59 protein-coding genes (1 of these 59 running past the window's edge) are annotated in these 52856 nt (G+C 69.1%); 18 read left to right on the top strand and 41 right to left on the bottom strand.

Annotation, left to right across the window (positions count from 1 at the left end; all coding sequences use genetic code 11):
* A protein-coding gene (locus ACZJYS_RS03605; RefSeq protein WP_379651757.1) for a hypothetical protein crosses the window boundary here: on the bottom strand, positions 1 to 54 show its start. It extends 306 nt beyond the left edge of the window; only the first 54 of its 360 coding nucleotides appear in the window; its start codon is at positions 52 to 54; its stop codon lies off the left edge, out of view.
* A 142-nt stretch (positions 55 to 196) separates the two neighbouring features.
* On the opposite strand from ACZJYS_RS03605, the gene ACZJYS_RS03600 reads away from it, so the two are divergent.
* From ACZJYS_RS03600 to ACZJYS_RS03580, 5 genes are all read left to right on the top strand, one after another.
* Entirely contained in the window at positions 197 to 1510 is a 1314-nt protein-coding gene (locus ACZJYS_RS03600; RefSeq protein ID WP_493175853.1) for a hypothetical protein, read from the top strand.
* Positions 1511 to 1602: 92 nt separating this feature from the next.
* On the top strand, positions 1603 to 1965 hold the full coding sequence (locus tag ACZJYS_RS03595) for a response regulator (RefSeq protein ID WP_379640519.1): 363 nt from the start codon (positions 1603 to 1605) through the stop codon (positions 1963 to 1965).
* A 19-nt stretch (positions 1966 to 1984) separates the two neighbouring features.
* A complete protein-coding gene (locus ACZJYS_RS03590; protein WP_493175851.1) occupies positions 1985 to 2599 on the top strand; it encodes a protein phosphatase CheZ in 615 nt (204 codons plus the stop codon).
* Between the two features lie 81 nt (positions 2600 to 2680).
* Positions 2681 to 4324 (top strand): flagellar hook-length control protein FliK, encoded by a 1644-nt coding sequence (locus ACZJYS_RS03585; RefSeq protein WP_493175849.1) that lies wholly within the window; start codon positions 2681 to 2683, stop codon positions 4322 to 4324.
* A gap of 26 nt (positions 4325 to 4350) precedes the next feature.
* Positions 4351 to 5052 carry a flagellar hook assembly protein FlgD gene (locus tag ACZJYS_RS03580; RefSeq protein WP_493175847.1) on the top strand — a complete coding sequence of 234 codons (702 nt, stop codon included), beginning with the start codon at positions 4351 to 4353 and terminating at the stop codon, positions 5050 to 5052.
* 65 nt (positions 5053 to 5117) lie between these two features.
* Here the strand turns inward: ACZJYS_RS03580 and ACZJYS_RS03575 are convergent, their stop codons facing one another.
* The 8 genes from ACZJYS_RS03575 to ACZJYS_RS03540 all read right to left on the bottom strand — a co-directional run bounded on the left by ACZJYS_RS03575 (position 5118) and on the right by ACZJYS_RS03540 (position 11002).
* Positions 5118 to 5495 (bottom strand): flagellar basal body-associated FliL family protein, encoded by a 378-nt coding sequence (locus ACZJYS_RS03575; protein ID WP_379651761.1) that lies wholly within the window; start codon positions 5493 to 5495, stop codon positions 5118 to 5120.
* A 106-nt stretch (positions 5496 to 5601) separates the two neighbouring features.
* On the bottom strand, positions 5602 to 6705 hold the full coding sequence (locus ACZJYS_RS03570; RefSeq protein ID WP_493175844.1) for an EscU/YscU/HrcU family type III secretion system export apparatus switch protein: 1104 nt from the start codon (positions 6703 to 6705) through the stop codon (positions 5602 to 5604).
* A gap of 5 nt (positions 6706 to 6710) precedes the next feature.
* Positions 6711 to 7472: a flagellar biosynthetic protein FliR gene (locus ACZJYS_RS03565; RefSeq protein WP_493175842.1), complete on the bottom strand. Its 762-nt coding sequence runs from the start codon at positions 7470 to 7472 to the stop codon at positions 6711 to 6713.
* 14 nt (positions 7473 to 7486) lie between these two features.
* A complete protein-coding gene (flhA, locus tag ACZJYS_RS03560) occupies positions 7487 to 9541 on the bottom strand; it encodes a flagellar biosynthesis protein FlhA (protein WP_493175841.1) in 2055 nt (684 codons plus the stop codon).
* 3 nt (positions 9542 to 9544) lie between these two features.
* A complete protein-coding gene (locus ACZJYS_RS03555) occupies positions 9545 to 9808 on the bottom strand; it encodes a flagellar biosynthetic protein FliQ (protein WP_379640528.1) in 264 nt (87 codons plus the stop codon).
* A gap of 53 nt (positions 9809 to 9861) precedes the next feature.
* Positions 9862 to 10152, bottom strand: a complete 291-nt coding sequence (fliE, locus tag ACZJYS_RS03550; RefSeq protein ID WP_379640529.1) for a flagellar hook-basal body complex protein FliE — start codon at positions 10150 to 10152, stop codon at positions 9862 to 9864.
* 5 nt (positions 10153 to 10157) lie between these two features.
* The gene (flgC, locus tag ACZJYS_RS03545) at positions 10158 to 10598 is read right to left on the bottom strand and encodes a flagellar basal body rod protein FlgC (RefSeq protein WP_493175840.1); all 441 of its coding nucleotides are present in this window, start codon (positions 10596 to 10598) and stop codon (positions 10158 to 10160) included.
* Positions 10598 to 11002 (bottom strand): flagellar basal body protein, encoded by a 405-nt coding sequence (locus tag ACZJYS_RS03540; RefSeq protein ID WP_493175839.1) that lies wholly within the window; start codon positions 11000 to 11002, stop codon positions 10598 to 10600. Before ACZJYS_RS03540 ends, flgC begins: the two co-directional genes overlap by 1 nt.
* A 136-nt stretch (positions 11003 to 11138) precedes the next feature.
* Here ACZJYS_RS03540 and ACZJYS_RS03535 point away from each other — a divergent pair, with 136 nt between their 5' ends.
* Both ACZJYS_RS03535 and ACZJYS_RS03530 read left to right on the top strand, forming a co-directional pair.
* Positions 11139 to 12479: a FliI/YscN family ATPase gene (locus tag ACZJYS_RS03535; RefSeq protein WP_493175837.1), complete on the top strand. Its 1341-nt coding sequence runs from the start codon at positions 11139 to 11141 to the stop codon at positions 12477 to 12479.
* An 8-nt stretch (positions 12480 to 12487) separates the two neighbouring features.
* Positions 12488 to 13555 (top strand): GNAT family N-acetyltransferase, encoded by a 1068-nt coding sequence (locus ACZJYS_RS03530; protein WP_493175835.1) that lies wholly within the window; start codon positions 12488 to 12490, stop codon positions 13553 to 13555.
* A gap of 39 nt (positions 13556 to 13594) precedes the next feature.
* Here the strand turns inward: ACZJYS_RS03530 and ACZJYS_RS03525 are convergent, their stop codons facing one another.
* The 12 genes from ACZJYS_RS03525 to ACZJYS_RS03470 all read right to left on the bottom strand — a co-directional run bounded on the left by ACZJYS_RS03525 (position 13595) and on the right by ACZJYS_RS03470 (position 25787).
* Positions 13595 to 14335 (bottom strand): class I SAM-dependent methyltransferase, encoded by a 741-nt coding sequence (locus tag ACZJYS_RS03525; protein WP_493175833.1) that lies wholly within the window; start codon positions 14333 to 14335, stop codon positions 13595 to 13597.
* Positions 14335 to 15762: a hypothetical protein gene (locus ACZJYS_RS03520; protein WP_493175832.1), complete on the bottom strand. Its 1428-nt coding sequence runs from the start codon at positions 15760 to 15762 to the stop codon at positions 14335 to 14337. The genes ACZJYS_RS03525 and ACZJYS_RS03520 overlap by 1 nt, the downstream gene beginning before the upstream one ends.
* A complete protein-coding gene (locus ACZJYS_RS03515; RefSeq protein WP_493175830.1) occupies positions 15755 to 16504 on the bottom strand; it encodes a class I SAM-dependent methyltransferase in 750 nt (249 codons plus the stop codon). Before ACZJYS_RS03515 ends, ACZJYS_RS03520 begins: the two co-directional genes overlap by 8 nt.
* An 85-nt stretch (positions 16505 to 16589) precedes the next feature.
* Complete coding sequence (locus ACZJYS_RS03510; protein WP_493175828.1) at positions 16590 to 18563, bottom strand: hypothetical protein; 1974 nt, start codon at positions 18561 to 18563, stop codon at positions 16590 to 16592.
* Between the two features lie 39 nt (positions 18564 to 18602).
* Positions 18603 to 19775 (bottom strand): DUF1217 domain-containing protein, encoded by a 1173-nt coding sequence (locus tag ACZJYS_RS03505; protein WP_493175827.1) that lies wholly within the window; start codon positions 19773 to 19775, stop codon positions 18603 to 18605.
* A complete protein-coding gene (locus ACZJYS_RS03500) occupies positions 19772 to 20089 on the bottom strand; it encodes a hypothetical protein (RefSeq protein WP_379640541.1) in 318 nt (105 codons plus the stop codon). The genes ACZJYS_RS03505 and ACZJYS_RS03500 overlap by 4 nt, the downstream gene beginning before the upstream one ends.
* Positions 20090 to 20160: 71 nt before the next feature.
* The gene (locus ACZJYS_RS03495) at positions 20161 to 20649 is read right to left on the bottom strand and encodes a flagellar biosynthesis repressor FlbT (protein ID WP_493175824.1); all 489 of its coding nucleotides are present in this window, start codon (positions 20647 to 20649) and stop codon (positions 20161 to 20163) included.
* Positions 20649 to 21074, bottom strand: a complete 426-nt coding sequence (gene flaF / locus ACZJYS_RS03490) for a flagellar biosynthesis regulator FlaF (protein ID WP_379640543.1) — start codon at positions 21072 to 21074, stop codon at positions 20649 to 20651. Before flaF ends, ACZJYS_RS03495 begins: the two co-directional genes overlap by 1 nt.
* Positions 21075 to 21226: 152 nt before the next feature.
* Positions 21227 to 22921, bottom strand: coding sequence for a flagellin N-terminal helical domain-containing protein (locus ACZJYS_RS03485; RefSeq protein ID WP_493175871.1), 1695 nt, complete (start codon positions 22919 to 22921; stop codon positions 21227 to 21229).
* Positions 22922 to 23005: 84 nt separating this feature from the next.
* A complete protein-coding gene (locus ACZJYS_RS03480; RefSeq protein WP_493175822.1) occupies positions 23006 to 25135 on the bottom strand; it encodes a tetratricopeptide repeat protein in 2130 nt (709 codons plus the stop codon).
* A gap of 5 nt (positions 25136 to 25140) precedes the next feature.
* Positions 25141 to 25512 carry a hypothetical protein gene (locus ACZJYS_RS03475; RefSeq protein ID WP_493175820.1) on the bottom strand — a complete coding sequence of 124 codons (372 nt, stop codon included), beginning with the start codon at positions 25510 to 25512 and terminating at the stop codon, positions 25141 to 25143.
* Positions 25509 to 25787, bottom strand: a complete 279-nt coding sequence (locus tag ACZJYS_RS03470) for a rod-binding protein (RefSeq protein WP_379650834.1) — start codon at positions 25785 to 25787, stop codon at positions 25509 to 25511. The genes ACZJYS_RS03475 and ACZJYS_RS03470 overlap by 4 nt, the downstream gene beginning before the upstream one ends.
* A gap of 183 nt (positions 25788 to 25970) precedes the next feature.
* On the opposite strand from ACZJYS_RS03470, the gene ACZJYS_RS03465 reads away from it, so the two are divergent.
* Positions 25971 to 26414 (top strand): hypothetical protein, encoded by a 444-nt coding sequence (locus ACZJYS_RS03465; protein WP_493175818.1) that lies wholly within the window; start codon positions 25971 to 25973, stop codon positions 26412 to 26414.
* 45 nt (positions 26415 to 26459) lie between these two features.
* Here ACZJYS_RS03465 and ACZJYS_RS03460 read toward each other — a convergent pair whose 3' ends face one another.
* The 3 genes from ACZJYS_RS03460 to ACZJYS_RS03450 all read right to left on the bottom strand — a co-directional run bounded on the left by ACZJYS_RS03460 (position 26460) and on the right by ACZJYS_RS03450 (position 28950).
* Positions 26460 to 27266: a bactofilin family protein gene (locus tag ACZJYS_RS03460; RefSeq protein ID WP_493175816.1), complete on the bottom strand. Its 807-nt coding sequence runs from the start codon at positions 27264 to 27266 to the stop codon at positions 26460 to 26462.
* Positions 27267 to 27396: 130 nt separating this feature from the next.
* Complete coding sequence (locus ACZJYS_RS03455; RefSeq protein WP_379650830.1) at positions 27397 to 28311, bottom strand: hypothetical protein; 915 nt, start codon at positions 28309 to 28311, stop codon at positions 27397 to 27399.
* Positions 28312 to 28641: 330 nt separating this feature from the next.
* Entirely contained in the window at positions 28642 to 28950 is a 309-nt protein-coding gene (locus ACZJYS_RS03450; protein ID WP_379650828.1) for a methionyl-tRNA synthetase, read from the bottom strand.
* A 395-nt stretch (positions 28951 to 29345) separates the two neighbouring features.
* Here ACZJYS_RS03450 and ACZJYS_RS03445 point away from each other — a divergent pair, with 395 nt between their 5' ends.
* Complete coding sequence (locus ACZJYS_RS03445; RefSeq protein WP_379640557.1) at positions 29346 to 31088, top strand: hypothetical protein; 1743 nt, start codon at positions 29346 to 29348, stop codon at positions 31086 to 31088.
* A gap of 20 nt (positions 31089 to 31108) precedes the next feature.
* Here the strand turns inward: ACZJYS_RS03445 and ACZJYS_RS03440 are convergent, their stop codons facing one another.
* Positions 31109 to 31513, bottom strand: coding sequence for a hypothetical protein (locus tag ACZJYS_RS03440; RefSeq protein WP_493175813.1), 405 nt, complete (start codon positions 31511 to 31513; stop codon positions 31109 to 31111).
* Positions 31514 to 31592: 79 nt separating this feature from the next.
* Between ACZJYS_RS03440 and ACZJYS_RS03435 the strand changes: the two genes are divergently transcribed.
* Complete coding sequence (locus ACZJYS_RS03435; RefSeq protein ID WP_493175811.1) at positions 31593 to 32426, top strand: S1 family peptidase; 834 nt, start codon at positions 31593 to 31595, stop codon at positions 32424 to 32426.
* A 20-nt stretch (positions 32427 to 32446) separates the two neighbouring features.
* Here ACZJYS_RS03435 and ACZJYS_RS03430 read toward each other — a convergent pair whose 3' ends face one another.
* Complete coding sequence (locus ACZJYS_RS03430) at positions 32447 to 33112, bottom strand: hypothetical protein (protein WP_493175809.1); 666 nt, start codon at positions 33110 to 33112, stop codon at positions 32447 to 32449.
* Positions 33113 to 33408: 296 nt separating this feature from the next.
* Between ACZJYS_RS03430 and ACZJYS_RS03425 the strand changes: the two genes are divergently transcribed.
* On the top strand, positions 33409 to 33711 hold the full coding sequence (locus tag ACZJYS_RS03425) for a hypothetical protein (protein WP_493175807.1): 303 nt from the start codon (positions 33409 to 33411) through the stop codon (positions 33709 to 33711).
* Between the two features lie 122 nt (positions 33712 to 33833).
* Complete coding sequence (locus tag ACZJYS_RS03420) at positions 33834 to 34172, top strand: hypothetical protein (protein ID WP_379640561.1); 339 nt, start codon at positions 33834 to 33836, stop codon at positions 34170 to 34172.
* A gap of 48 nt (positions 34173 to 34220) precedes the next feature.
* Here the strand turns inward: ACZJYS_RS03420 and ACZJYS_RS03415 are convergent, their stop codons facing one another.
* The 13 genes from ACZJYS_RS03415 to fliF all read right to left on the bottom strand — a co-directional run bounded on the left by ACZJYS_RS03415 (position 34221) and on the right by fliF (position 46396).
* Complete coding sequence (locus tag ACZJYS_RS03415; RefSeq protein ID WP_493175805.1) at positions 34221 to 35333, bottom strand: flagellar basal body P-ring protein FlgI; 1113 nt, start codon at positions 35331 to 35333, stop codon at positions 34221 to 34223.
* 12 nt (positions 35334 to 35345) lie between these two features.
* Entirely contained in the window at positions 35346 to 35690 is a 345-nt protein-coding gene (locus tag ACZJYS_RS03410; protein ID WP_493175804.1) for a polysaccharide deacetylase, read from the bottom strand.
* A 34-nt stretch (positions 35691 to 35724) separates the two neighbouring features.
* Positions 35725 to 36801: a flagellin N-terminal helical domain-containing protein gene (locus ACZJYS_RS03405; protein ID WP_493175803.1), complete on the bottom strand. Its 1077-nt coding sequence runs from the start codon at positions 36799 to 36801 to the stop codon at positions 35725 to 35727.
* A gap of 20 nt (positions 36802 to 36821) precedes the next feature.
* A complete protein-coding gene (gene flgK, locus ACZJYS_RS03400) occupies positions 36822 to 38267 on the bottom strand; it encodes a flagellar hook-associated protein FlgK (RefSeq protein ID WP_493175802.1) in 1446 nt (481 codons plus the stop codon).
* A gap of 87 nt (positions 38268 to 38354) precedes the next feature.
* Complete coding sequence (locus ACZJYS_RS03395) at positions 38355 to 39875, bottom strand: flagellar hook protein FlgE (RefSeq protein ID WP_379650809.1); 1521 nt, start codon at positions 39873 to 39875, stop codon at positions 38355 to 38357.
* Positions 39876 to 39986: 111 nt separating this feature from the next.
* The gene (locus ACZJYS_RS03390; protein ID WP_379650807.1) at positions 39987 to 40901 is read right to left on the bottom strand and encodes a flagellar motor protein MotB; all 915 of its coding nucleotides are present in this window, start codon (positions 40899 to 40901) and stop codon (positions 39987 to 39989) included.
* Between the two features lie 59 nt (positions 40902 to 40960).
* Positions 40961 to 41674 (bottom strand): hypothetical protein, encoded by a 714-nt coding sequence (locus tag ACZJYS_RS03385; RefSeq protein WP_493175799.1) that lies wholly within the window; start codon positions 41672 to 41674, stop codon positions 40961 to 40963.
* A 25-nt stretch (positions 41675 to 41699) separates the two neighbouring features.
* A complete protein-coding gene (locus ACZJYS_RS03380) occupies positions 41700 to 42731 on the bottom strand; it encodes a flagellar motor switch protein FliG (RefSeq protein ID WP_379640453.1) in 1032 nt (343 codons plus the stop codon).
* Positions 42728 to 43021 carry a hypothetical protein gene (locus tag ACZJYS_RS03375; RefSeq protein WP_493175798.1) on the bottom strand — a complete coding sequence of 98 codons (294 nt, stop codon included), beginning with the start codon at positions 43019 to 43021 and terminating at the stop codon, positions 42728 to 42730. Before ACZJYS_RS03375 ends, ACZJYS_RS03380 begins: the two co-directional genes overlap by 4 nt.
* Positions 43018 to 43830 (bottom strand): flagellar type III secretion system pore protein FliP, encoded by an 813-nt coding sequence (fliP, locus tag ACZJYS_RS03370; protein WP_493175796.1) that lies wholly within the window; start codon positions 43828 to 43830, stop codon positions 43018 to 43020. Before fliP ends, ACZJYS_RS03375 begins: the two co-directional genes overlap by 4 nt.
* A gap of 27 nt (positions 43831 to 43857) precedes the next feature.
* Entirely contained in the window at positions 43858 to 44139 is a 282-nt protein-coding gene (locus tag ACZJYS_RS03365; RefSeq protein WP_379640457.1) for a FliM/FliN family flagellar motor switch protein, read from the bottom strand.
* Positions 44136 to 44804, bottom strand: a complete 669-nt coding sequence (locus ACZJYS_RS03360) for a FliH/SctL family protein (RefSeq protein WP_379640571.1) — start codon at positions 44802 to 44804, stop codon at positions 44136 to 44138. The genes ACZJYS_RS03365 and ACZJYS_RS03360 overlap by 4 nt, the downstream gene beginning before the upstream one ends.
* On the bottom strand, positions 44801 to 46396 hold the full coding sequence (gene fliF / locus ACZJYS_RS03355) for a flagellar basal-body MS-ring/collar protein FliF (RefSeq protein WP_493175793.1): 1596 nt from the start codon (positions 46394 to 46396) through the stop codon (positions 44801 to 44803). Before fliF ends, ACZJYS_RS03360 begins: the two co-directional genes overlap by 4 nt.
* A gap of 202 nt (positions 46397 to 46598) precedes the next feature.
* On the opposite strand from fliF, the gene ACZJYS_RS03350 reads away from it, so the two are divergent.
* Genes ACZJYS_RS03350 through ACZJYS_RS03335 form a run of 4 tightly spaced genes read left to right on the top strand, consistent with a single transcriptional unit; the run spans position 46599 to position 49619 of the window.
* Positions 46599 to 47129: a flagellar basal body-associated FliL family protein gene (locus ACZJYS_RS03350; RefSeq protein WP_493175791.1), complete on the top strand. Its 531-nt coding sequence runs from the start codon at positions 46599 to 46601 to the stop codon at positions 47127 to 47129.
* 3 nt (positions 47130 to 47132) lie between these two features.
* Complete coding sequence (locus ACZJYS_RS03345) at positions 47133 to 48194, top strand: FliM/FliN family flagellar motor switch protein (protein ID WP_379650796.1); 1062 nt, start codon at positions 47133 to 47135, stop codon at positions 48192 to 48194.
* 12 nt (positions 48195 to 48206) lie between these two features.
* Positions 48207 to 48884: a hypothetical protein gene (locus ACZJYS_RS03340; protein ID WP_493175790.1), complete on the top strand. Its 678-nt coding sequence runs from the start codon at positions 48207 to 48209 to the stop codon at positions 48882 to 48884.
* Positions 48885 to 48902: 18 nt separating this feature from the next.
* On the top strand, positions 48903 to 49619 hold the full coding sequence (locus ACZJYS_RS03335; RefSeq protein WP_379650792.1) for a MotE family protein: 717 nt from the start codon (positions 48903 to 48905) through the stop codon (positions 49617 to 49619).
* 42 nt (positions 49620 to 49661) lie between these two features.
* On the opposite strand, the gene ACZJYS_RS03330 is transcribed toward ACZJYS_RS03335, so the two are convergent.
* Positions 49662 to 50195 (bottom strand): hypothetical protein, encoded by a 534-nt coding sequence (locus ACZJYS_RS03330; RefSeq protein WP_379650790.1) that lies wholly within the window; start codon positions 50193 to 50195, stop codon positions 49662 to 49664.
* 365 nt (positions 50196 to 50560) lie between these two features.
* Here ACZJYS_RS03330 and ACZJYS_RS03325 point away from each other — a divergent pair, with 365 nt between their 5' ends.
* Entirely contained in the window at positions 50561 to 50818 is a 258-nt protein-coding gene (locus ACZJYS_RS03325) for a hypothetical protein (protein WP_493175789.1), read from the top strand.
* A 44-nt stretch (positions 50819 to 50862) separates the two neighbouring features.
* Here ACZJYS_RS03325 and ACZJYS_RS03320 read toward each other — a convergent pair whose 3' ends face one another.
* The gene (locus ACZJYS_RS03320) at positions 50863 to 51879 is read right to left on the bottom strand and encodes a hypothetical protein (protein WP_493175787.1); all 1017 of its coding nucleotides are present in this window, start codon (positions 51877 to 51879) and stop codon (positions 50863 to 50865) included.
* A gap of 117 nt (positions 51880 to 51996) precedes the next feature.
* Here ACZJYS_RS03320 and motA point away from each other — a divergent pair.
* The coding region (gene motA, locus ACZJYS_RS03315) for a flagellar motor stator protein MotA (RefSeq protein ID WP_493175786.1) at positions 51997 to 52856 on the top strand (860 nt) is incomplete at its 3' end.

Below are 52856 nucleotides of genomic sequence, written 5' to 3'. Positions count from 1 at the left end.
CCGTCCGTCCTGCGTCAGGCTGGCCTCACCGGGGCCTCTGCGGTTGATCTGCATTCGGTTTCTCCTGAAGCGATCACACGCCGCAGGTGGTGCCATGACGCACCTTCACAAACTGATAATTTTACGTCCGTTCCGCTTATCAATTTGCTATCGAAAGGAAAGATTGACGCCAGAGGCGGGAGAAGCCTAGCTGGTTATGAAACTTGATGGTGATTTTCGTGTGATGCACAAACCAAAGAATTATGGTTCGTCGTATGACACGCCACTGGGCGGCATCACCGGCCTGGATCTGAGCAGCCCCGCCGGCATGGCCCTGCTGCGCCGCTTCGACGCGCAGTTGCGCCAGTTCCCGACGCTGGACGAGCAGCGGGCCGCTGTGCGGCACCTGCAATGCCTTCTCCCCCTCTCCGATCGTGCGATCGGCCTGCTTCTGTTGCCGGGCGGCTCCCTGGCCCTGCGGGAAGGATCCTCCATCCTGGTTTGCGATCCGGTTTCAGCGCGCTGGCTGGCCGGTGGCAGAGCGCTGCGTGAAAGCCTCTCCGTGCTGCCTGGGGCGCTGCATGTGGTGTGCCAGGAGGATGGCGTGTGCCTGGCCCAGGGAGAGACGTTCGTCGGAGCTGTGCAGGCGGCCAGCTGGCTGCCGGAGGCGGCAATGCTCGCGCCGTTCCACCCTGTCTGCGCCGGGCTGGCCGGCCCGGCCGTGCTGCGCTGGTCGGCATGGGGGGCGGTGCTGTGGCGGATGCAGCCGGCCTCGCCTTCCCTGGCGATCGGCATCAGCGTCTCCGGCGAGGCGTTGCCGCCGGACGGCGCCTGCATCCCTTGCGAGATCTGGGACGCGCCGCATGGCGATGAGCGGTACCAGCTGCTCTCCTCCGGCCTGTTCGCGCATCTGGACGAGCTGCTCGGCAATGAGGTCAGCGACATCCTGCGCTTCGAACTGGTCGACCATTGGACCGATGGCGACGACTGCATGGCCAGCCAGCTGGCCGACCAGCTTGGCGAGCTGCCCGCCTGCTTCGCGAGGCCCTGGAACCGCCCGGTGGGGCTGGCGGCGCTGCACGCCTGGCCAAGCCTCGCGGCGGCACTGATGCCGGCTGCGCCACCACACGCGATACTGGGCATCGCCCACGAGGATTGGCGCGGGAAATGGCAGCCGGTATCGCGGCACGCCTTCCTGAAGACGCTCCGTCGGCTCCTGCCTGGCACGCTGCCCGTAGAACTGCGGTGGGAGGCGCCGGGCTTGCCGCCCCAGGCCTTGCGGCAACTGGATGCCGACCGGCAGATCCGCAGTTGCGCGGCGAATTGCGCCGCCCTGCTGCCGCTGCCATCGGCTTTCGAGGAAGGACTGCGGCTGGCGCGGCAGGTGGCCGAGGCCTGCGGGACGCCGGTGCATTGGATCGTGCCCGCCTGGGGCCTGTCCCAGCGCTGTGACCCGGATGGCGGCGGCGAAGGCAATGCGGCGTGGTATGGGCTCGCCTTCTCGGCTCCCGAGGTGGCGCTGGAGACCTGATCGCATGCGAGGCTTCCAAGAGGCGCCAATATCTCTTGCGAAAAATGTTCGTCATGCGATGATGCGCGGAGACGCAAAAGGGGGACCGGCGCGTGAAGATTTTGGTGGTCGATGATTATCCCACGATGCGGCGTATCGTGCGAAACCTGCTGGACCAGATCGGCTTCAAGGATGTGGAGGAAGCCGGCAACGGGGCGGAGGCGCTGGAGAAGATCAAGGTCTCCCGCTACGACCTCGTCATCTCCGACTGGAACATGGAGCCCATGACCGGCCTGGAGCTGCTGAAGGAGGTTCGTGGCGACGCGAATCTGTCGAAGATGCCCTTCATCATGGTGACGGCGGAGAGCAAGACGGAGAACGTCATTGCCGCGAAACAGGCCGGTGCATCGCAGTACATCGTGAAGCCCTTCACGGCGGAAACGTTGAAGGCGAAAATCGCTTCCGTGGTTGGCTGAGTGCGGAACGGTTCGCGCGATGCCAACGCCCCAGGCCGGGCTGTCCCGAATCGCCGGGTATGCGGCAGCCATCGCATCCGAGGTCGATCGGATGATGGAACTCAACCCCAGCAACGCCGGGGGGGGTGAGGATAAGCTTGGCCAGGCGCTGGTCGAGATGCGCGCGATGTCACGGCTCCTGGCCGAGACACGGGCGGAGGTCCTCGGCCTCTCTCCGCCGCCGGCCGATATGGGCGACACGCTGGATGCCGTGGTGGGCGACACCGAGGGCGCCGCGCTGGAAATTCTGCGGCAGGCCGAACGTGCCCAGGCCGCCGCAGGCCGGCTGCATGCCGGCACCTCCACCGACACCACGGCGGATCTGGCCGAGGTTGATGAGGCGGCCACGGCTATCGTTCTGGCCTGCGCCTTCCAGGACCTTACGGGTCAGCGCGTGCGGAAAGTGCTCGGGGCCATGCGGCAGGTCGAGGCCCGCATCGCCGGGCTGGTGTCTCTCCTCGGGATCAGCCCGGAAGAGCTGAGCGCGATGCCGGAAACTGCTCCCTCGCGCCCGGATGCCCACCTTCTGAATGGCCCTAGCACCGCGGCGCAGGGCGGGTTGGGCCAGAGTGCGGTGGATGATCTGTTCGGCTGACGCAGCCCACACGTTTCACCGCGCGCCCTAGGAGCCCCGTTCCGCCGGGGCCTGCCGGCCGCGCAGGACAGGAAGAACTCCATGGCCATTCCGTTGGGCGGCGAGCCCTTTCTGCAAGCCACGCCGGTACCGGGCGGGCGGCCCGAGTGGAGCATGGGCGGCCCGCTGGTAACCAATACGGAACTGGAGGCCTTCGCCCTGTTGATGGCAGGGCAGGCCATGCCGGCGGAGACGGAGGCGGCGGAAGCTCTGCTTGCTCCCAAGGCCAAAGGAACCCCGGCACTGCCGGGCCTGCAAGGGCAGGCGCTGCCCTGGGAGGCGCTGGCCGCCGCCGCCGAGGAAGCAGGCCAGCTGATGGCCCTGCTCCAGAGCACGGCCATGGGGCAGCCTCTCTCCCCTGCGGCGCCGCTGCTCTCCAGCACCTCATGGCCTGAGACCGCCCCGCCCGCAATCTCCTTGCCTGCCGCACCGGCCGCACCGGCCGCAGTGGCGCTGGAGGCCACCACAGGGCTTGCGGCCGACGCCGGGGCTGGCTTGCCTGCGGCGACAGCCTCTCTGGCCGCCTTGGAGCCATCGCCTGGTGAGGCCGCCCCAATGGCGCCGCCCTCCCCTGCCGGCATCGCGGCGCAGCCAGCCATGCAGCCAGCCATCCTGGAGCCAGAGCTCCCTTCCATGAGATTGGCTGGGCAGAACCTCCCACCTCAGGAGCAGATTGCTGGGCAGAGCCAGGAGCAAGCCCAGGGTCAGGCGCAACACCATACGTCGGCCCAAACGCTGCCGCCGCATCCGCATCCGCATCCGGCGCCCAGCCAGCCACAACTCCCGCCAGTTGCAGCGGCTGTGGTGACTTCTGTTCCGGCTGAGCAGGGCCCGGCTACTGCGGCATTGCCTGCCGTCATGGAAGACAAAGCCGCTGCGCGAGGCCTGCCGCGCTCGCCTTCGCGGTCCTCCGTCTCCCTGGCACAGTTGGCTCCGGCGCAGCCGCCCACATTGCCTCCGGCCGGCATGCCACAGCCCGAGAACGCCGCGCCGCAGGCTTTGGCCGCACCGGAGGATGCGGGGTCGAGGGTTCCGCCTCCCTGGCCGGAGCCCGATGAAATGCGCGGCCCCCTGCTGCAGAAGGTGACGGAGATCACGGCCCGGCTGGCCGTGGCAGGCGCCGAAATCCCACCCCCTGCCGGCGAAATACAGGTGCCATCCGCTCCCGTCGGCCTGGCGATGGAAGCCGGCATGGCCAGCTGGACCCCCTTTGTGCAGGAGGCACCGGCTCCCCGGGCTCCTATGCAGAATCAGGCCCTGGTGCATCCGCGCCTGCCGCCCGAGGCGACACCTCAGCTCGTCTTGCGCGTGAAGGAGGCCACGGAGGCCGGGGTGGAGACGGTATCGGTGGATCTCCGTCCACCGGAGCTAGGCCGGGTCGAGCTGCGCCTGACCTTCCGGGAAGGTACGGTGCAGGTGGTGATGCTGGCGGAACGGGCCGAGACCTTCGAGGCCCTGCGCCAGGAACGCCACAGCCTGATGCAGCAGATGGAACAGGCCGGACTCCAGTTGGGCGGGCAGGGGCTGGACCTCCAGCATGGTTCGCTCAGCTGGGCGGAGCGCGAGGCGCCGGAGCCCGCCCAGGCGCTGCAGGCCGATGCCGGACCAGGGGAGGATCAGACCGCCGAGGTGGCCGCTCCCTCCCGCCGCCCAGACTCGGACAGCCTGATCGACATCGTCGCCTGAGCCGCCACGACCACGGAGCGCATTACATGGCCAGTGTTTCCAACGTGACCGCCACCAGCAATGCCGCGGCGGCCAGCACCGGCACCGCCGCGAGCGGCCCCGCCACCACCAAGCTGAACTCGTCCAGCCCCGACTTCGACCGCTTCCTGACGCTGCTGACGGCGCAGATGAAGTTTCAGAACCCGCTGGAGCCCACGGACCCGACGCAGTTCGTGGCGCAGCTCGCACAGTTCTCGCAGGTGGAGCAGCAGACCAAGACGAACAGCCTGCTGCAGGGCATCGCCACCTCCCTCTCCGGTGGCGGCGGCCTGGCGGAGAATGCCGCGCTGCTGGGCCGGACGGTGCAGATGCAGATGTCGCGCATGGTGCTGCCCACCGCCGGCGCCAGCGTTCCGGTGACGGTCGACGTGCCTGCCGGCAGCCTGACCAACCTCCGGCTGGAGGTGCTGAACAGCGCGGGGGAGGTGGTGCGCCAAGTCCCGGTGCAGACAGGCAGCACGCAGCTGAGCTTCGATGGCAAGGACAGCAATGGCGTGGCGCTGGCGGCCGGCTCCTACGCGGTGCGGGTGGTCGGCCAGAACGCCGAGAATGCGCGCCAGGTGGCCGGCACCATCACTAGCTCGGGGAAAGTTACCGAGGTGCGGCGCGACAGCAGCGGAGAGATGAATCTGGTGCTGGACAACGGCAATGTCGTCAGCGCGACGGATATCACCCGCCTCGGCGCCTGAGAGACGGCCCTGCTCGCGGCAATCCTGCTCGTGCGGCCGCGGTTCCCGCCGCGGCCGCCCGTTCTTCAGCTGTGGATGAGGCGGGTGATTACCACATCCTTCAGCCCTTCCTCCTGGATGCGCGCCAGGCTGTCGAACAGATTGTCCCGCAGCGTGGTAGGGTCGGTCCGGCCCGGGCGCAGTTCCTGACGCTCCGACATAGCCATCAGCCGTTGCAGCACCGCCTGCTTCAGCCGCGGCGACAGATCCTTGAATTGCTGGGTCTGCGCCGCCTGGGTCTCCAGCGTCACGGAGACGACCACGTAGGACATACGGCGGCTGGCGGCCGGCAGGTTCACCGTGAAGTCGCCGAGCGTGACGTACTCGAACTCCTTCTTGGGTGCCTCGGCGGCCTGGGCGGCATGGAGAGGGGCCAGCACCGCCGGAATCAGCGCAGCGGCCACCAATCCACCCAGCAATGAGCGGCGAAAATAAGGGGACATCCACGACCTCGTGCGTTATGGCGCCCGTTAATTCGCATCGGCGAAATCTCGCGTCAATCGGTAAGTCTCATTTTTGCGACGCGGGCTGGCTTACTCCCGCCGCCGGCCGGAAGCCCTTCTGGGCCCAGACAATGCCGATGATCTTGGCCACGGCCTCGAAATGCAGGGGCGGGATTGGCTGGCCCACCTCCACGGAAGCGTGCAAGGCCCGCGCCAGCGGCTTGTCCTCCATGATGGGCACCCCGGCGGCCTGAGCCCGTTCACGGATCCGCAGCGCCAGGTGATCGGTGCCCTTGGCCAGACAGACCGGCGCGTAATCCTCCCCGCGCTCGTAGCGCAGGGCCACGGCGAAGTGGGTGGGGTTGGTGATGACAACCGTCGATTTCGGCACATCCGCCATCATTTGTCTTTGCGAAAACTGGCGGCGTCGTTTCTTGAGGGCGGCCTTCACATGCGGATCGCCATCGGTCGAGCGCATCTCCTCGCGCATCTCCTGAATGGTCATCCGCTGCCGCCGTTGATAATCGAAGCGCTGGAAGCTGATGTCGATGGCCGCGATCAGGAATGAGACCGCCGTCACCGCAAAGAGGATGGTGATAATCGCGTTGGTCGCCAAAGCCGGAAAGGCGGCCGGGTCCAGCTCCGCCAATGATGCACTCTGCTCGTAGAGCGGCGTGCCGACAAGCCAGCAGGCGGCGGCAACGGCGCTGGCCTTGAGCAGGTTCTTGCCGAACTCGAACAACGCCTTGAAGCTGAAGAGGCGCTTCATGCCGGAGAGCGGCGAGATGTGCGACAGCCGCACCTCTAGGCGCTCCGGCGCCACCACCACGGTGTTCTGCATCAGGTGCGGCAGCAGGCTGCCGGCCATCAGCAGGCCGAAGACCGGCAGCAGCGCCAGGGCGAGCGCCTGCACCAGCGCCCAGCCGGCCTGGCGGTAACCCTCCTCCGTCAGCAGCAGGAAGGCCTCCGGCTGCTCGATCATTGGCAGGAGCAGGGTGGCGACGTGATGGGCGATCGTGCCGCCTGACAGGCCCAGCACAATCAGCATCGCGGCATAGAGGCCGAAGCTGGAGCCCTCGCGTGAGATCGGCAGATCGCCCTTCTCTCGCGCCTGCTGCAGCTTGCGGGCGGAGGCTTCGAGGGTTTTTTCCTGGCCACTTTCTTCTGCCATGCGGCTCAGCGCCCGGCCATGATGGCGGGCCCATAAGCGGCCAGGACCTCCGCCACGAAGGAGGGCGCCGTCACCTGTAGCAGTTGCAGCCCGACCAGCAGCAGGGCGGGGGCGCCAATCATGAAGACCGGCATGGCCGGCAAAGCCCGGTTGATGCCTGCCAGCGCCATGTTGAACAGCACCGATAGCAGCAGGAACGGCATGCTGAGCTGCATGGACAGGCGGAAGGCGGCCTCCACCCCCTCGGTGACGGAGCGGGCGGCGGCGGCGCTGGGCAGCGGCTCGCCCAGCCCTACCAGGGCGTAGCTGTCGGCCAGGGCGCGCAGGCCCAGATGGTGCCCGTCGATGGCGAACAGCGCCACCAGGCAGGCTACGTAGATGGCCGCTCCCAGTACCGCGGAATTGTCCATGCCAATGCCGAAGGCGAAGGCGTTGCTGATGCCGATGCTCTGGCCAATGATCTGCCCGGCCGCCTGCACGGCGGAGAGCAGGATGCGCGAGAGCGTGCCGAGGAAGGCGCCAGTGATCACCTCCAGCGCGGCCGCCGCCACGCTGCCCCACACGCCAGGCGCCGCCGTGGCGGGCCCCGCCAGCGGGGCGATGCAGTAGGCCACCACCAGCCCGGCGATGATGCGGATCCGGGCCGGCATCTGCCCCTCGCCCAGGCCGGGCAGCAGCATGAAGGCGGCCGAGACGCGGCAGAACACCAGCAGCAGGCGGTAGAGCTCCGCGTTCAGCCAGTGTTCCAGCGTCATCGCCGCCTGCATGGCGGGCAGCCGGGTCAGATCTGGCCGACGGTGCGCAGCTTGGCCCGCTGGTGCACCTCGGCATGGGAGATGACGGCGATGGTGGGGTTGATGCGCTCCACCAGGTGCCGCACGAAGGGCCGCGCCCCGGCCGAGGTCAGCACCGCCGGCCAGTCGCCCTTGGCCGCCGCCTCGGCGATCCGGGCGCGGGTGGCGCTGACCAGCTCCTGGATTTTGGAGGGCGCCATGGCGAAGCTGCGCTGGTCGCCCTCCTCGACGATGGCGCTGCCCACCTCCTTCTCCCATTCGGGCGAGAGCAGCAGGGCGGTGATATAGCCATCCTCCTGCGTCAAGCCGCGGCAGATCTGCAGCGACAGGCGCTGGCGCACATGCTCGGTCAGCATGGAGACGTTTCGGGTGAAGCTGGCGCCCTCGTGCAGCGCCTCCAGGATCAGCGGCAGGTTGCGGATCGAGATCCGCTCGGCCAGCAGGGTGGAGAGCACCTTCTGCAAGGTGGCCAGCGGCAGGACGGCGGGGATCAGGTCCCCGACCAGCCGCTGGTGCTCCTTCTCCAGCCCGTCCAGCAGCTTCTGCGTGGCGGCATAGCCCTGGAGCTGGGCCATGTAGCCCTTCAGCACCTCGGACATGTGGGTGGTCAGCACCGTCTCGACATCGACCACCGTCAGCCCCTGCGCCATGGCCATCTCGCGCAGCGCCGGCTCGATCCAGCGGGCGCGGATGTGGAAGGAGGGCTCCTGCGTGTCGATGCCGGGCACGCCGATCTCCTGCCCGCCCGGCGCGAAGGCCAGGAGGCGGCCAAGCATCAGCGTCTCCCGCGCCACCTCCACGCCCTGCACCTGGATGGAGTATTCGCCCGAGGCGAGGTCCATGTTGTCCTTGATGCGGACGGCGGGCAGCACGAAGCCGTATTCCAGCCCGAAGGCGCGGCGCAGCTTCTTGATCTTCTCGGACAGCCCGCCCTGGCGGCCGGCAGTCAGCGAGACGAGGCCCATGCCGAGCTCCAGCCGGACGTCATCCACCCGGATGAGCTCCGCCATGCTCTCCTCGCGCGGTGCGGCATCGGGCGTGGCGGCGCTGCTCTCCGCGGCGGCGGCGGCGCGTTGCACGGCGGTCTGCGCCAGCCAGCCGCCGCCTGCCGCCACCAGCCCAAGCGCCACGAAGGGCAGGCCGGGCAGCACCGCGAAGAGGCCCGACAGCCCCGCCGCCAGGTACAGCGGCTTGGGATGGGCGCCGAGCTGGGCGATGAAGGCCTTGTCGGTCGAGCCGCGCACGCTGCCCTTGGAGACCAGCATGCCGGCGCCCACCGAGACGATCAGCCCCGGGATCTGCGAGACGATGCCATCGCCCACCGCCAAAGTCACGTAGTTCGCCGCCGCGCCGGAGAGCGGCATGCCATGCCGCATGGTGCCGACGACGATGCCGCCCAGCACGTTGACAATGGTAACGATGATGGCCGCCACGGCATCGCCGCGGACGAATTTCGAGGCGCCGTCCATGGCGCCGAAGAAGGAGTTCTCGTCCTCCAGCTCCTTGCGGCGGCGCTTGGCCTCGGCATCGTCGATGGTGCCGGCGGCGAGGTCGGCGTCGATCGCCATCTGCTTGCCGGGCATGGCATCCAGGCTGAAGCGTGCCGCGACCTCGGCGATGCGCCCCGCGCCCTTCGTCACCACGATGAAGTTCACGATGATCAGGATGGTGAAGACGATGACGCCGATGATGAAGTCGCCGCCGACGATGAACACCGCGAAGCCGTGGATGACGCTGCCCGCCGCGTCCAGCCCGCGATGGCCGTCGGCCAGGATCAGCCGCGTGGTGGCCAGGTTCAGCGCCAGCCGCAGCAGCGTAGCCACCAGCAGCACCGTGGGAAAGACCGAGAAATCGAGCGGCCGCTCGATCCAGATGGCGACCATCAGGATCAGCACGGAAAGAGTGATGGAGGTGGCCAGGCCGAGATCGACCAGCCAGCGGGGCATGGGCAGCACCAGCACCGCCAGCAGCAGCACCAGCGCCGCGGCGAACAGCATGTCCTGGTGGCCGAGACTGTCGCGCAGCCTGCGCAGGAACGACATGGCTTAGAGCCCGACGATCAGCTGCGCGATCTCCTCCGTATAGGAGCGCAGCGCGGCGAAGCCGAAAGGCAGGGAGAGCATGGTGGCCACCAGCGTCACCACGATCTTGGGAACGTAGGAGAGGGTCATCTCCTGGATCTGCGTCAGCGCCTGCAGCACCGAGACGGCGACGCCGGTGATCAGCGCGGCCAGCAGGGGCGGGGCCGCCACCAGCATGGTGGTGTAGAAGCCGCCGCGCAGAACCTCGACAACGTCGCCTTCATTCATCGGAAGCTCCGGCCGTTCTGGCGGTCAGGCGAGGAAAGGGATCATGGCGGTGCTCACACCGCCATGCGCAGCACATCCGTGTAGGCGCCGACGACCTTGTCGCGCAGCTGGGTCAGGGTCTGCACGGTGAGTTCGGCGGCGGCGGCGGCCTGCACCACCTCCTGCACGTCGGCCGTGCCCGCCACGCCGCGCGCCGCGGTCACTTCCGCGCGGCGCAGCGTGGCCAGCGAGGCCCGTGCGGCATCGCCCACCATGGTGCCGAAATCCCCCGAGGGGGTGGCCGTGGCACCGTAGGCGCGGATGGCGGCGGAGACGGGCGGGATCGCCGCGAGCGGTGTGGTCATGGCGTTCACGCCCTCAGGATGTCGAGTGTCTTGCCGTAGAGCGCGCGGGCCTGCTGCATCACGGCAATGGAGGCCTCGTAGCTGCGCCCGGCGCTGCGCAGGTCCGCCTGTTCGATCAGCGGGTCCACATTCGGCAGCTTGACGTAGCCCCGCTCATCCGCCGCCGGGTGGGCGGGGTCGAACTGGGTGCGGAAGTCGCGCGGGTCGGGGCGGATGTTGTCCATGCGCACCAGCTGCGCGCCGGTGCCGCGGTCGACCATCCGGCCGAAGGTGAGCAGCTTGCGCCGGTAGGGGTCACCGCCAGGCACTGCGGCGGTGGAGGCGGCGTTGGCGATGTTCTCGGCCGCCACCCGCATGCGCACGGCCTGGCTGCTCATGCCGGAGGCGGCGGTGGCCATCGCCTGGGTCAGCGGGCCGGCGCCGGAGACGGGGTTGATGCGGATCATCAGCGGCCTCCGGCGGCGGTGCGCAGCAGCGCCGTGCCGCGGCGGTAGACCAGGGTGGCGAGGTCGTAGGCCTTCGCCACGTCGGCCTGCTTGACCATCTGTTCCTCCAGATTGACCGTGTTGCCGTCCGGGTCCTCGCTGTAGCCCTCGGCACGGTCGGCGGTGACGGTCAGCCCCTCCCGCGTGCGGCCGAGATGGCCCGGGCGCGTCGCCGCGAGTTGCAGGCTGGGCAGGCCGGGCTGGTTGCGCAGCAAGGCGCTGTCGAACTGGAAGGCCTTCACGTCCCGCGCCCGGTAGAGGGGCGTATCGGCGTTGGCGATGTTCTGCGCCAGGATGTTCTGCCGCTCCGCCAGATGCCGCATGCGGGCGCCGGTGATGCGGAAGACGTCGATACCGTCGAGCATGGGATCGGGGCGCCTCTCTGCTGTCGCCCCGACGAATAGCGCCGGCCCTTGCCCTTGTCGAGATTTTTCGCATAGATGCTTCGGCAGGAAGGTCCTGGAAGTGGGTGTGCTTTCCAGGCTATCCGCAAAAATTCGCATGAGGACTTTGCCGGTGGTCTCACCTTTGGGCGATGTCGCCTCGCAACTGGCGCGGGTGCCGCGATGGCAACGCTTCGGTACGCTGTCGGCGGTGCGCGGCGCCGCGCTCTCGGCCACCGGCCTGGGCGAGAGCCTGGCGATCGGTGACCGCATCCGGGTCGGGCGCCCGGGGCGCGGCGCCATGCATGGCGAGATCGTCGCCTTCTCGGCCGAGAGCGCCATCGCCGTGCCAGAGGGTGGCACGGAGGGGCTCAGCCCGGGCGCCCGTCTGTGGCTGGAGGAGCCGCTGAGCCTCTACCCCTGCGATGCCTGGATGGGCCGGGCGATCGACAGCCTGGGGCGGCCGCTGGACGGGCTGGGGCCGCTGCCGCAGGGCCGCCGCGGCGTGCGGCTGCGCCAGGCCCCGCCCGATGCGTTGCGCCGCCGGCTGGTGGGCGCGCGGCTGGGCACGGGGCTGCGCGCGCTGGATGTGTTCACCCCCATCTGCCGTGGCCAGCGCCTGGGCATCTTCGCCGCCTCCGGCGTCGGCAAATCGACGCTGATGGGCATGCTGGCGCGCTTTGTCGAGGCGGATGTGGTGGTGGTCGGGCTGGTGGGGGAGCGCGGGCGCGAGGTGCGCGAGTTCCTCGACCAGACGCTGGGCGAGGCAGGGCGGCGGCGGACGGTGGTGGTGGTCTCCACCTCCGACCAGCCGGCGCTGGCCCGGCGCCGCGCCGCGCAGGCCACGCTGGCCGTGGCCGAGCATTTCCGCGCCGAGGGCCGGCAGGTGTTCCTGCTGCTCGATTCCGTCACCCGGCTGGCGCATGCACAGCGCGAGATTGGCCTCGCCGCCGGCGAGCCGGCCACCGCACGCTCCTACACCCCCTCCGTCTTCACCGAGCTGCCCGCCCTGCTGGAGCGGGCCGGGCCGGGCGTGCAGGGGGAGGGCGACATCACCGCCGTCTTCACCGTGCTGGTCGATGGCGACGACCATGACGAGCCGATCGCCGATGCCGTGCGCGGCATCCTGGACGGGCATATCGTGCTGGACCGCCGCGTGGGGGAGCGGGGCCGCTGGCCGGCCATCGACGTGCTGCGCTCCGTCAGCCGCGCCCTGCCGCGCTGCCATTCGCCGGAGGAGAACCGGCTGCTGTCGGAGGCGCGGCGCCTGATCGGCACCTATGCCGACATGGCGGAGATGATCCGGCTGGGCGCCTACCGCGCGGGCAGCGATGCCGAGGTGGATGCGGCCATCCGCCACCACCCGGCGCTGGAGGCCTTCCTGGGCCAGGGCATCGACGAGCGCGCCGATGCGCCGGCAGCCTTCGCCCGGCTGGGCCAGATCCTGCAGGGGGGGTGAGGCCGGTCATGTCCTGGAAGCTCCCGGAGGGCGCCGAGGTTCCGCCGCACCTCCCGCCGATGCCCTTCGCGCCGGCGGCGCTGCGCCTGCCGGCGGTTCCGCCGCCCCCGGCCCCCCTGTCCGTCGCCCCGGGACTGGAACTGCTGGTCGACCGCTTCCTGCCGGATGAGGAGGCGGATCTCTTCAACCGCCCGGCCTTCCATGCGCTGCATCGCGCGCGCTGCCCTGGCGGGGGCGTGCTGATGCAGCTGCGGCAGGACCGTTCGCCGCGGATCTGCGGCCGGTTCCACGCATTGCAGGTGGAGCCGGGCCTGTGGTCCAGCCCCGGGCGTGGCTCCTATGGCGGTTTCGACCTGGCGGAGGATCTGGGGCCGGTGGAGACGGAAGCCTTCATCCGCGCCGCAGAGGTCTGGCTGCTGGCCGCCGGCGCGCGCCGCCTGGAACTGGTGCTGCCGCCGCTGGGCTATGCGCCGGAGCGGAGCGCACTGACCTTCAACGCCCTGGCGCGCCTCGGCTATGGCGTGACGCGGCACGAGCTGAACCAGGCGATCAGTCTGGGCCGCCACAGCTTCAGCGCCTGCGGCACCTATGCCAACCGCAAGCGGCTGGCCAAGGCGGCGCGGGAGGGGGTCTCCGCCAGCCTGCTGGAGCCGGCCCTGCATGAGGCGGCCTATGGCGTGCTGCTGGAGAGCCGGCGCAAGAAGAACTACAGCCTGAGCATGAGTTGGCCCCAGGTGCAGGAGATGCTGGCGGGATTCCCCGGCGCCGTGCATGTCTTCGGCGCCTTTTTGAAGGGCGAGATGATCGCCGCCGCCCTCTGCGTGCAGGTCAACCCGGCGATCCTCTACGTCTATGCCTGGGGCGAGAAGCCCGGCGTGGAGCGGCTCAGCCCGGTGACGGTGCTGGCAGGGCGCATCTACCACTTCGCCCGCGCCGAAGGGTGCCGGATGCTGGATCTCGGCACGTCCTCCATCCAGGGCGAGCTGAACCAGGGGCTCTACGCCTTCAAGAAGAGCCTGGGCGCCGCGGCGTCCGTGAAGCTGTACCTGGGTAAGACGCTGGGCTGGACCGTGTGAAGGCCCAGCCCTCTTGAAAGCCCGCTCTGGCGACCGGCTTCAGGCCTGCGGCTTGCGGGCGCGGATGCCGATATTGGCGAGCAGATCGGGCGGCACCTCCTCGCCCACCTGCACCAGCGCCGTCAGCAGCTCCTCCGAATAGTCGAGCATCATGCTGTTGGGCAGCGTCTTCACGAAGTAGCCGAAGCGGTGCTCGGGCACGAGGCCGGCGCCGGAAAGATCGGCCGCCAGGGTGTCGAGGTCATAGACCCGCAGGTGCCCCACCTGGTGGTCGCGCGGGGAAAGCTCGTCCAGCCGGCCGATCAGCCCCATGCGCAGCGCCACGCGGCGGTGCAGGGAGCGGCGGTTGGGCACCACCACGATCAGCGAGCCGCCCGGCTTCAGCCAGCTCGCCGCCTGCGCCAGGGTCACGGCGGGCTCGGCCACATGCTCCATCACGTGCAGTGAGAGCACCACGTCATAGGCGGCGGGGGCGTGAAACTCTTCGAACATGGCGCAATGCACGCCCAGCCGCTCGCCATGCCGGCGGCGCGCTTCCTCGCTCAGCGTGGGCGAGCCCTCCACCAGCTCCAGGCTGAAGGGGCCCTTGATGAGCACGTCGGTCATAAGGCCATTGCCATGCCCCATGGTCAGCACGCGGCTGCCAGGCGGGATCTGCGCCAGCACCATCGGCGCGGAACTGAGCTGCATGGTGTGCTCGACATGGTGGTCCACCACCGCGTCGTTCAGGTAGTAGTCCTGCGCCAGGCGCTCCAGCTCGTCCTGTGTGACCGTGCTCATCAGGGTTCTCCTATCCGCAGTCCCGTCAGGATCTGCTCATTCATGGAATCGAAGCCGAGCCGGCCGGCGCCGCACAGCAGCTGCCCCGCCCAGCCTTCCGGCCCCCGCGCGTGGAAGGCCGCCAGCGCCGCCTGAAAGGCCCTGCGGTTGTCGAAGCTCGGCACCTGCAGGCAGGGCAGGCTCGTCACGCCCAGCAGACGCATCGGCGCGCCCTCCCGCAGCAGCCCCGTCTCCTCCAGCGCCCGGCGGGCTTCCGCCGCGCCGGGAAGAGGCAGCCCCTCCGGCACATGGCCGAATTCCAGCGCCATCACGCGCCGGCCGCCCTCCGCCACAGGGCCGGCGGAGACACGCAGCGCCGGCGCGCCGGGTGCAGCGAGTAGCAGGCTGAAGGGGCAGTGCCGAAGGTCGGCCTCCGCCACCTCAGCCCAGCCGAAGGCGGCGCTCAGGCGTTGCGGCGCGTAGTCCACCCCGGCGGCGCGGAACAACTCCTCCGCCCCAAGCCCCAGCGCGCAGGTGGCGGCGGGCAGGCTCAGCCGCTGCGGGGCGCCTCCGGGTGGTGCGGCGAAGTCCAGCAGCACTGTGCCCCGCGGCCCGGAGGCCATGTGCCGCAGCCGCCCCACCGGATTGATCCGCACGGAGGGCAGCGCCGTCAGCAGGGCCAGCAGCCGCTCCACGAACACCGCCGAGACGCCTCCCCGCATCCCCCAGAAGGGCCGGTGCGGGCGGAAGCCCGGCGTCTCGCCCCGGAAGACCTCCAGCGCGGTGCGCGGGTGGAATAGCGCCAGCCACAGCTTGCGCCGCGCCGCCGCGACGCGGCTGGCCCAGCCCGGATCGAGCCGCGCGGCCACCGCCGGGATCAGCAACCCGTGCAGCGTGGCGCCGTGATTGGCCAGCGACGCTTCCTCCAGCGGCGTCTCCTCCAGCGCCGCCCGTACCGCGCCCGCCGGGTGGCCGGGCCGGAAACGGCAGGGCGGCGGGGAGGGGTCCTCCAGCAGTGCCGCCGCCTCCCGCGCGATGCGGCTGCGGCGCGCGGGGTCGAGCAGCGGCGGCAGGGCGGCGATGTCGGCATTGGTCAGCACGCAGGGCGCGCGCCGGCCTTCCAGCCACATCTCGGGCGCCGCGGCGCGCACCAGCTCCTCGCCCAGCACCTCCTCGACTAGGGCACGGATGCTGCCGAGGAAAGGCAGGTGGTCATCTCGCGCCATGTCGCAGCCCGAAACGGGCTGGTCGCCCGCCGCCTCATGCTCCAGCTCGAAGACGCGGATGCCGAGGTTGAGCCGCCTTCCCTCCAGCATGATGCCGGCGAAGCTGGCGCCGAGCCGCGCCGGATCGGCGTGCAGCGTCACCGGCCGGCCGTGCTGGCCGGCCCGCAGCGCCGCCACCAGGCAGGCGATGGAGCCGCCGACGAGGTGCAGCGCCTCAGCCATGACCTGGCTTGCGGAAGCGGAAATAGGTCATGGCGGCATGGCCGGGCATGGCCTCCGCCAGGCTGTCATAGGCCTCGATCAGCGCCGAGCCGAGCCGCGCCATGCCGGCATTCGGCAGCGGCTTCAGCAGAATGCCCTCGCGCCCCACCTCCTCCAGCCCCAGCGCACCGATCCAGGCGGCGCTGTGGTCTGGCGGCTCCAGCCGCAGCGTGTGGAACAACGCGCCGCGCTCGCTGATGGCGCAGGGATCCTCGATCAGGCCGGCCTTCCAGGCCGCCAGCCGGTGCAGCGAGTGCGGGTTGGGCAGGGTGACATGCAGCAGGCCGCCTGGCCGCAGGCCGCGCAGCAGGCGGGCCAGGGCGGCGGCGGCATCGGGCAGCTCGTGCAGCACGTTCAGCGCCAGCACATGGTCGAACGGCTCCTTACCGGTGAAATCCTCGATCAGCCCCTCGATGACGGTGACGCCGGGCAGGCCGCGCGCCCGGGCCCGCGCCGCATAGGAGACGGAGCGTTCCAGGCAGAGGAAGCGGCGGCCCTCGCCGCAGAGCTCGGCCGTGAGCAGGCCGGTGGCCGAGCCGGCCTCCAGCACATGATCATCCGGCCGCAGGTGGCGCAGCACGCGGCGCGCGGTAAGGCGCGTGTACCAATGGTCGAAATCCTGCTCCGGATCGTAGCGATCCGAATAGTCGGCGGCGCGGAGGGGAGAGGCTTCCGCAGGCATGAAAGGGGGGGGAGGGATCATCGCAGGAACCTTGGCGGCAAGAGGACCATGCGCGAGATTCGCACCGCGCTTCAATAATTTTTCGCATGAAATTTGCCGGGCGGCGTCAGCCCTGCAACAGCTGCGCGGCGGCCCGGCGCAATCCCTCCGCCAGCCCTTCTGGATTGGCCGCGCTCTGCTGGGCGAAGCGCGCCCAGGCCGCGCCGCTGCGGCGGCGCAGATCGGGATCGCGGATCAGGTCGAGGGCCCAGGCGATCTGCGCTTCCGCATTCTCCGGCTCGCGCAGCAGGCTGCCCTGCGGGGTCTCGAAGCAGGCGCGGCAGGCCGCCTCCTCCTCCGCCCGCAACACCCCCGCCCGGCGCGGCATGACGAACAGGCCATCCATCAGGCCCGCCGGGCTGTCGGCCTCCGGCGCTGAGGCGCGGAAGACATAGGGCACGCCATAGGCCATGGCCTGTGCCGCCGTGGCGCCCGAGCCCACCGGCCAGCCATCAAGGTAGAGGTCCGCCAGCGCCGCCTCCGTCGGCACATCAGCCCAGCCGATGAACTGCGCGCGCTCCGCCACGCCATGCCGCTCCAGGCAGGCGCGCAGACCCGGCAGGTCCTGCCGGCCGGTATAGCGCCAGACCGCCTGCGGCGCGGCTTGCAGGATGCGGGCGGCGACATCCCAGAGGGGCAGGGAGTCGAGCTTGTCCTCGCGCATCAGCGTCGTCATCACCACTGCACCCTCGGGCAGTTCCTGGCGCCGCTGCCGCGCGGCGGCTTCCACCGCGGCGTCGCGTGGCCGCACCTGGAAGGCCATGGGCAGGATGTGCCAGGTGGCGCCCCGCATCGGAAACGGCGCCATGGGCGAGCCGCCACGCAGGCACAGCCGCAGGTCGATGCCGGGGATCGGCGGATGGAACTTCATCGACCACCACGCCAGGCGTGGCGCGATGCCCAGCCCGGCGGCATAGGCCAACATGTGCGGGTGACAGATCCAAACCGCGGCACGGCAGCCGGCTTCCGCCAGATCCGCGCGCAGGGCCAGCAGGCGCGCGGGCAGCGGTGCATCCGCGGGCAGGTTGCTCGGCAAATGGAGGCTGGCCCCGGCTTCGGCACAGGCCGCCGCAAAGGCTGGATGCACCCCGCCCAAGGCCCATACCTGCGGCGTGAAGCCTGCCCGGCCCTGCGCCTTGAGATATCGCAGGGCCAGCAGCAGCACCTCGGTATGAGCCAGCAAAACCCCGTTGTGCACGATGAAGGCCAAGGGCGGGGAACCCTGTGAGGCTGCTGTGCACCATGCCACCGCCTGGGCGCAGGGAGGATGGGCTGCCCTGTGCCGCCTGCCTAGGTCGGCCATGGGCTCCGCCCACTTTCCGATCCAGGAGGCGTAGTGCTGCTCGGACTCGTCACGCTTCAGCCATTGCTCTAGGAGCCAGCCTTCCAGGTGCAGCGCGGTTTCCACGTGCCCGGAACGGATGGCCTCCAGCAGCCAGGGCAACGCGACATGCTCCACCAGTACCCGCGCATAAGCCAGCGGCCGACGCGCCCATAGCCCCAGGAAAGTCAGCGCACACTGCAATTGCCAAAGCGGCGCGCTGGCCGACACGTCGGGCACCCAGTTCGCCGGATCGGCTAAGCCTTCGGCATTGCCGAGCAGGCCGAGCGTCCAGAGTGCCTGATGCAGGGAGGGAGCAGCACGTGCGGTGTTCTCGTTGTCCAGCAGGCAGCGAAGGCCCCATCGCAGCGCCACGTCACGGCCTTGGTCGATGCTCAACGCGACGATCGCCAGCAGCAGCGGTTGGGCTTCTCCCGCCCTGAGCGCCGGGACGGCCGCGCGGCTCAAATGCTGCGACAGACCATGCCAGCCGTCATGATTTAGCCCCGCCCCGTTGGCCAGCAGGCTCGCCACCCGCCCGAGCGAGGCCAGCGGAAGCAGGATCTCATTCGCCCCGGGGCCACCCGGCCGCACCAGGCGCAACAGGGTGTCGCCCAGGGCCTCGGAGGTGGCGGGACTGAGCGGCTTGGCGCCGGGCAGCAGGGGCAGCAGGTCGGACCAGCGATCCGTCTGGCGTAGAGCGAGCTCGAGAGAAGCCATGGCATCCCTTCTGGATCCAGGCGGGCCCTGGCAGCGGCGCTAGCGGTTGCCCAGGATGGAGAAGAGCGCCGCCGCGCTGGCGCCAGAGAAGCTGTTGCCACCCCACGAGATCGGCTGGATCAGCGTGGCGGTTCCGGTGGAACTGGCCAGCGCCTTGGCTTCCGCCACGCTGGATTGTGCCACGTAGCGGTCCAGCAATTTGGCGAGCTTGGCGGGGTCCTTGAAGTCGGCGATGTTCATCCGCTTCTCCAGCATCGCCTTCTGAGTGTCGACATTGATGCTGGCGAAGCTGTCGGGCAAACCGAGGACGGATTGCACGACCGCGGCCAGGTTCCGGTCGGCAATCACGCTGTACCAGCCGCTCACCTGCGGCAGCATGCGCTTCGCGTAGATGGCACGACGCAGGCTCTCCGATGTCTCGCCCAGAGCCTCCTCGAAGCGGGCCTGGGAGTATTTCGTGGCGATGGCTTCGAGGGTGGCGGGATCGGTCACCTTGGGGCCACCGCTTCCAGCGACCCGCGTGCTCCCCTTCGTGGAGGAGATGAGGTAGGCGCGAGCGCTGCTGTCCGGGTCGGCCTGGAAGCTGAGCGATCCGTCGCCGCGACCCTTGGCGTCGGTGATCACCAGCTTCAGGCCGAGCACCGTGACGCTGATATCCTCGCGGCCGCCATCGGCGTTGCGGAAGGCGGCCTGGAGCGCGGCGGCGATGTCTGCGCGGGTATCCAACCCATCGAGATCGACATTCCCGATGCTGACACCGCCCAGCGTCCCGCTGGCCGAGAGAAAGCTCTGCCCGGCCATGATCCCCTCGAGCTGCAGCGTGATGCTGGAGGGGACGGCCGGAATTTCGGGAATGGTGATGCCGCCGAAATTCAGGTCCTTGGAGATCTGGCGGTAGCGGTAGTCCGTCATCCGGCCGGCGATGGAATTTGCATCGTCGGGGTTGCTGTCGAGAACCTTCCGCATCAGCCCATCGAAGCCAATCTGGCTGTCGAGACCATAGGCCTTGAGGACAATGGTCTGCAGGCGTCGATCGGCCAACAGATCCTGGGCTGTCAGCTTGGTGGGCAATTTCTCCCGTAGATAGGCGAGTTCGCGCTGCAGGGAGGCGTCCTTGCTGAACGCCTTGAAGTCCGAAGGACCCTTCCCCTGCAGCAACTTCCACCCGGCGATGCCGGAAGGAATGCCCACCGTGACAGCGTTGACCCTCATGCTTCCATGGCGAATGTCTTGGCTTCGGCGTCTTCCGCCGCCGGCAGGTAGCCGGTTGGCAGACGCATGATCAGCCGGTCGGTCGCAGGGTCACGCAACTCGGAGTAGAGGCGCATGGTCTCGCCATCCAGGCGGACATCGAAGGCAGGGCTGGACGCCGTGATCTGCTTCTGACGTTCCGCGAGCTGCGGCTCGGAGCTGCCGGAGGCATGGACGGCTGCCTCACGCTCCTCATGCTCCGCAGCAGGCTGGCTCTTGGTGAGGATGTCAGGCCCTGAAACCTGCTTCTTCACCCCTTGGGTGGCTTCAATCATGGCTCTTGCTCCTTGTTTTGCGTCAGGCCACTCGCTGGCTCGGGGTTCTCCCACGCGTTATGACAATAACATCAACCAAGAAATTTCGCATCGCTGCCCTGGTGCCTCAAATCACCCTCGCCCGGATTGTTCGGTCTCAGACTGCCATCCCGCCTGAAACGCTGGGGGGGATCCATATCCAGCAGTACGGATTCATAGAGGATCAGTTCCCGCAGCGCCGCCAGGGTGCGGTAGGTATTGCCCTGCCGCATCTGACTCTCCGCCTCATCGAGCAGCGTACGGTGCTCAAGCTTCAGGAACACGCCACGCAGACACTCCAGTTGCTGCAGGAAGGTGTCGATGCTGCCCAGGGAGGATTGGGCGTTCAGCAGCACGTTCTGGGCCGCGAAATAGGCACGGCGCACGGGCGTGCTGGCATCCTCCGGGAGCAGGACGTCCTTCTCGCGCACGATCTGCGCCTTGGTCTCCACCATCAGATAGGCGCGCCGATCTCCATTGGTGACCACAGCGCCATTGATGAACAGCCTCTCGCCCGGAGCCAGCTTGAGAATCAGCGACATCAGCCCTGCTCCAGCCCTGGTGCCAGGTCAGGCTTGAGGCCGGCCATCACCACACGATTGACATCGCACAAGGCTTGAGGGCTGCGGCCCTCGCGCAGCACGCGGTCGCTTTCGGCGAAGACCCAGCGGGCCAGCGAGAGCAGGCGGGCCTTCATCACCTCATCCAGGCTGTTGCTCTGGTCCGCAAGATCGGTGGCAAAGGCGGTCCACACCATGCGGTTCTCATGGATCGCCGCGGGCAGAGCGGCGGGGCCGGCACCAGGGCGGCTGGCCTCTTCCAGCAACGCGGCAGCCCGCGCCAGCACGCGGTATTCGATATCGCGCGGATCCTCCGTGCCACGGATCACAGAACCATAGGCTGTGGCTGCTCCGCGGGGACGGTGCAAGGGCGCGTGCAACGGGTCGTCTTGTGCAGAGGTCAGCATTGGATTCTTCCTCGGTCACGCGCAGGCGGAGCACCGGCGGCGCCTGGAGGGAGGTGCTGGCTCACGCGCCATAGCGCGGCCATGACCCGCCAGTTCCGCCGGACGCCTTGGAAGGCTGGTGGGGCGCGGCCTGTGCCGCGCCCCCTTCTGGCTCAGCGGAAGAGCGACAGGATGCTCTGCGGCGCCTGGTTGGCAATCGAGAGCGCCTGGGTGCCGAGCTGCTCCTGCACCTGGAGCGCCTGCAGGCGGGCCGCCTCCTCCGACATGTCGGCATCGACCAGGGCGCCGAGGCCGGTGGTCAGGGTGTCGACCAGCTTGTCGAGGAAGTCCTTCTGCATGTCGATCCGGTTGCCGGCCGTGCCGAAGGTCGCCGCCGCGTTCGACACGTTGGTCGTCGCGGTGTCGAGCTTCTCGAGCAGGGTCTGGTAATCGGTCTTGGAGGACGTGAAGGAGTAAAGCTGATCGGTCGTGCCATCGGCCGTCGAGATGGTCAGCTGGCCGGACGTGGCATCGACATCCACGTCGAAAGTCTGGCCGGCCGCGGCAGTAGTCGCGAAGTCAACCGTACCGGCGGTCGCCATGCCGAAGTTGGCGGCCGCCAGGTTCGTGGCGCCCGTGGTCAGCGCGGTCTGGATCTCGGTGGCGATCTCCTCGCCCGTGATGTTGCTGTTGGTGACATCCGAGGCGGCGATGGCGATGACATAGACCCGGTCATCGGTGCTGAACTCGCTGTCGCCCTGCAGCAGGTCGCCTGTTTCGAAGGAGCCCTCCACCACCTTCAGCTTGTAGGTGTACATGGCGGATTCGTCGTCGCTGTCGAGGCTGCTGCCCACCTTCACAGAGAAGGTATCGCCCACCAGGAGCGGCTTGTCGGCGAAGGTCACGTCCAGGCGGCGGATGCCGCCGTCCAGCGTGCGGGCCGTTGTCGCACCGAAGCCGGTACCCAGCGCGCCCGTGCCCGCCTGCACTTCGACAAAATCGGTGTAATCGACGACCTTGGTGGTAGCGTTGATATTGCCGAAACTATGAACCGAATCACGGTTCTTGGCGCTGATCGTGAAGGTGGTGGAACTGGCGGTGCCACCCGAGACGATCTGATCCGCCTGGAACAGCGCGCTGAAGCCGGCATCGGCCTTCAGGTACTCGACCAGCGTGGCGACATCGTTGATGTCCCTGTTCAGCTTCACCGTCAGGCTGCGCTGGGTGCTGGTGGAATCGACGTACTGGAAGACGATCTCGTTGCCCGAGTTCAGGTCCATCGTGGCGCCAACGGTCAACGTGACCTTGGTGGTGCCATCGTTCTGGTTGAGGAAGGTCTGGTCGGCGCGCGAGAGCACCGTCAGGTCCTTCAGGCTCTCGAGCATCGAACCAGACTCGACCTTGAGGTTCTGGTTGGTGATGGTCGTGTAGGCCGCGGTGGAGATGCCGTTGACGGCGTTCACCGAGGTCAGCACGCGCTGGCTGCCGCTGGAATCGACCAGGTTCACGCCCTTGAAGGAAGCGGCCTGCGCGGTGGTGGTGATCTGCGCCAGCAGCGCGTCGATGTCGGCCTGCACCTGGGCCTTGTCCACCGCCGGGTTCTGCGCGGAACTGACCTTGGTGCGGACCTGCTTGACCAGGTCGGCGATCGTGGTCGCCGCCGTCTCGGCGGTGCTCAGGATCGAGGAGGAGACGGACAGGTTCTCGCTGACCTGCTTGTAGTTGGCGATATCGGACCGCATGGCGGTGGCCACCGCCCAGGTCGCCGCATTGTCCTTCGCACTCGCAACCTTGAGACCCGTGGAGATCCGGTTTTGCGTCTCCAGCAGGCTCTTCTGCGTCGCCTTCAGCGACTGCAGCGCCGTCATCGCGCCGTTATTGGTGAGGATGGAGCTGACCATGAATTGCGCCCTTCAAGGGTTCCGTTTCTGGTGGAGCGCCTTCTGACGCGGCTATCGCGGCACTGCGGCCTGTTCAGGCGGGCAGCGATGATGGTTTTTAGCATCGCAGGAAATGCCACTACAAGACTGATCTGTGCCACTTTCAATGTCCGGCACAGCAAAGTTTCGATTTTCGAAACCTAAAGAAGCGAACAAATATCTATGCAGATCATTGACGACATCTCTCCAGCTGTGAACATGGCCACAACGCCAAAGTCGTACCGTCGGATACCAGGGCGTATCGCGTCGCTTCGTCTGCCAACGCCAGTCCGGCACCAAGGGCAGCAGGAGGTCGCAGGGGACGCCCAGGGCGCCGGCAAGATGCACCGTTGAATTGTCGATGGTGACGACATGATCCATGGCCGCGGTTTGCGCCAATGCCTGCTCGATGCTGCCTCTGGCATCGATCTGCTCATCCACCAGCAGCGGCCAGGGCTCCGCTTCGGCGCGCAGGCTGGCAGGATCGCCGTACTGCAGGCTGATCCAACGCGTGCCGGGCAGCGCGAAGAGCGGTGCGAGGCGCTCCAGCGTCATGGAGCGGCGGCGGCCTGAAACGGCATTGTTCGTCCGCCAAGACAGGCCGATCAGCCGGCATCCATTGCTGTAGCGGTCGCGCAGGTCCTGGCGCAGCGCCGGGTCGGCCGTCAGGAAGGCTCGCTGTGTACCGAATGCGCTCTCCGACCGGCGGAAGAAACGCGGCAGATCTCCCATCGCGATCTGCGCGTGGATTTCAGGGCCCGGCTTCTCATCACGCAGGAACGCCAACTGCGGGAAGGCGCGCGCCAAGGCGGGTTCAAGCCGCGGATCGCAGAGCACTGTCGCGCGGTGCCCTGCTGCCAGCAGATCGGGCAGAATCGAACAGAACATCACCTCGTCGCCGATGCCCTGCTCCCGCCAGATCAGAATTCGCCCAGGCGCCGGCAGAGCCTCGCCATTCCATTCCGGCAGTCCGAAATCGCGCGAGATCGCATCCTGCCCGTGCGCCCGCACGCGGCAAGCCTCCCAGCCTTCCGCGTAGCGCCCGGCCAGAAGCAACAGACGGCCATAATTGGCGCGCGGCAGTGGATCCTCCGGCGCCAGCACATGGGCGCGCTGCGCCAATGGCAGCGCCTGTTCCGGCCAGCCTTGCGCGGCCAGCACATGGGCAAGGTTGGTCAAGGCATGCGGATCGTCCGGCCGCAGCGCCAAAGCATGACCGAGAGCTTCATGGCTGCCTTCCAGGTCGCCCAGCCGTTTCCGGACATGGGCGAGGTTATAGAAGGCGTCGCAATAATCAGGGCGCAGCGCAATGGCTTGCCCAAAGGCTTGCCCGGCCATTGCGAGCTGCCCCGTGTCGCTGCCGGCCGATTGCAGGCAGAGACCCAGGCCGAACCAGGCCTCGGCCGATTCCGGCTGGCGTGACAGCGCCTCCCGAAAGGCCGGCAGCGCCTCCTCCCAGCGCTCCATCTCCTGCAGCACCAGGCCCCGGTTGAGGAACAGCGCGGCACTGTCCTGCCCCGCCTGCGCGGCGGCCTGGAAAGCCTGATCGGCCTCCGGCCAGCGCTGCTGCGCCTGGAGCGCCAGCGCCAGATTGTAGAGCGCGATTCCGTTTCCCGGCGCCTCCAGCAGCGCGGCCCGCAGCAGCGCCTCGGCCTCGGCCGGCTGCTTCAGCAGCAGGAGACTGTGCGCCAGGTTGAGACGGGCTGGCAGGAAGCTGGGCTGTAACGCCAAGGTGGCGCGAAAAGCCTCGGCGGCGGCGGCATGCTCCCCGGCCTCGACAAGGGTGTTGCCCAGGCTGAAGTGATTCTCGGCGCCGCCCGGCTGCAGGGTTGCCGCCAGGCGGCAGGAGGCCACTGCCTCATCCAACCGTCCCGCGGCACGCAGCACCATGCCCAGGTTGCGCTGATACTCCGCCACCCTGGGTCGCAGCTTCGCTGCGCGTTGCAGCGCAATAATTGCCTGCTCCCGCCTGCCCTGCTGGTGCAGCAGCAGGCCGAGCAGATTCTGCGCATCCGCATGGTCGGGATCCTGCCGCAGCAAGGCTCGATAAAGCGGCTCGGCCTGCGCCAGTGCACCGGCCTGGTGCAGGCGCACAGCCTCATGCAGCCGGCGACGCGCCTCAATCTGCACGCCCCCGGCCAAGCCAGGAATGGAGCGGCCCATACGCCTCAGGCCGTCCGATCGATGCTGGCGGCCAGGGTGTGGCGCAGGGGCTTGCGACGCGAGCCATCGGCCGGGGCATAGACGGCCGGGTTGGCGGACTCCGAGAGATCGTGGCGCAGCCTCTGCTGGATGGTTTCCAGCGCGCCCACCACGGAGCCGAGCACCAGCGCGTTTTCCTCCGCCGCATGCATCATCGCCGACAGCGCCGCCCGCTCTTCCGCCGTCTCTGGCACACCGGCCGCGGCGAGTTCGGACAAGGCAAGGCGCTTCTCCTCGATCAGGTCGTGCAGTTCCGGCAGCGCCACATGCCGCGCCGCGGCCGCCTCCCGCTCCAGCACGCCCCGCAACCGCTGGGCAGCGCGCAGAAGCGGGCTCACTGGCCCGCCTTCGGCGCCGAGCGACGGCCGATCTCCCGCATGATGGCGTCGCCCAGGCCCAGCCCGCCCTGGCGAACCAGCGCCTGGCCCAGGGCCTCATCCATGAAGCTGTCGAAGGCCTGGGCTCCGGTGCCGCGTCCGGCCAGTCCCTCCTTCGCAGTGGGCCGTGCGGCGCGCAGCAGCTCCGCGGCGAAGCTGCCTTCCAGGTTCTGGGCGAGGCGGCGCAGCGGCACCGCATCCGGGCCACCAAGGGGCGGCCGGGCAACAAGATCCATGTGCGAACGAGCCTCCTGCTCCACGGATGGTCCTGACGGACACCGTCGTCGCCACGTTAGTAGCCCATCAGGAAATTTTCGCATAAAAAGGGCTCACATCCTGCCTCTAGAAGGGACGGCTCCTTGATCTCCAGAAGGAGCTAACCCGAACCGCGCGAGACGCGGCAGAGAGGAACCGTCGCCGTGGGCGAGGAGGAAGACCGGCTCCTGCCGGATGAGCCGAAGCGGCGCCATCAGATCCGCCGGCGCGCCTTGGCGGTGGAGTTACGTGGGGAATTCGACCGGCGCCTGCTGGCCGGCGAGGAAGTGGGAAGCCTGGCGCGCGCCTTCGGCATTGAACCCTGGTATGCGCAGCGTCGCGCCAAAAGGGTGCTGAGCCGCGCTCAGAAGGGGCGGGAGATCTCGCCTTTCATCTCTGCCTTCCAGGAGGTGGAGGATGAGATGACCCCGATGCAGTATGCCTGCTGCCTGCTGGGCAACCGGGTGCGGCCGCTGCGCAACGGCTATTACGTGCTGGATGGTTTCCAGGCGGGACCGAAGGAAGTGACGCGCGCGGCCAACCGCGTGCTGCGCGAGAAAGGGCTGACCGAAATTCCCTATCCAGGCCTAACCCCGCTGTATCGCTGAAGGCAGGATGGCCGCCGGCGCCACAAGGGCGCGGCGGCCATCGCCTCAGGGAGCAGGCTTGCCAACCAGCATGGTCTGTGGCGTGGCGCGGAGTTCGGCCTCCAGCTCCACCAGATCGGTCACGCCCTCATCCGCCAGGTCCGCGACCGCCTCGGCCGCGGCCTGGGTGGCCTGCGCCAGGGAATGCAGCGCAGCCTCCGCCTCGGCGACCAACGCCGCCGTGCTGGCGGCGGCCGTGGCGAGGACCACCGTGCCGCCGGCCTTGGGCGGGGCGGTCTCAGGCGATGCCTCTGCCTGCTGGAGGGGCTGCTGAGATGGCGGCTGGGCCGCCACAGAAGCAGGAGCCGGCGGCGCAGGCTCGGGGTCGCGCTGCTTGTGCACACCGCTGACCCGGGCGCCGCGCTCGATGCTGATTTCCTCGTAGCTCAACTCAGCGTCGATCATGGCGGTGCGGACGATCTCGATCTCCCGCGCCGTCACCGTGCCACGCAGAGCGCCGCAGACGCGTACCCGCTCGGCCGTGACGCTGCCCTCCATCAGACCGCCCGCTTCGATCAGCAGCACCGGCGCATGCAGGTTGCCGCGCAGCACGCCTTCGACGCGGACGACGCCGCGGCTCCGCAGGCGACCCTCCACCTCGCTATCGGCGGCTACCAGCATCACGCCGGCGGGCGAGCCGATGGGGGGGGTTGGTTTGGATCGGTCCATCTTCGGCTCCAGGCGCTCCGGCACGCCGCGGGCACTGCCGGATGCGATACTGCCTTCGGACAGGGGGGTACCGGCCGAGGAAAGGTCGATCCGCTCATAGGTGATGCGCGGCTCTCCGCCGCTGGGCTTGCCGAAGAAGCTCATGTCCAGTCCCGTTCTAGGAGGCCCGGCACGGCCTCGCCGTACCATGCTGACCGCTTCTACGATTTTCGCATCACTGCTTCAAATGTTTTTCGCAACGGATGGCGATGAATCCCCCAGCCCAGCGAATTCTTCAGCTCAGCACCGGCGGCCGCGCCCCGGCCAGGCTGAGCACCTCGTCCAGGTGCTGACCTTGGCAGAGCGCACTGGCGAGGGCGGTCAGTCGTAACGCATCGAGGGCCAAGCCAGGACGGTCCAGCCGCCGGCCGATCTCCCGGACCGCATCGGCCAGATTCTCCAGGCCTTGCAGCCCTGGCAGCAGGGGAGCCTCCGCCGTGCCGCAGGGCGGTGGCATCAGGCCGCGCGGGGGTGTCAGTACCATGCCATTGGGCAGCCGCAGCCGGCCGCTCAGATGGTCGGCCTGCGCCTGGCAGCAGGCGAGCAGCTCGGCGGCCGGCGCGGCGGTGGTCAGCATCAGCCCCACCACCAGTCCCAGAGTCTCGTCCATCTGCGAGGCCCAGGCGACGGCCTGGGCGCAGCTGGCTTCGTCCAGAATGCAGAGACCATCCGGCCCCACTTCGGCGAAGGGATCATCCAGCGCCGGCAGGTAGAATTCCCGGAAGGCCTCCAGCGCCGCGGACAGCGCAGCCTGCTCGGCCAGCATGGGCGCAGTCTCGCCCAATGCCGCCAACCGGCGCGCGCGCAGCGCCGCCAGTTCCGCCACGTTCAGGACGCTCAACGGCCAAGTGCAGGCCGGGTCTTCCAGTAAGGGGCCCAGGCGCAGCAGGGGCGCGATCTGGGTGCCGCCCTCACTGCGGGGCAGGGTGCCCTGGTCAATCGCCCAACGTCGGAGGGCTTCCGCGGCAGTGCCCAGGAAGCGTTTGCTGCCGATGCGGACCATGGACAGCCGCGCCGCCTGGGTAGCCTGCGCTGCCCAATCTTCGGCAGCCGCGCGGTCGGCCAGGGCGTCACGCCGGAAGGCAGCGCTGCCCTGGCCGACCGTCACCTGCCAGGTTCCGTTCTGCCCAGGACGAACGCGCGTCACCATAGCCCCAACTCCCGATTCCGTGATCAGAGAACTTCGGACACCGCCGCCAAGGCAAGGGGCGTAATCGTGGCGGCGCAAGAAAACACGACGGAGCCACACAGAGCGTGGCGTGGCTCTGTCGTTCGTAGTATTTCGCAAAGCTGTGGACGCTCTCGCACGACATCGCCGGGCCTGCCGCCCGGACGCCCCGACAAAGGCGGGGCGCCCAGGACGGCCCTCTCCGAATGGCCCTGGCTGGCATCATCCTCTGCTGCCCAGGCTCAACCCATATGGACCGGGCTTGTTCGGGTCAGGCTCGGGCCATGCTGCGGCGGAAAGTTCTGCCGGCCCTCAGGCCGGCACCAGCGTCTCGGCCAGGCCCTCCAGCTTGCTGGGCAGCGGCGTGGCAGCGCCGGCCGTGCGCAGCAGCGCCACCAGGTCCTCTGGCAGACGTGCCTCGATCACCACGGCGGCGCCATCGATCTCGACCATGGCACCGGAGAGCAGGCGGGTTTCCATTTCCACGCCTCGGGGCGCGGGTTCCACCAGCCGCAGGGTCTCGCGAGCACGGGCCAGCGCCGCGCCGCGCAGGGCTTCCAGCACCTCGGAGCGACTGAGCCGGATGGTATGGTTGACGAAGAAGGGGGCGGATCCGGTCATCGGGAGGGATTCTCCTTCCTGGGAAGACATAAGATCATCCAGAGGGGAATATCGCTTCGCGATATACTTCCCTCCGTTTTCGCGGACCCGATCTGCCGACGCCAAGCCATGGCAGGACAGGGCATGCGCAGCATTTCTAGCATGCCCCAATGACTGCCACCATTTCGACATTCGAGAAAATGGTAAGTCGTTTCTGTATAATAGCTTCAGGAACCCTACCGGAAACCGTCGGCAAAGGCAGCATCATCATGCGAAGTGATGAGACGGGAAAGGGTGGCCCGCATATTTTTGCGTATGGATTAAATAGCGAAAAAAGTCTAAACGCGGCAGCGGATACGGAGCCAAGCGGCAAGCCGACTCCGGTGGATGAGGCGAGGCGAGGGAGAAGAGGCAGGATGGCACGGGCAGGCGGAACAGCGCGAAAGCTGGCGAAGGCAGCGGCGCAGGGCGGGCGGATCGTGCAGGTCCAGGGCCAGAGCCCCGACAACGCAGCCTTCTCCATTGAGCTCATCACGCCGGAAGGCGCCACGGAGTTGCTGCACCGTCGGCGGCCCAGCGCGAGCGAGAACCCCGCCGCCATCCATGCCTATGCCGAAGCCATGCGCGAGGGGCGCTGGATCCTCAACGGCATGCCCATCATCCTCTCCCGCACAGGGGTGCTGCTGGACGGGGTGCAGCGGCTGCGCGCCTGCATCAAGGCGGGCGTACCCTTCCTGACCGTTCTGGCGCAGAATATCCCGGACGATGTGCTGCACACCATCGACCAGCAGCGCCGCCGCTCCTTCGCCGGCGTGCTGGAAGCGCGCGGCGTGCCGCACGCCCACGCCCTGCAATCGGCCCTCGTCAAGCTGATCCGCTACGATGACAACAAGATGCTGCGCGGCGCCGGTACCGCCTCCTGGTCGCGCATGGACCGCGTGCTGCGCGGCAACCCCGATCTCGAGCAGGCGGTGAAGATGTCGCTGGAGAGCGAGGCCACCATCCTCTCCGAGGCGGTGCGCACGCCGCTGCTGTTCATGGGCTTCCGTGTCGACAAGGCGGCGACCCGGCGCTTCCTCGACGCGATCGCCTGGCCCGAGAAGTACTCGCCGATGGAGCCCGGCGCGCGCATCCGCGACCTGATCGACATGACGCGCGGCGACCCGGCCACCCGCCTGAAGCCGGTGATGCTCTACGCCCTCTGCATCAAGGCGCTGAACGCCACCTTCAGCGGCCAGCACGCGCGCAGCTACACCTGGATCGACCGCACCGCCAACCCGACCAAGGGCGAGGACTTCCCGCGCCTCGATGGCTATGAGGGGCTGAACGACCCCGGCCATGGCAACGACACGGAGGAGACGGCGCGCAGCCTGCGCGCCGCGGTCGAGCGCCTGTCGCAGGAGGAGAACGTCTATCCGCTGGCGATCGAGACCATCTCGCCGCAGATGGCGGAGGAGTACCTCGCCCACAACACGCGCAACCGCAAGATCGTCGCGGCGCATGTCGATGCCATTGCCCGCGACATCCGCGCAGGCAACTGGATGATGAACGCGCAGCCCATCTGCTTCAGCCGCAGCGGCCGGCTGCTGAACGGCCAGCACCGGCTCTCCGCCGTGCTGCAAGCGGGCGAGGCGATCGAGGTGCCGGTGATGCGCGGCCTGCCGGAGGAGGCCTACGCCACCTACGACATCCACGCCAAGAAGGGCCCGCAGCTCGGCGCCGCCTTTGACAGCTTCGGCGACAAGCCGCTGATTGCCGCCGCCGCCGTGCTGCTGTGGAAGCGCGAGCTGAAGCCGGCCGGCACGCGCAACGCCAAGCCCACGCCCGCCGAGGTGATGCGCATCGTCGAGCAGCATCCGCGCCTGCTGGAGATGCGCACTTTTGGCCGCAAGATGATCGAGTTCGGCCGCGGCTCGGTGCTGGCCTATGCCGCCTACTGCATCGAGCGCGATGACCCGGAGTTGGGGCGCGTCTTCCTCGAGCGCTTCGAGACGGGCGCAGACCTGCCGCGCGGCCACCTGATCCTGGAGTTGCGCAAGCGCATGCAGGTGCTGCGGCGGGAGCGCACCAGCCAGGAGGAGCAGCTGCGCGAGATCCTGAGCAGCTGGGCGCGCTTCCGCGAGAAGCCCGACCTGGAGCGGCTGAACGGCCAGGGCTGAGGCGCCGCCGGCACCTCCTTTCAGCGGCGCCGCTGCAACTCGGTGTCCTCCAGCCGCTGCTCCGCCTTGCGGGCTGCCATGCGAAGGGCGGCCCGCTGCTTCTGCTCCAGCGTGATCTCCAGCCGCTTGATGGTGGCGAAATCCGCGCGCAGCGCATCGCGGATGGCTTCCTCGGCCGCCAGCCGCTCCGCCATACTGCGGTCCAGCCGCGCTTCCTGCCGGCGGGCGGCGCTGTTCCAGGCGGCCCAGCTCGCCATCGCCAGGGGGTCGCCCTGCGCCAGCCTGTCCTCGGCCGCGCGCTGCACGTCGAGCGCCGCGCGTTGCCGGGCCACCGCCTCCCGCGCCCGCTCGGCTTCCGCCAGGGCGACGCGCCGGGCATCCGCCTCCTGCCGCGCCAGGCGCAGCAGCAGGGGAATTCCATTCATCGCACCGCGCATTTCCGCAACCCCTTGGCCCGCATGTCGCAGTCCTCTAGTGTATACCCGTTTTTCGCATACGGTCGAGATGGCGATGAAAAGCTGGAAGCCGGTGGCGCTGGGAATCCTGGCGGCGCTGGGGGTGGCGATGGCCTCCGGGCTGGCGGGCAATGGCAGCGCCGCGAGCCCCGCCTTTCCGACCCCCGAGCCCTCGGGCGAAGCCGTGACAGGCTCTGCCTTCCTGGTGGGGCCGGGGCTGCTGGTCACCAACGCCCATGTGGTGCTGCGCTGCCGTGCCGAGGGCCGGCCGGTGCGCGTGGCCGGGTTGGCCGGCCCCTGGCGGGTGCTGGCGGAGGAAAGCACCACCGATCTCAGCCTGCTCTCGGGGCCGCCCTCCAACGAGGCTTTCCTGCCGCTCTCGACGGCGCAGCGCCTGCCGCGCGACATGCCGGTGATGGCGCTGGGCTACCCCGCCCTCACGCTGCGGCCGGGGCAATTGGAGGCGACGCCGGGCCGCATCCGCCGCGCCGCCCTCACGGTGCACGACCCCGAGGGCGGCCGCGCCGTCAGCTTCGTCATGACCGACCGGCAGGGCCAGGAGGTCGAGGCGCGCTGGGAGGATGGGGTGCGGTACTTCGGCACCGGCCGGGCGGACCGGCTGCGCTGGCGGCTGGAGATCGACGTGGCGACGGGCGGCGGCAGCTCGGGTGGGCCCGTGGTGGATGCCGCCGGCAATGTGGTGGGGGTGGTCTATGCGGGGGGCCGCGGCTCCACCGCCGCCGTGCCGCTCTCGGACCTGCGGGACCTGCTGGCGCGGGCGGGCGTGGCGCCGCTGCTGCGCACGCCGGCCGGCATGGCGGCACCGGATTGGGCGGCCGTCCGGGCGCGGGCCGCGCAGGCCGTACGGCGCATCTCCTGCTGAGGCGGCCTGACCCGGCCGGCTCAGGCGGCGGCGGAAGCCTGCTTGCGGGCCGGCCGGGCCAGCGCGGCCGGGGCGGCCAGGGCACCGCCGGGTTGCAACGCATGGATGGCGCTGACCAGGGCGGCCTCGCCCTCCGCTTCCAGCGCCATCAGCACCTCCCACAGCGCCACGTCGAGCGAGAGGCAACCGGTGCCGCCCTGCCGGCGGCACAGCGGTTCGGGCTGAACCACCGTGCCGGCGGCCGGCAGCAGCCACAGGATCTGCTCCCGCTCCCGCATGGCATGGGGGGCATGCGCCGCATTCCCGCCAGCGCGGCAGGCCAGCCGGTAGGTGACCCCATCGCCGGCCGGGCGCCAGTTTTCCCCGCTGCCATCCGGCACGGCCTGCCAGGGAGCGCTTCCCGCCAGGGCGAGCAGCACCAGGCGGCGGCCTTCCGGCAGGGGCGCCTCCAGGATGGCGCGAGCGACGCCGGAGAGGCCGATGGCCCGCATCTGCGCGCCGATCCGCAGCAGATGCTCACGCAATTGCCGGATCTCGGGCGATGCCGGGCCCTCGAGCGGCGAGTCCAATCCCGGATCGGGATAATCGGCGAGCAGCAGCCCGACATCGCGGCTGATCCGGTGCAGCCAGAGCTGGTCTAGAGCCTGGTTCGCGGCATTCAGCAAAAGGGTCAGTCCGAATGCCATGGGAACCTCCATTTTCCAGAGGAAGCCGCCTGCTAAGGCAGGGTGCAGTTCGTCTGGTCCGCTCTCACCGATTGTCGTTGGCGGCATATTGCGGCACCGCGGTTAACAAACTGCTGAGCCTTTCTCCGGAAGAGCCAAAAGCGACAAGCCGTCGTGAACTTTCTCAACGAGATGACGAGCGGCGCGTTCCAGAGCCGGAATGCACGACAAGGGCCGGCATCCGAGATGCGCAGCACAGGAGTTGGATCGATATGAGGGCCGCAGGGCAGGCGATTTTTCTGGCAGCGACACTGGCCATGACGGCACCCGCCATGGCGCAGCCGCGCCAGGTGCCGGCGCTCGATACAAGTGGGCTGCATGTCGGGACCTTCGATGTCCGCGCCTTCGACCCTCTCGGCATGCCTGAGCGGGAGGCCGCGCATCTGGCGGAGAGGCAGGAGACAGCCCCTGCCGGGCGGACCCGCGAGACTTTGTCCGCCGCCGCGGCATCGGCCGTGCCGCAAGGCGCTCAGCCTGTCCAGGCATCGACGCTGGCGGCTTCCGGCAGCCTGTTCAGCGATGGCTGGAGCCGGAATGGCTTCGGCGGACGGAGCGACTGATATCTAAAATTTGAGACACTGCCACTGTTTCACAACCCCCCGCCTGTGCTTCTAATGCCACCAGGGCGCCCTGATCTGCCGCAGGAAGCGCGGTGCCGGCGCGGGCAAGGACATGGGCAAACATGGATACGGGTTTCGGCAGGGGCTTCGTGGTGGTGCACGAAGTGCTGGGCCTCTATGTCGGGCGCACGCCGCACCTCTCATATTGGTCGAAGCTGAACGCGGCCGGCCGCGACGCCGTGGCCACCTTTCCGTCCGAGGCGCTGGCGCGCTGGCATGTCGAGGTCTGGGAAGGCGGCTGGCCGGAGGATGAGAGCCATGCCGGGCTGGCGTTGCATGCCGTGGCCATCGACCGGCCGGGCGGCTGGGCCAGCGTGGCTGCCCTGCGCGCGGCCGGTCTTGATGCGCATCTGGGAGAGCTGGCCCACCCCGCCTGGAAAAGTCCTGCAGGCCATTGCTAGGCGCGGCCTGCGTCAAGGCGCTGCTCCCCGCCTTGACGCGGGCAGGCTTCAGATGAACTGCAACTCGGCGTGCAGGGCGCCGCTGGCCTTGAGGGCCATCAGGACGGAGATCAGATCCCTCGGCGCCAGCCCCAGCGCGTTCAGGCCATCCACCAGATCCTTGAGGGTCGTGGCACGGGGCAGGGTAGCCAGCCGGCGGCCCCGCTGGTCGTCCACCTCCACCTGCGTGCGTGGCACCACCACCGTCTCCCCATTGGAGAAGGGGCCGGGCTGGCTGACGACAGGGCTTTCCGTCACGCGGATGACCAAATTGCCATGGGTGATGGCCACCGGGTCGATCCGCACCTGCGCGCCCACCACGATGGTGCCGGTGCGCTCGTCCACCACCACACGGGCCGGCGTCTCGGGCCGGATCTGCAGTGCCTCCATCTGCGCGACGAGCAGTGGCAGCCGGTCCCGGTAGCCGGGCGGTACGCGCAGTTCCACCGTGCCGAGGTCGAGCGCCGCGGCACTCCCGGCGCCGAAGCGGCTGTTCAGCGCCTCCTCGATGCGCACGGCGGTGGTGAAGTCCGGCGCGCGCAGCGCCAAGCGGACGCTTTCGAGGTTGCGCAATTCCACCGGCACCTCCCGCTCCACCAGCCCGCCGCCAGGCACACGCCCCTGGGTGGTGACGCCGCTACTGATGCTCTGCGCCTGCCCGGCGGCCTGGAAGCCGCCCACCACCACCGGGCCCTGCGCCACGGCATAGACCTCGCCATCCGCACCCATCAGCGGGGTGACGACCAGCGTGCCGCCATTGAGACTCTTGGAGTCGCCAAGCGAGGAGACCTGCACGTCGATCGGCGTGCCCTGCCGCGCGAAGGGCGGCAGGGTGGCGGTGACGATGACCGCGGCGGCATTGCGGGTCTGCACCCGGGCATCGGCCACGTTGATGCCCATGCGCTCCAGCATCGCCGCGAGGCTCTGCTGGGTGAAGGGGGTGTTGCGCAGCTGGTCGCCCGTGCCCTGCAGCCCGATGACCAGCCCGTAGCCCAGCAGCTGGTTGCCACGTACCCCTTCGATAGTGACGACATCCTTCAGCCGCACCTGCGCCTGCGCCGGCGCCGCCAGGGCCAGCCCCAACGGCAGCAGCAGAAGCGCGAGGCGCCATAGCGGCGACATGGGCCCGTTCCTTCAGTTCGGGTAGCGCAGGCCGGCGGCGACCAGCGCCTCCAGCGGCAGGCCAGCGGGGTCGAGGCCGAGCAGGGCGCGCAGGTTGCCCAGCGCCTCCTCCGCCTTCAGCCGGTAGAGGGCATGTTGCCCGGCGCGGCCGTCCTGGACCGTGCGCAGCATCATGATGGCCTGCCACAGCCGGACCGCCGCCTCCCGCCCCGTGGGCGTGGCCAGCATGAAGCCCTCGGCGCAGCGTTCCACCGAGCAGCCAAGGCCCTCGGCGATGCCGGCATAGGTGGCGACATCCTCCTCCTCCAGCGCCAGCGGAACGAAGGGGATGGCCAGGGAAAGGCCAGAAGGCTGCATGTCCGGTTCTCCGTCAGAGGACGCGACAGGCGTCTCAGAGATAGTTCACGAAGCTCAGCTCCGCGAGCTTGGCGGTGATCGAGTAGGTCGCCTGCAGCTGGATCTGCAGCGTGCCGATCCGGTCAGAGACGGTGTAATAGTCCACGCCTTCCAGATCGTTGATCTGCGCGGTCGCCGCGGCGATTGCGCGCTCCTGGATCTCGGCGACGTTGCTGAGCCGCTCCTGCTTGCTGCCCAGCACGCCGGAGAGCACGGTCAGCTGCGTACGCGCGCCACGCATCAGGTCGCCCGCCTCGTCCAGCAGCGCCGTCCTGGCCTCCTCCGTCATTTCGGAGGAAGGTGCGTCCAGCAGCGAGAGCAGCGAGAGGGCCTTGAACGCATCCCGGAAGGCCGGATTGTCCGCCCGCACATTGTAGGTGAGGGTTTCGCCCGCACCGATGCGGATGCGGGACGGCTCGTCGGATTCCGGGTCGGTGCTGCCGCCCAAATCCGTGCGGCTGGTGGACTGGTAGACCAGCCCGTAGAAGGAGCTTCCATCCGCCGCCCGCTGCACATTGGCGAACATGGTGTCGAAGGTCGTGATCAGGCTGGCGGCACCCGCTGCGCTCAGCGGCCCGGATGCAACGGCTAGGTCCTTCCTGGCCTCCGCCCAGTCCAGCAGGTCGGAGGCTTCCGCCAGGGGCGGCTGGGCGCTGTCCGTGCCGCCGAACAGGTTCTGCCCATCCCAATGGGTATTCAGCAAATCAGTCATGCTGCCCAGCATCTCGCGCGCATTGCTGGCGATGATGGTGTAGCCATTGCCCTTCAGCGCATCGACCTTGAGGATCTCGGGGCTCATCTGGTCCATCAGGTCGCCCACCGAGGTGAGCGCGGCCTGCGCGGCCTTCAGCCGCTCGCCCGCGAGGCTGGTGGCGTTCTGGATCGACTCTCCCTGCTGGATGTCGTCATACAGCTTGTAGAGCAGCGAGGCGCCCACCCCGAGCTCCCGTGCGGGGTCGGCCTTGCGGCCGGAGGACATCTCGGCCGTCAGCTTCGCCAGCTCGGCCTGCAGGTTGCGGAGGCTGGCCTGGCGCCCGACGGAGATGCCGGCAGGCGCGACACGGTCATACATGATGGCGTCTTCCCTCAGCCTCAGCGGATCTGTTCAAGCTGTTCGAGCATGCGGGCGGCGGTCTGGATGACCTGCACCGAGGCCGCATAGGTCTGCTGCACCACCAGAAGGCGCTGCAGCTCCTCATCGATGTTCACAGCGGTTTTGTTGGCCAGATCCTCGCGCGCCTGCAGCGCCAGCCGGCCGCGCGCATCGGCCCGGTCCGACCAGATGGCGCGCTCGCTCTGCATCAGGCCGACGCTTTGGGATGCGGCCTGCGACAGGCTCATGGAGGCGGGCAGGCCCGAACTGCTGTCATAGGCGCGGGACTGCTCCATCTCGTCCAGCGCGCGCAGAATGAAGCTGTTATCGGCCGCGCGATCATCCGTCGCCGCCTGCATGCCCACCCGCAGCTTCCACAGCGCGCCGCCCTGCTCCGGATCGGCCGCCGGGTTGATCGCGATCTTGCGGGAGAGGCCGAGGAAAGAGGCCGCCGGGTCCCAGGTGGCCGCCCCTTGCTCGACGAACAAACCCGCCTGCTGGCCGGTGAGCGTGGTGTCGGCCTCCTGGAAGGACTGCATCAGCCGCCCCGCCACCTGGTCGATCATATCGGTGAAGCGCGGCAGGGTGACGTCGCGTATCTGCAGCGAGGCGGCGATGCTGCCGCTGTCGGACATGCGCAGCGCCTGCCCGTCCACCTCGACCGCGGAGAGGCTGGCGGGGTGGCGCGATTCCGCCGGGATGGTCGGGGTGTGGGTGAAGGTCAGGCGGTGGACGACAGTGCTGTCGTAGATCGTCGTGCCGCCATCGGTCATCAGCAGCAGGTGGCCAGGCCCGTTGTCATAGATGCGCACCGGCAGGCGGCTCGAGATCTCGGCCAGCAGGGTGTCGCGCCGGTCCTCGGCCTCGGCGGTGGAGACGCCGCGCGCGCTGGCGACGGCCATCTGCCGGTCAACCTCCGCAAGATCGTCGAGCGCGGTGTTCACCGCCTCGACATCCCGCGCCACGGACAGATCCGCCTGCACGCGGGCATCGGCGATGGCGCTGTCCATGGTGTGGAACGCCTCCACCAGATCCTGCGCGGCGGCCAGCACCTGGCTCTGGGCCACGGCATTGTCCGGCGCGGAGGAGAGGGTGGTCAGCGCCTCCTCGAAAGCGCCGAGCTTGGAGGAGAGCGAGCGGTCGTCGGAAGGCTGGCCGACCGTGCTGTTGTAGGTCTCGAGCGCCTCCTTCATCCGCTTGGCGTAGCCTTCAAGACCATCCGCGACGCGTGAGGCGGCGGCGAGGGCGGCATCGCCCATGCGCTGGGTGGTGCCCGCCGTCACGCCGGCGCCGACACCGGCCACCAGCCGCTCGCTGCGCGGCATCTCGCGCCGCACATAGCCGGGGGTGTTGGCGTTGGCGATGTTGTTCGCCAGGATCGAGGACTGGCGCTGCTCGGCGGCCAGCGAGGAGAGCGCGTTGGACAGGGCGGCTTGGATGGACATGCTTCGGCCTCCAGTTGATGCGTGGCGGGCCCGGCGGCCAGAGGTGCGGAAGGGCCCGGGCCGGGCCCGCCCACCCCATCGGCGGCGTTACCGCTTCAGGTTGGCCGCCTCTTCCATCATCTGGTCGGCCGTGCGCACCACCGAGGCGTTGGAGCTGTAGGCGCGCTGCGTCTCGATCAGGTTGGTCAGCTCCGTGCCGATATCGACATTGGAGGATTCCAGCGCCCCGCCGGAGGTGGTGCCAGACGCCCCCGTGCCGGGATCGAGCAGGCGCACCGCACCGGCATCGAGCGACATCTCGAAAGCATCGCCGCGCACCGGGTTCAGCCCGTTCGCATTCGGGAAGACGGCCAGCTTCAGCGCGTAGATCGGGCGCGACTTGCCGTTGGAGAAGGTGGCGATGACCTCACCATTGTCGGCCACGGACACACGCTCCAGGAGGCCAAAGGCCGAGCCGTTCTTCTCGATCTTGGTGGGCAGGTAGCTGCCCGTGAGCTGCGTCATGCCCTCGAAGCTGCTGAAGGTGCCGATGGTGATCGGCAGATCGGTGCCCGCGAAGCCGCCCTGCACGCCCACCCTGACGGTGAGGACTCCCTTCTCGGAGTCGTAGGTGCCAAGCACATTGGCGGCGGCGAGATTGTCGGGCGTGCCGTAATCCGTCGCGGGGGTGGCTGCCGTCGCGCCATAGGTGGCAGGGTTGGGAACGCCGGTCAGCAGGGGGGAGGAGCCGACCGGAACGGTGAAGCCCGCAGCGACCTGCGCGGTGCCCGCGGCTTGCGCGGTCTGGTCCCACACCGCGGCCAGGGTACCGGCATTGTCGCCATTGCTCCAGAACTGCAGGCCGACCGCGGCGATCCGCTTTGTGGTGTCATAGATGTCGGTCGAGGCCAGATCGCCCGAGGCGCTGTCGAAGATCTCCAGCGTCCACGTGCTGGTATCGGAAGCGCCATCCTGCTCGGGAAGGACAGGAGTGTAGCGGTAGGTCAGGGTCTGCGTGCCGCCCGTCGCGTCGTAATAGTCGATGCTGCTGACGAAGGCATTGGCGGCTGGCGGCGGGTTGGAGAAGCCCGTCTCGTCCTTCGGCAGGTTCATCCACACCCGCATCTCGGTGGTGGGCGCCGAGGCCACGCTGATGTTGTTGACGTTGACGGTCGAGAGGCTGTCGACATTGTTGTCGCCCAGCGTGCCGAGCGGCTCGCCATCGGCACCGAGCTTGACGCCCTGCAGATAGTAGCCGGCCGAGTTCACCAGGTTGCCCAGCGCATCGGGGCGGAAGGAGCCGGCGCGGGTGGCCAGGTACTTGCCGCCACTGCCCGCCTCCTCGTTCACCACCAGGAAGCCGTTGCCGTTCACCGCGATGTCGGTGTCCACGCCGGTGGATTGCACCTGACCGACCTTGCTGATCTCGACGCGGTTCTTGGCGGCGGTTCCGGCCATGGCATAGGAGCCGTTGCTGGAGCCTTCCAGCACCAGGCTCTCGAACTGCGTATCGACCCGCTTGTAGCCGACGGTCGAGCTGTTGGCGATGTTGTTGGAGATACCGGCAAGCTTGGTGGCCTGTGCGTTCAGGCCCGAGGTGCTGGTACGCAGGGCATTGATGGCCGTCATCGGCGGTCCCTCACAAAGCAGCGTGGCACGGGGAATGGCCGGCACGAGCCGGCCGGATAGGGTCGGGACCGGCGCCGGCTTCTGCCGGCAGGCCGGAGGAGCCGCGCGGTTTCACCGCCATGGCTCGGGAGTGTTGCGGCGCGCCGCGGCCGCGCGGGCCTCGGCCACCACATCAGAGCGCAGCACCGTCACGGCGATGCGGCGGTTCCTCGGATCGTTCGGCGCTTCCCGCACCAGCGGCTCGACCGCAGCCTTGCCCTCGACGCGGAACATGCGGTCCGGCGTGACGCCCGTGCGCTCCAGCGCACGCCGCGCGCTGTTGGCGCGGTCGGTGGACAGCTCCCAATTGCCGTACTGCCCGCGCGAGAATGCCTGCGCATCGGTATGGCCGGCCACCACCACCTCGTTCGGCACGGTGGCCAGCACGCCGCCCACCACCTCCAGGATGCGTGACAGGCGCGGGGTCGGCTCCGTGGCGCCGGGCAGGAACATCGGTGCGCCGTCACGGTCGAAGATCTGCAGCCGCAATCCCTCGGGCGTCAGCTCCAGCTGGATGTTCTGGGCCAGCTCGCGCATCGCCTCGCTCTGCATCTGGCGCTCCAGCTCGGCCTTCATCGCCTCGAAGCGCTGGCGCTCGATCGGGTCGCGCATCGGTACGCTTTCGGTATCCTGGCTGGCGCTGATAACCGCCTCGCTCGCCTCATTCTGCTGGGGCATTCCGCCATCTTCGGTGCGAGTCAGGGAATCCTGGCGGTCATCGCCCGCCACGAGGACCGAGCGGCCACCATCCAGCGCGCCATTGCCGGAGGGCAGGTCGAGGATGCTGGAGGCGCTGAAGAACTGCGCGATGCCCTCGCGCTGCGATTCAGAGGTGCTGGAGAGCAGCCACATCACCAGGAAGAAGGCCATCATCGCCGTGACGAAGTCGGCGTAGGCGATCTTCCACTGGCCGCCATGCTCCTCATCATGGTCGCCATGGTGCCGCTTGATGATGATCGGGCGTTTCAGGTGGTCATCGGCGCTCATGCGGCGGGGTGGCCTGTTCCTTGGCGGAGATCATCTTTACATTGATCGTTTTTCGCATTTCAAGTCCCGCGCTCCTGATCCGTGTGCCGCACCGTCAAGCTGCCTTGCAGACGCAGCGCATCCAGCACAGCCAGGAAGGCGTCCTGCAAATCCGCCAGGAAATTTCGCGAAAGCGGGTATTCGGTTTCCATCACGGCGTCCAGCCGGTCCTCCTCCAGCCTGGCACGCCATTCGACCTTGCCCGTGGCAGGGAGCGCGAAGCGCACGGCCAGGGCATTCCGGTCCGGCCGCAGGGTCCGTCCCAAACGGTCGGGCCGCCAGAACACCGCCATCCAGAGCAGCCCGCCTGCAGGGCTGAGCAGCGGCACATTGCGGCCACTCCACAGTGCCGCCTCACCCAGCAGGGCGGGCGGCTGCGGGGGGGCGTCCAGCAGCGCGCGCGTCTCCGCGGCCGTCAGCCCCAATGCGGCGGCGAGCGCTTCCAGGCATTCCGCTCCCAGCCATCGTCCGGGCTCCGGCCGCAGCAGCGCCAGGGCCAATGGCAGGGTCAGCCCCGCGGTGCCGCCGGGCAGGAGCGGTGCCGCCCCAGCCTCCAGGAAGGCCTCGGCCCGCAGGCGCGGATGCCCTGGCGGATCGGCCTCCGCCAGGGCGCGGCCAAGCGGCGGAACGGCGCTGAGCGCCCGCGCCGCCGCGGCGTAGCCGGCGCCAGCCTCGCGCTCGGCAGGGGCGGAGACGGGCAGCACTGGCCCCAGCCTGTCCTCGCGCGATGTCATGCGGTCCCTTGCCCTCCCTCCCGCCTCAGTTCTCGCCCACCTCGTCCTCGTCCAGAATGAAGATCCGCCCTTCATCGGCCAGCCGCTTGGCAATGGTGATGAGGTCGCCCTGGGCATCCTCCACGGTCTTGCGGCGCTGGGCGGGCATGTTCTCGATCTCGTCGCGCATCATGGTGGCGGCGCGCTCGGACATGCTGCCCAGGAACAGCTCGCGCAGCTCGGGGCTGGCGGCGGTGAGGGCAATCTGCAGCTTGTCGGCCGGGCACTCGGCCACCAGCGTGGCGAAGGTGCTGCGGTCGACGCGGATCAGGTCGTCGAAGGTGAACATGATGCGCTTGATGCGGCTGGCCGCGATCGGCTCGCGCGCCTCGATCTGGCGCATCAGGTGCTCGACCAGCCCCTTGTCGGCGCGGTTCATGATCTCGGCCACGATCTGCGAGCTGTCGCGCTCGTAGCTGCGGCTGAGATTGGTGATGAACTCCTTCTGCAGCGTCTGCTCGATGTCCTGCAGCACGCCCTTCTGGATGCTGTCCATCCGCACCATGCGCAGCACGATCTCGTCCACCGAGGTCTTGGGCAGCAGGGTCAGCACGCGTGCCGCGTGCTGGGCGGGCAGCTTGGCCAGGATCACCGCCGAGGTCTGCGCCAACTCGGTGCGCAGGTAGGTGGCCAGCACCTCGGGCGAGATGTTGGCCAGCTTTTCCCACATGGTCTTGCCCTCGGGACCACGGATCTCGTCCATGATCTCGCTGACCTTGTCATTGGGCAGCATGCGGCGCAGCAGGCGCTCCGTCGTCTCCGCGGTGCCGATCACGGTGCCGGTGCGCCCCACCTCGTGGCGGAAGCGGGTGATGACCCGCTCCACCTGGTCGATGTCCACCTTGCCGAGATTGGCCATCGCCCGGCTGACGCGGCGGATCTCATGCTCCTCCAGCCTGTCGAACAGGGTCTGTATCCGGTTCTCGTCGAGGGCCATGAACAGGACCGCCACATCGGCAAGCGGGTCGGACTTGGTCTCGACAGGGCGCACGGCGCGGCGTGCTTCGGGGGCTTTCATCGGTCGGTGCTCCGCGGGTCGAGGCGCAGGCGGAAGAGGGGCAGCAGCAGGGCGGCCAGAACCGGTGCCAGCTCGGGCGGCAGGCTCGCGCCGCGTTCCAGCCGGGCCAGGCGCTCCGGCAGATCGGCTTCAGGCGGCAGGATCACGCCTTGGCTGTCGGCAATGGCCTGTACCCGCGCTGCCAGGGCTGCCACCCCCGGTGCCGCCTCGCCCTCCTGCGCCGCGGCGCGGCGCAGCGCGGAGGCCAGGGCGCGGCGGCGCCGGAGGCGGCGCGGCACGGCGCCGCTCATGTGGTGAAGCTCCGTGCCAGGGCGCCGGCCACCAGCGTCCAACCATCCACCAGCACGAAGAAGATCAGCTTGAACGGCAGGCTGACCACCACGGGCGGCAGCATCATCATGCCCATGCCCATCAGCACCGAGCTGATGGCGATGTCGATCGCCAGGAAGGGCAGGAACAGCAGGAAGCCGATCTGGAAGGCCTTGTTCAGCTCCGAGATGACGAAGGCGGCGGCCAGGATGTGCAGCGGCACCGCGGCCCGCTCGGAGCGGCTGAGCGTGGCGGCCTCCCCCTGCGGCGGCGTCCATTTGGCGATGTCGATGAACAGCGCCAGGTCGCGCTCCCGCACATTGGCCTCCATGAAGCCCCGGAAGGGCAGGATGGCCCGCTCGGCCGCCTGCTCCTCGGTGATGGCGCCCTCGATCAGCGGCCGCGCCGCGTCGTTCCAGGCGCGCTCCAGCACGGGTGCCATGACGAAGGCGGAGAGAAACATCGCCAAACTGACGATGACGGTATTCGGCGGCGACTGCTGCAGGCCGAGCGCCGTGCGCAGCATGGAGAGCACGACGACGATGCGGGTGAAGGAGGTGGCGACCACCAGAAGCCCCGGCGCCATGGCCAGCAGCGTGGTGGCGACGATCAGCGCCACCACGTTGGTGGTCAGGCTCTGGCCGCCGCTGGCGGCCATCTGCCCGCCTGAGGGGCCAAGGTTGAGCGAGACGCTCTGCCCCAGCGCCGGCGAGGCCAGCATCAGGAGCAGCACGACGCACAGCCCGCCCCACCAGAGTGTCGGCGCCAGCCGGGAGAGAGGAAGCGGCATTCTGCGCGCTCTCGGGAAAGGTCGGGGTCAGCTGGACGAGGAGACGATCTCGGTGATGGAGATCGACAGCCGGCCATCATCGGTGATCTGGATCTCGCCGCGGGCGATCAGCCGCTCATTGGCCATCAGGTCGATCGGCTCGCCGACTTTCTTGTCGAACTCGATGACCGAGCCGCGGCTGAGGTTGAACAGCGCGGCCATCGGCAGGCGCTTGTTGCCGAGCACCACCTGCACATTCACCGGAATGTCCATGATGCGGGGCTTGCGCTCGGCGAGGAACGGGTTCTCGTTGGGGGCGCTCTCGCTCACTGCTGCTTCTCCTGTGGCGTGTCATCCGCCGGCGTGTCGCCCAGAATGGCCAGCACCCGCGCCATCAGCGCCGCCGGATCGTAGAGGAGGCCCCCATTGGTCCATCTGGCCTCGGCCTGGCCCGGGGGCATCGTCGGGTCGGGCAGCAGGCGGATGCGGTCTGGCAGCGGCCCGGCGGGAAAGCCGTCCTGCTCCGCGGCCGACAGCGTATCGGGGTGGGCCTGCAGGGTGATGGTGTCGGTGCCGCGCTCGGTCAGCGCCTGCGCCAGCAGGGCGGCGACCTCGCCGCCCGCGGCATGCGCCAGCAGCACGGGAAAGACTGCCTCCAGCGCCGCCACGAGCGCGGCGCGCAGTTCGGCATCCAGTTGCCGGCGGTCCTCTGCCCGGCGCTTCAGCAGGGCCTGCAGCGCCTCGGATGCGGCGACGGCACCCTGTTGGCCGCGCGTGGCCAGGGCGGCCTGCATGGCCTGCTCCGCCAGGGCGCGGCTGGCCGCCTCGCCCTCGCTGCGGCCCCGCGCCATGCCCTCCTCGAAGCCGCGCTGCCGGCCAAGCTCGAGCGCCTGGAGGCGGATGCGCTCCTCGGCCGCCAGGCGCGCGGCGGTGCTGCCATCCTCGTCGGCGATCAGCACCCGCAGCGGGGGCGGCTGGAAGGGGCGCACGATCATGCCGGCGTGCCCTCCTCGATCCAGCTCCGCACCACCGCCAGCGCCTCATCCGGCCGCTGGTCGATGATCTCGTTCAGCGCGTTCAGCGAGGAAAGGCGGATCTGGATGTCCTGGCCGACCGTGGCGATGGCATCGTCCATCGTCTCGACCGCAGCCGCCTCCGCCGCCGCTGCCGCGGCTGCCGCCGCAGCCGCCGCAGCCGCCGCGATCCGCCGGCGCCGCCGGCGATACAGCAGCAGGCCCGCGCTACCCGCCAGCAGCACACCGCCGCCGAGCAGCGCCAGCTGCGCTCCGTTCAGGGTGATGCCGCCGGCGTCGGCCGCGGCCAGGGTGCCAAGCCCCTCATCCGGCAGGAAGCGCAGCGTATCGACCGTCACCAGGTCGCCGCGCTGCTGGTCGTAGCCGACGGCCGAGCGCACCAGCGCGGCCAGCCGCTCCAGCTCCTCCTTCGGGCGCGGCTGCGCGTTGCCCTCGGCATCCATGATGCCATCGACCACGACGGCGACACTGACGCGGCGCACCGCGCCCGGCTCGCGCACCGTCTCCTCCACCTTGGAGGAAATCTCGAAATTGACCGTCTCGTTGGTCCGCTGGCTGGTGGAGGCGCTGCGGTTGGCGGCCTGGTTCACCTGCTGGTTCGGCAGGTTCTGGCCGACCGTCACCGGCGCCTGGCCGCGGCCGTCCTCGCTGCTCTCCTGCTCGTTCTGGCTCTGGCGGCCGCGCTCCACCTGGCCCAACGGGTCGAAGGTCTCCTGGCGCGCGACGACCCGGGCGCCCTCGATCTCGACGGAGGCCACGGCGCGCACCCTGCCCCGGCCGACGAGCGGCTCCAGCAGGTCCAGCACCGCCTTCCGCAGGGCCATCTCATGCCCGGCGCGGATCTCGCCGATCCGCCCCGCGATGGCGCCCATGCCGCCATCGGCCGCCAGCACCACGCCGGTGGGATCGACCACCGAGACATCCTCCTGCCGCAGCCGCGGCACGGCGCCGGCCACCAGCAGCCGGATGGCCGCGGCCTGCGCCGCGCCCAGCCGCTGGTTGCCGTTGGTGGTGACGGTGACGGAAGCGGTGGGCGGCGGCGCATCGCGCGAGAAGCTCTCCCGCTCCGGCAGCACGATGTGCACCCGCGCGGCGCGCACGCCCTGCATGGTGACGATGGTTCGGGCCAGCTCTCCCTCCAGCGCGCGCAGCCGTTGGATGCGCTGCATGAAGGAGGTCATCTGCATCGGGCTGGCCTGGTCGAGCAGTTCGTAGCCGGCGCCGCCCTGGCGCGGCAGGCCGTCGGCCGCCAGCTGCATGCGCAGCCGCGGCACCTGGTCGGACGGCACGAAGATGGAGCCGTCGGGCCGCACCTCGACGGGAACCTTCAGCTCCTCCAGCCGTGCCGCGATCCGTCCCGCCTCGGCCGCCTCGAGCCCCGCATAGAGCAGGCCGTTCGGCGCCCCGGCAGAGCGGGCCACCAGCACAACAGCCAGCACAGCCGCCAAGGCCACTGCCAGCAAGGCGCCGATTTTCGCAGGACCAAGCCGGCCCAGGCTCGTGCCCAGCCCCCCCAGATCCAGACCAGGTCCAAGGGTCTTTACTTGCTGCATCGACCTTCTATCGCCCCATGCTCGCTGCAGATGCGTCGGCGCCGAAGGCTTCGGCTCCATCACGCCGCCAGGACCCTGCCTCCTCTCCCCGCCATGCTGCCACCAGCGTTTTTAGCATGGCATGCGAGAACACGTCGGTTTATATCTGCCACCACTCCGCTTGTCGCGCGAAAAATCGCCATCGCCGGGAGATCCGCCGACCATGCCTTCGACACCCGCGGACAAATCCGCGAAAAATCAGGAAAAGGCGCCCGCCAAAAAGGGCCGCAAGCGGCTGCTCCTGATACTGCTGCTGCTGCCGGTCCTGCTCGGCGGCGGGGCGGCGGGCGCCTGGTTCCTGGTGCCCGGCCTGTCCGAGAAGGTGCAGGCTCTGCTGGGCCGCACGCCCGCCGAGGAGACGGAGATGGCCAGCACGCCGGCCTCGCCCGGCAAGCCGAGCTTCGTCGAGTTCCCGGAGATGACTCTTTCGCTGCCCAATGCGGGGCGGCCGCGCCAGCTCCGCCTGAAGCTGGCGGTGGAGGTGATGGGAGACCCGGCGCTGGTGCAGACCGACCTGCTGAGCCCCCGCATCTACGACAGCCTCATCCTCTACCTGCGCACCCTGCGCGATGGCGAGATGGAGGGCGCCCTGGCCATGGACCGCCTGCGCGGCGACCTGCATCGGCGGCTCGAGCTGGTGCTGGGCCCGGGCAAGGTGCGCGACGTGCTGATCACCGGCTTCGTGGTGGCCTGAGCGATGAGCGGCGCCGAGACACCGCCCGAGGGCGGCGAAGATCCCGCCATCGACCCGATGGCCGACTGGGGCGCCGCCGGCGTCGCCATGGGTCAGGGCGACATCGACGACCTGTTCGGCGGCCCCGAGGGCCCGGCCGAGCCGGAAGCGCCCCGGCGCGGGCTGGAGGCGCTGGTCGGCGGCGCGGTGCGCTACGAGAAGCTGCCGATGCTCGACATCGTGGTGGATCGGCTGGCGCGGCTGATGACCAGCTCCAGCCGCAAGTTCACCGCCGACAACGCCGATGTCGTCATCGACCGCTCGCGCCCCGTGCGCGTCGGCGCCTTCCTCGACACCATCACCCTGCCGGCGCTGATCGGCATCATCCGCATCGAGGAGTGGGACGGCTACTGCCTCGCCGCCCTCGATTCGCGGCTGATCGGCTCGCTGGTCGACATCCTGCTCGGCGGCCGGCGCAACGCGCTGCAGCCGATCGAGGGGCGGCCCTACACGGCCATCGAGCGCACCTTCGTCGAGAAGTTCGTCTCGGTCGTCACCAACGACCTGAGCAAGGCCTTCGAGGCCGTCTCGCCCGCCAGCTTCCGGCTGGAACGCTTCGAGATCACGCCGACCTACGCGCTGATCACCAAGCCCACCGCGCCGGCGCTGACCTTCCGCGCCGAGATCACCATGGAAGGCCGCGGCGGCTACATTGACTTCCTGCTGCCCTTCGCCTCGCTGGAGCCGGTGCGCGACCTGCTGAGCCAGGAGGTGCTCGGCAAGAAGCAGGGCGGCGACACGATCTGGCGCAGCCACCTGGCCGAGGAGCTGCCCCGCGCCACGGTCGACCTGACTGCCGTGATCGAGGAACGGACGGTGCCGTTCTCCGAGGTGGCCTCCTGGCAGCCCGGCTCGGTCTTCATGCTGGACCGCCGGCAGGAGGACCCGATTGACGTGCATTGCGAGGGGCTGATGGTCTGCCGCGCGGTGATCGCCTCGAAGGACGATCGGGTGGTTCTGCGCGTGGAGGAGTGCGTGATCGAGAAGGGCTGGCCCGGCGATACGCCGATCAGCCAGGACGGGTGAGGAGAAACCCCCATGACGCTGACACAGATCCTCGACGCCTCTGCGCTGACGGTGCTGGCCGCGCAGGCGGGATGGATCGCGCTGCTCTACCGGAGGATGGGGCGCCTGCGCAGCGCCCTGGAGGGCGCGGGCGAGGTGATCGCCCAACTCGACGAGGCCTCCCGCCGGCTCGATGCCTCGGCGGGCGGCATCGTGCAGAAGGTGCGCGACGGCATCGCCGAGGTGGACAGCAAGATCACCGCCTGCCGGCGCCTCTCGCAGGAGCTCTCGGCCGCCTCGCGCAATGCCGAGGAGGTGGCGCTGCGGCTCGACCAGGCGCTGCGGCAGAACCGCAAGCTGAATGCCGCGCGTGCCGCCGCGCCGCCGCGCGAGCTGGTGGAGCCGCTCGGCCTGGCCGACCGCCTCTCCGCCCGGCCGGCGCCGGCCTTTCCCGCGTCGGCCGAGCCGCCGATCGTGGACGTGTCTGCCTTCCCCCCGGCCTCACCCCCGGCCTCCCTGGCGGCGGCCTTGTCAGCCCCGCTGCCGGCTCCGTTGTCGGCCTCCCTGCAGGTCCCCCTGCCATCCAGCCCGCCGGCCGAACCGCCGCTGGAGCGGGTGCTGGCCGCCGAGCTGCTCTTCGCCGACCTTTCGGGGCCGGCGGCGGCCGCCGCCGTGCCGGCCCAGCGCACCATCCGCGTGAAGCTCGACTGATCGCCAGGACATCGCATCATGACCTCCTACCCGCCTGACCTCGCCCCGTCCCGGCGCCGCCTGCTGGGGCCACGCCTGGGTCTGCCGATGATGGCGCTGGGCCTGGCGGCGCTGCTGCCCGGCCGTATTTCCAACCTGATGGAAGGACCAGCCTGGCCGGTGATGCCGGGCTTCAGCACGGCCTTCTCTCGCTCGCCGGAAGCGCCGCGCCCTGTGCCGGAACAACCGGTGACGCTGCGCGAGGGCGTCATCGCCACACCGAACGTCTCCTCCGTGCTGGCTGCGCCGGTGCGCGCCAATCCGCTCGGCGAGGAGCGGCCCGGTGAGGCGCGCCTGCTGGCCGAGGTGATGCGCCGCCAGGCGGAGATCGACCGGCGCGAGCGATCCCTGGAGGCGCGCGAGGCGCGGCTGCAGGCCGCCGATGCGATGGCCCGCGCGCAGATCGCCGAGCTGATCCGGCTGCGGACAGAGATCGAGCAGCTCGTCGTGCGGGAGAGCACCGCGGCGGAGGCCGATATCGATGCGCTGGTGGCACTTTATGTGAACATGCGCCCGCAACAGGCGGCAAAGGTGCTGGAGCGGCTGGAGCCGCCACGCGCCGCCATCATCCTGCTCAAGATCCCGGAGCGTCAGGCGGGGCCGATCATGGCGCAGATGGAGCCGCCGGCGGCGCTGGCGGTGACGCAGGAAATCGCCGGCCGCCGGGAAGCCTTCCGTACACCCCAGACACCCTGATCCTTCAGGCGCCCGCCTGCCATGGCAGGCGGGCGTGCAGGCTCAGCGGCCACTTGTGGGAACGGGACTGCCCTGGGCCAGCATGGTGTCCGCGGTCTGCGGCGAGATGGCGCGCCAGGCAGCCGCGTTGCGCAGCGCGTATCCGCCCTCTGCCAACGCCATGATCCGCTGCTGCGCCACCGGCAGCACGAATTCGAGGTCGCCTTCCAGCCATGTGGTCACTTCCTGCGCCCCTTCCGGCAGGAGGAGGCCTGGCCGGGTGGCAAGCCGGCGCGCGAGGTTCAGCAACCCGTCCAGCGTTGCGGCATGCGCCAGCGGCCAATGCCGGGCGGTGAAGCGCGCCGGGCGCAGCGCCAGCGACCAGCCGGCTTCCGCGGCGCGGCCCCGCGTCAGTTCCAGGCACCATGTGCCCTGCCGCGCCTGCCAGCCCCGCGGGGAGGCCAGCGAGAAGCGCAGCAGCCCCTCGGGCTGCGCCGGGCGCACCGCCAGCGGCCGTACCTCCAGCCCCAGGGCCGAGAAGCGGCCATTCAGGCCGCGATTGCGCCACCACATCCACCCCGCCACGCTCGCCATCATGGCCAAGGACATCAGGGGTACGGACCCGGACGGACGCGAGAGTTCCGGCATGCCGCCGAAGCTCGCGCCAATGCCTGCGGCACCCAGGACGGCGAGAGCCGGCAGAGGCGAGAAGCGCGGTCGGAAGGACAGGCTCATGGCGGTGTCTCCGCGGAGGATCAGAAGCTTGGCAACTCTCCCGCAACTTCCACAATTTTTCGCAAAACGCCGTAAGGGTTGCGACGACGGAAGGAAAGATGTTTGGCTCGCTTGATGAATTTCGCATACCGTGCATAATGCGAAAATCCGACAAAAGCTCGGCTTGGAGAACGACGATGGCTGGACAAAGTTCCGCCGCAACGAATGGGGCCCTGTGGGAGGGCGCCGTGCAGGCCCTGCTGGCTCATGCGGTGGCACAAGGCCGGCGCGACGGCCTGTCTTCGAAAGACCCGCAGGATTCTGCCCGTTGGCAGACCCTGGAAATGCCTGCACCGCCGGACCTGCCAGCGGAATTGCGGGCCTTCATGCAGATCGCGCTGTGGCACTGTTATACAACCGGCCATCGGCATGGCGCCGAGGTACGGCGGGAGAATGATCGCCGTCTGTCGCGGCAGGAGCCACCCCTGGCAAGCCTGAGCGCCTGAGGCATCCGCCGGCGCGGCTTTCCACCCCGGCGGAATTGGATTCCTCAGATGCTCTGGCTGGCCGTGTAGGCCTTCTGTGCGCCGGCTGCCGCGGCCGGCGCGGGCTGCTGGCCCCGCAGCGCCTCCACCACCTCGGCGGGCAGGTTGCGGCCATCCTCGCCACCCCGCATCGCGCCAATCCGGTTCATCCGGGTAAAGACCTCCACGAGGGTGGAGACCATCGCCTGCTCCTGCGTATGCGCCACCCGCGCCGGCGCGCCGCTGCCCCACCAGCGCGGCTCCTCGCTGGGCTGGGCTGTGCCTGGCTTGGCCAGCCTGGCCAGCGCCGTGGGATCCAGCGTCACCGGCCCGGCCGGGGGGTTCATGCCGAGCTGCGCATAGGTCTGCCCGACTCGCTCGCGCAGCCGGTCCATCACCTGCCGGACGGAGAGCGGCGCGCCATCGGCGCCGCGGAAGATGGCCGGGTTGGCACGCGCGGCATCGGGCAGGATGCTGCTGGCGGCCGTGCCAGGGTCGTTGCTGGCGGCCCGCAGCATTTCCGTGGCGCCGCGCACGCCGAGGAAGTGCCCGAGATAAAGCTCCGTCGCATCCGGCTTGCGGCCAAGGACGGGGGAGAGGGCGTCGGAGATGTCCTTCAGATGCTCCGCCCCCATGCGGGCGGAGATGTCGGGGTCATCGCGCAGCGCCAGGATGCGGCTGCGCAGCGCCGGGTCGGAGACCATGTAGCGCCCGCCGGTGCGGGTGATGGCGGCGGCCTCGTTGGCCAGGCCGTGCTCGGCGCCGTGCGCCTGCACCACGCCCAGCCAGGTCTGCTCGATGAACTGGAACAGGCCGCGCGCCGAGGAGGTGGAGGCCTGCGCCTCGGCCCGGAAGCCGCTTTCCATGGCGGCCTTGGCGGCGAGCACCTCGAAGCCCATGCCCGTTGCCTTGGCGGCGTTTCGCAATGCGCCAGTCACCTGGGCATCGACGGTGTAGCGGCCGATCTTCTCGGTGCGGGCGCGCGCCGTGGCATTCAGACCGGCCTGATCCAGCGCGGTGCCGAGAGCGGCGGGAAGGGGCATGGCGGACCTCACGGTTTGCGAAAAATGCTCATAGCACAGAAAGGCGCGAAATGATAAGAGCCTTGGCGCGGGCAGATCCTGGCCCGACCGTCGCAACATGCGGGGCCGCCCCAGTCGATGATCCAGATCGCCGGAATCCTCGGAGTTTTCGTTGCCGTCTTCGGCGGGTACCTGATTGCCGGCGGCAAGATGGGCGTGATTCTCGGGGCTGTCGGGCCCGAGATGATGATCATCGGCGGCAGCGGCTTCATGACGCTGCTGATCGGCGGTGACGGCGCCCTCGTCGCCAAGACGCTCAAATCCTTCGGGCTTGTCTTCAAGGGCTCACGCTGGAACCGGAAGGATTTCAGCGATGTGCTCTGCCTGCTCTATTTATTGCTGCGCACGCACCAGAAGGAAGGCGCGGCCAAGCTCGAGAAGCATATCGAGAAGCCCGAGGCCTCGCCGATCTTCAGCCGCTATGCCCGCCTCACGCAGGACCCGGCATTGCGCGGCCTGATCTGCGACACGATGCGGACCATCACCCTCAACAACAAGGACCCGCACCGCGTCGGCGAAATGATGGAAAGCACCATCGAGAAGCGGCACAACGAGAACCTGAAGCCCGCCAAGGCCATCCAGGGCATGGCGGACGCCTTCCCGGCGCTTGGCATCGTCGCGGCGGTGCTCGGCGTCATCAAGGCCATGGGCGCCATCAGCGAAAGCCCGGAAGTGCTGGGCCGGATGATCGGTGCAGCGCTGGTGGGCACCTTCCTCGGCGTGTTCCTCTCCTACGGGCTGATCGGCCCCATGGCTTCGCGCCTGAAAGCGATTTTCGAGGAGGAGAAGCGGATGCTGGATGTCGCCCGCGTGGTGATCTCCAGCTACCTGGAGAATCTGTCGCCCCAGATCTGCGTCGAAGTCGGCCGGCAGGCCGTGCCCTCGAAGATGCAGCCCAGCTTCGACCAAATGGAGGAGCAGCTGCGCGAGGCGGGCCG

It is taken from the genome of Roseomonas sp. TS2, assembly GCF_058833935.1.
Note: the sequence above shows the minus strand (reverse complement) of the source record. Positions and strands in the feature narration are given on the sequence as shown.

Excerpts from the sequence above, each read along its gene's own strand:
- ACZJYS_RS03600 (WP_493175853.1), top strand. The coding sequence starts at position 197 with ATGAAACTTGATGGTGATTTTCGTGTGATGCACAAACCAAAGAATTAT.
- ACZJYS_RS03590 (WP_493175851.1), top strand. The coding sequence starts at position 1,985 with ATGCCAACGCCCCAGGCCGGGCTGTCCCGAATCGCCGGGTATGCGGCA.
- ACZJYS_RS03585 (WP_493175849.1), top strand. The coding sequence starts at position 2,681 with ATGGCCATTCCGTTGGGCGGCGAGCCCTTTCTGCAAGCCACGCCGGTA.
- ACZJYS_RS03580 (WP_493175847.1), top strand. The coding sequence starts at position 4,351 with ATGGCCAGTGTTTCCAACGTGACCGCCACCAGCAATGCCGCGGCGGCC.
- ACZJYS_RS03570 (WP_493175844.1), bottom strand. The coding sequence starts at position 6,705 with ATGGCAGAAGAAAGTGGCCAGGAAAAAACCCTCGAAGCCTCCGCCCGC.
- ACZJYS_RS03565 (WP_493175842.1), bottom strand. The coding sequence starts at position 7,472 with ATGCAGGCGGCGATGACGCTGGAACACTGGCTGAACGCGGAGCTCTAC.
- flhA (WP_493175841.1), bottom strand. The coding sequence starts at position 9,541 with ATGTCGTTCCTGCGCAGGCTGCGCGACAGTCTCGGCCACCAGGACATG.
- ACZJYS_RS03555 (WP_379640528.1), bottom strand. The coding sequence starts at position 9,808 with ATGAATGAAGGCGACGTTGTCGAGGTTCTGCGCGGCGGCTTCTACACC.
- fliE (WP_379640529.1), bottom strand. The coding sequence starts at position 10,152 with ATGACCACACCGCTCGCGGCGATCCCGCCCGTCTCCGCCGCCATCCGC.
- flgC (WP_493175840.1), bottom strand. The coding sequence starts at position 10,598 with ATGATCCGCATCAACCCCGTCTCCGGCGCCGGCCCGCTGACCCAGGCG.
- ACZJYS_RS03540 (WP_493175839.1), bottom strand. The coding sequence starts at position 11,002 with ATGCTCGACGGTATCGACGTCTTCCGCATCACCGGCGCCCGCATGCGG.
- ACZJYS_RS03535 (WP_493175837.1), top strand. The coding sequence starts at position 11,139 with ATGAGGACTTTGCCGGTGGTCTCACCTTTGGGCGATGTCGCCTCGCAA.
- ACZJYS_RS03530 (WP_493175835.1), top strand. The coding sequence starts at position 12,488 with ATGTCCTGGAAGCTCCCGGAGGGCGCCGAGGTTCCGCCGCACCTCCCG.
- ACZJYS_RS03525 (WP_493175833.1), bottom strand. The coding sequence starts at position 14,335 with ATGAGCACGGTCACACAGGACGAGCTGGAGCGCCTGGCGCAGGACTAC.
- ACZJYS_RS03520 (WP_493175832.1), bottom strand. The coding sequence starts at position 15,762 with ATGGCTGAGGCGCTGCACCTCGTCGGCGGCTCCATCGCCTGCCTGGTG.
- ACZJYS_RS03515 (WP_493175830.1), bottom strand. The coding sequence starts at position 16,504 with ATGATCCCTCCCCCCCCTTTCATGCCTGCGGAAGCCTCTCCCCTCCGC.
- ACZJYS_RS03510 (WP_493175828.1), bottom strand. The coding sequence starts at position 18,563 with ATGGCTTCTCTCGAGCTCGCTCTACGCCAGACGGATCGCTGGTCCGAC.
- ACZJYS_RS03505 (WP_493175827.1), bottom strand. The coding sequence starts at position 19,775 with ATGAGGGTCAACGCTGTCACGGTGGGCATTCCTTCCGGCATCGCCGGG.
- ACZJYS_RS03500 (WP_379640541.1), bottom strand. The coding sequence starts at position 20,089 with ATGATTGAAGCCACCCAAGGGGTGAAGAAGCAGGTTTCAGGGCCTGAC.
- ACZJYS_RS03495 (WP_493175824.1), bottom strand. The coding sequence starts at position 20,649 with ATGTCGCTGATTCTCAAGCTGGCTCCGGGCGAGAGGCTGTTCATCAAT.
- flaF (WP_379640543.1), bottom strand. The coding sequence starts at position 21,074 with ATGCTGACCTCTGCACAAGACGACCCGTTGCACGCGCCCTTGCACCGT.
- ACZJYS_RS03485 (WP_493175871.1), bottom strand. The coding sequence starts at position 22,921 with ATGACGGCGCTGCAGTCGCTGAAGGCGACGCAGAAGAGCCTGCTGGAG.
- ACZJYS_RS03480 (WP_493175822.1), bottom strand. The coding sequence starts at position 25,135 with ATGGGCCGCTCCATTCCTGGCTTGGCCGGGGGCGTGCAGATTGAGGCG.
- ACZJYS_RS03470 (WP_379650834.1), bottom strand. The coding sequence starts at position 25,787 with ATGGATCTTGTTGCCCGGCCGCCCCTTGGTGGCCCGGATGCGGTGCCG.
- ACZJYS_RS03460 (WP_493175816.1), bottom strand. The coding sequence starts at position 27,266 with ATGAGCTTCTTCGGCAAGCCCAGCGGCGGAGAGCCGCGCATCACCTAT.
- ACZJYS_RS03455 (WP_379650830.1), bottom strand. The coding sequence starts at position 28,311 with ATGGTGACGCGCGTTCGTCCTGGGCAGAACGGAACCTGGCAGGTGACG.
- ACZJYS_RS03450 (WP_379650828.1), bottom strand. The coding sequence starts at position 28,950 with ATGACCGGATCCGCCCCCTTCTTCGTCAACCATACCATCCGGCTCAGT.
- ACZJYS_RS03445 (WP_379640557.1), top strand. The coding sequence starts at position 29,346 with ATGGCACGGGCAGGCGGAACAGCGCGAAAGCTGGCGAAGGCAGCGGCG.
- ACZJYS_RS03440 (WP_493175813.1), bottom strand. The coding sequence starts at position 31,513 with ATGAATGGAATTCCCCTGCTGCTGCGCCTGGCGCGGCAGGAGGCGGAT.
- ACZJYS_RS03435 (WP_493175811.1), top strand. The coding sequence starts at position 31,593 with ATGGCGATGAAAAGCTGGAAGCCGGTGGCGCTGGGAATCCTGGCGGCG.
- ACZJYS_RS03430 (WP_493175809.1), bottom strand. The coding sequence starts at position 33,112 with ATGGCATTCGGACTGACCCTTTTGCTGAATGCCGCGAACCAGGCTCTA.
- ACZJYS_RS03425 (WP_493175807.1), top strand. The coding sequence starts at position 33,409 with ATGACGGCACCCGCCATGGCGCAGCCGCGCCAGGTGCCGGCGCTCGAT.
- ACZJYS_RS03420 (WP_379640561.1), top strand. The coding sequence starts at position 33,834 with ATGGATACGGGTTTCGGCAGGGGCTTCGTGGTGGTGCACGAAGTGCTG.
- ACZJYS_RS03415 (WP_493175805.1), bottom strand. The coding sequence starts at position 35,333 with ATGTCGCCGCTATGGCGCCTCGCGCTTCTGCTGCTGCCGTTGGGGCTG.
- ACZJYS_RS03410 (WP_493175804.1), bottom strand. The coding sequence starts at position 35,690 with ATGCAGCCTTCTGGCCTTTCCCTGGCCATCCCCTTCGTTCCGCTGGCG.
- ACZJYS_RS03405 (WP_493175803.1), bottom strand. The coding sequence starts at position 36,801 with ATGTATGACCGTGTCGCGCCTGCCGGCATCTCCGTCGGGCGCCAGGCC.
- flgK (WP_493175802.1), bottom strand. The coding sequence starts at position 38,267 with ATGTCCATCCAAGCCGCCCTGTCCAACGCGCTCTCCTCGCTGGCCGCC.
- ACZJYS_RS03395 (WP_379650809.1), bottom strand. The coding sequence starts at position 39,875 with ATGACGGCCATCAATGCCCTGCGTACCAGCACCTCGGGCCTGAACGCA.
- ACZJYS_RS03390 (WP_379650807.1), bottom strand. The coding sequence starts at position 40,901 with ATGAGCGCCGATGACCACCTGAAACGCCCGATCATCATCAAGCGGCAC.
- ACZJYS_RS03385 (WP_493175799.1), bottom strand. The coding sequence starts at position 41,674 with ATGACATCGCGCGAGGACAGGCTGGGGCCAGTGCTGCCCGTCTCCGCC.
- ACZJYS_RS03380 (WP_379640453.1), bottom strand. The coding sequence starts at position 42,731 with ATGAAAGCCCCCGAAGCACGCCGCGCCGTGCGCCCTGTCGAGACCAAG.
- ACZJYS_RS03375 (WP_493175798.1), bottom strand. The coding sequence starts at position 43,021 with ATGAGCGGCGCCGTGCCGCGCCGCCTCCGGCGCCGCCGCGCCCTGGCC.
- fliP (WP_493175796.1), bottom strand. The coding sequence starts at position 43,830 with ATGCCGCTTCCTCTCTCCCGGCTGGCGCCGACACTCTGGTGGGGCGGG.
- ACZJYS_RS03360 (WP_379640571.1), bottom strand. The coding sequence starts at position 44,804 with ATGATCGTGCGCCCCTTCCAGCCGCCCCCGCTGCGGGTGCTGATCGCC.
- fliF (WP_493175793.1), bottom strand. The coding sequence starts at position 46,396 with ATGCAGCAAGTAAAGACCCTTGGACCTGGTCTGGATCTGGGGGGGCTG.
- ACZJYS_RS03350 (WP_493175791.1), top strand. The coding sequence starts at position 46,599 with ATGCCTTCGACACCCGCGGACAAATCCGCGAAAAATCAGGAAAAGGCG.
- ACZJYS_RS03345 (WP_379650796.1), top strand. The coding sequence starts at position 47,133 with ATGAGCGGCGCCGAGACACCGCCCGAGGGCGGCGAAGATCCCGCCATC.
- ACZJYS_RS03340 (WP_493175790.1), top strand. The coding sequence starts at position 48,207 with ATGACGCTGACACAGATCCTCGACGCCTCTGCGCTGACGGTGCTGGCC.
- ACZJYS_RS03335 (WP_379650792.1), top strand. The coding sequence starts at position 48,903 with ATGACCTCCTACCCGCCTGACCTCGCCCCGTCCCGGCGCCGCCTGCTG.
- ACZJYS_RS03330 (WP_379650790.1), bottom strand. The coding sequence starts at position 50,195 with ATGATGGCGAGCGTGGCGGGGTGGATGTGGTGGCGCAATCGCGGCCTG.
- ACZJYS_RS03320 (WP_493175787.1), bottom strand. The coding sequence starts at position 51,879 with ATGCCCCTTCCCGCCGCTCTCGGCACCGCGCTGGATCAGGCCGGTCTG.